This is a genomic window from Caldisericum insulae (assembly GCF_047785965.1).
Taxonomy (GTDB): Bacteria; Caldisericota; Caldisericia; order Caldisericales; family Caldisericaceae; genus Caldisericum; species Caldisericum exile_A.
In genome coordinates, this window is the sequence record NZ_JBLOBF010000008.1 from 1 (window position 1) to 57402 (window position 57402).

Below are 57402 nucleotides of genomic sequence, written 5' to 3' on the forward strand. Positions count from 1 at the left end.
ATACTTGATAAAGATCTTAGAAGTCTCTGTGATGAAACGCTTCCTTATTTGAAAGAGGCATATAATGTTTCTGATTGCAGAGAGAGAACTCTTTTAATTATTGATGCGGTAAGGGGAAACATGAATTTTACAAAAGATGTTGTTCCTTTTTCTAAACCATTTTTTAAGAGAATGTTTGAATCTATTTCAGAAAATGATTTGAAAATACTTTTAGATCCAGAAGCTTTAAAAGCACTTGAATATGTGTTAAATAACATTGATAACTTGGAATTTGTTAAGGATGAAGTTGAAAATTTTCTTAATAGTTTGAAAGATATACTTCAAATTCTCGGCAAAAAGATATACCATCCTCTAAGAATCTCACTTTTCTATTCACGTAATGGACCAGAACTTACAAAAATATTTTTAATTCTTGGTAAGGACGAAGTAAAAGAACGACTTAAAGAATCTATTAACTTTATCAAGAAATCAATTCAAGGGTAACAAGGACCGCTACAGTCCCTGCAAATTGCGATCGAAAAACACCGCTTTTTAATGTAATTATTGGAATTGTGTTTTTTTTAAACATTTCTATTTCTCCTTCGCTAAATCCACCTTCAGGACCAACAAAAAATGCAATTGGTTTATTTAAGTTTGCAATGCTTGGGATATCTTTTAAGGAATATTTAGAGCCAAAATGAAGTACAAATGAATTCTCATGGAACATTTGAATCGCTCTATCAAGACTTTCTAGATATATAATCTCTGGTATGAAACAAATTTCGCTTTGTTCTGAAGTATTTAAGGCAATTTCCCTAAGCCTTTTGAGGTTTGTTTCTTTAAATGATTTAGCACTTCTCTCAGTATTGGTTACAAAGATTTTTGAAACTCTTGATGTTACGAGGAGTCTAATTGAGTCCTCTAATTCGCTTTTTTCAATAACACTTTGTATAATATTGAATTCTATTTCAGGTTTCTTATTTTTGGAAATTTCTTTTATTCTAAAAATTAAGGCGTCTTTTTCTTTTTCAATACATTCAGTTGTATAAATAAAATTGTCGTCAAAGAATTTAATTTTTTCTCCTTTTTTAATTCGAAGGACATTCTTTAAATGGTGCAGCAAATCATTAGTAATAATGATTTGATCTTTTTCAATTTTACTTTCTTTTAAATAGTAAATTGCCATTTTAATTTTCTAAAACTCCTAATGTATATTATAATATCTCCGTATGGAAAGAGAAAAAATTCGAGAACTTTTGAAAAGTAAGCTTAATGAAAATCTTTATAAACATTCTTTGGCAGTAGAATCGGTTATGCGGGAGATTGCAAAGCTATTTAACGAAGATGAAGAAAAATTTGGCATTGCGGGACTTGTTCACGATATAGATCTCGATACAACGAAGGACAAACCTCATCTTCATAGCATTGTTGGAAGCGAATATCTTAAGTCTCTGGGCTTTGACGAGGACATTGTTCTTGCTGTTAAAAAACATAATCCTATTCATGGTTTAAAGCGAGAAACCTTATTGGAGAAGGCCCTATATGCGGCAGATCCCTTGACTGGGCTTATTACTGCTTGTGCTTTAGTTAAAGGTAAGAAACTCGAAAATGTTGACGAAGAATTCGTGCTTAAGAGATTTAAGGAAAAGCGCTTTGCAGAGGGAGCAAATAGGGAACAGATAGAAAGTTGTAAGGAGTTTGGTTTATCTTTAGAACAATTCGTCGAACTTGGCTTAAAAGCTATGAAAGGTATAAATAAAGATCTTGGATTATGAGATATATTGATAGGATTAAAACATTTGATATTGACGATAGGATCAGAATACTTAAAAGCTATCTTACCGAGAACCCAAGAGATGGAATTGGTGCATACAGATATTTAAGTCATTTGTATGTTTTAAAAAATGATTATAAAGAAGCAGAAGAAATTCTAAAAAATGGAATCGAAAAAAACCCAGAGAATTTGTGGTTGCAACTTGAACTTGGTGATTTTTACTTTTTTACAGTGCAGGATGTTAAAAGAGCAGAAGAGGTCTATAAAGGCATTTTTTCACATTTTAAAGAGCCTCAAAAAAGTACTCTTTCACCTTATCGCTATGTTCTCAAAAGATTAACGACAATAGCTTATAACAACGGTAATGTCGATGAGGCAACTGAATTTTATAGATTATTCTATGAAATTGAACCTTCTGATTTTTATGCGTCAGATTTTATAAAATATGCAAGCTTACTTCTAAAAAATGGGAATTTTGAACTTGCAAAAAAAGTTGTAGAAGTCGGCATTAAAACACATCCTAAAAATAGAGAGTTAAAGGAATTCGCAAATCAATACTTAGGTTTTAATTACGATGTTTATAACAATTCACAAAAATCAACACAAAAATCAACTATAGAAAAGATTCCTGTAAAAACTCCCCTAATAAAAGAGGATGATAATCTTATAGAAATTATAAAGCAGTATGCCTTGCCTTACGCAAGAAATGGCGATATTATAACAATCTCTTCATGTGTTGCGGCAATTGCTGAAGGAAGAATATACCCTGTTGATTCTATCAAGGTAAGTAAACTTGCAAGATTTATCTCACGATTTGTAAATCAAGAAAGTATTCCTTTTGGTGGCGCTGCTCCTCTTGCAAATCCATATGCAATGCAAATAGCAATTGAAGAGGCCGGTGCTTTAAGAATTGTAATGGGATTTCTCTTAGGTGCTATTGGCAAGGTTTTTGGGCTTAATGGTGTATTTTATAAGGTTGCAGGAGAACAGTCAGCTCTAATTGATGATCCCCCTGCAGCAATTCCTCCCTACGATTATTACATTATACCAGGTCCTATTGATTCAAATAAGCTTGCAAAAAGGATAAGAGATGTAATTGGCTTTGAAGTTGCAATAGTTGATGCAAATGAACTTGGAAGAGCATGGGTTGTGGGTAAAACCGAAAATGTTAATAAAGAAAAATTAGAAAAGATATTAAGCGATAATCCAGCAGGAAACGAAGACGAAGGGACACCCATAGTAATTGTGAGAGGTGTAATTTTAAAAACCCCGGCTTCATCCGGGGTTTTAGTGAAATAATACTTATTTTTTGTTACGGTTTCTTGCTTTTGCCATTAGATTTTTCTAATTTATTAGAATTTGTGTTATCTTGTGCGTTTTCATTTTTATTAGAATCTTCTTTTGTTTGGATTATTATCTGAGTTGCCTTGTAGTTTGTTCCATCGTACCTTATATGAATTTGGACAGTTTGTCCTTCCTTTAATGCACTTATATCAACTCTTCCAAGTTCTCTTTGCTCGACTTTCGTAGTTTTATCTATTAAAACGGGATTTTCAAAATCCTTAAGAGTTATGGAGGAATCGCTTACACTTACAATAACCGTATTCAGTTCATATTCTTTTTCTGATTTTTGTTCTTTGTTTTGTTCTTTGTTTTGTTCAGTATTCTCTGTTGTCTTGTCGTTGTTTTCTTCGTTATTTTCCACTTGCTTTTTATCTTGCTTATTTTGTTTTATCTCCTTATTTGGAGTGGTTTTATATACGATAATATCTCTTGCAACAAGATTATCGCCATCTTTTACGGCATGTACCAAAATGGTATCACCTACTTTAAGGTCGTTTAAAGTTATCAGATTACCCAAATATTTTATGTTTGTGTTATCTTTAAGCGTTACTACTGTGTCGTTAACCGTTAAAATATTTCCGTTAATTTCTTTAATGGTGCCTTTTGCAACGACAATGAGTTCGTTCTCATTTTGTTCAGTTTCTGTTTCTTTTTCCTGATTTTGAGTGGGAGTAGTAACCCCCTCATTCTTATTTTGATTTTTGTTTGTATTTTGTTCAGTTTCATTTTGTGAAAGGCTTGCATTATTTGTTGTATTAGTGGTTGTATTTGAAGATACATTTCCACTTGTTAAATTTTTCTCGCTCAATGTAGTATTAAGGGTATCAAGAATCTTTCCCCACCCATAACCATCTTTACGTAATTCAATAACTTTATCGATGTCAATATTTTTATCATGCGAAAGTGCAGAAATAACAACAGCATCAGCAAAAGGAAGATTTGCTTTTGTTATCTTTTCTAAAACGCTTGGATCAATTTCAATTACTCCTTCAAAATTCTTTGCTGCACTTTCTATTCTAACGCTTTTAATGAGTTGTGGAAGAGTCCCAGATTTGCCGAACACAGGCGCAACAAATGATAATAAGAATGTGAAGATAATTGCAACTACAATTCCTAAGAAAACATTACGCCTCATAATTTCCCTCCTTTTTGCGTTTTTAATCTTATTCATAACTTTTTCCTTAATTTCTGGATTAGGTATAGTTTCTTCTAAAAAATTCAAAACATCTTTTTCAAATTTCTCCATTCTCAATCACCTCCCTAAGCTTATTTCTTGCTCTATGCAGTCTTACTCTTATGTTTTCTTCAGATTCGTTTAATAAAAATGAAATTTCTTTAGTGGAAAGATTATCCATATAGAAAAGTGTTATTATGCTTCTATCTTTTGAATCAAGCTGTTTCAGAGCATCTTCAACAATTTCTTTTACATCGTCTTTTCCGTCATTTGTTTCTCTATTAATGAATTTTGGGTTTGTTTTTTTACTATTTTTAAGTGCATAGTTTATTGCAATCCGCTTAATATAACCCATTATTGTGTCGCTACTGTCGAGTGTCTTTCTTTTTTCATAGATTTTAAGATATGTATTTTGCATAACATCCTCTGCGTCTTCTTTGGAAAGAGTTATCGCATAAGCAATCTTAAAAACATATTTATAAGTTAAATTGTATAACATTTCAAATGCCTCTAAATCTCCATTCTTTATTTTTGGAACAATTTCTTTCAATTTATCTTCCACATTCATAATATTCTTCACCTCGTGAAAATGTTACACATAACTCATAAAAAATAAAAGCCCTCCTTTTGGGAGGGCTAAATTCTTAAAATTTTATATTAGTATTCAGGATATTGAGGTGCTGGTGCTGGTTTTTCTTCCTTTGGAATTGTTGTCACGATTGCTTCGGTTGAAAGCAAAAGTCCTGCAATGCTTGCTGCATTTTGAAGTGCTGTTCTTACTACTTTAAACGGATCAATTACGCCTGCTTTGAACATATCTTCAAATTTACCAGTTTCAGCATTGAAACCGATGTTGTCTTTTGTTTCCATTACTTTGTTGAGAGCAATAATTCCGTTGTAGCCTGCGTTTTCAGCAATGAGTTTTAGTGGTTCTTGAAGTGCCTTTTTAACGATCATAATACCGGTTTTTTCGTCCCCTTCTGCTTCTAACTTATCAAGTGCAGGAATTGCCTTAACGAATGCAACTCCACCACCTGCAACGATACCTTCTGCAAGAGCTGCCTTTGTTGCTGCAACAGCATCTTCAACTCTGTGCTTTAGTTCCTTCATTGCTGTTTCAGTTGCGCCACCAACTTTAATAATAGCAACTCCACCGGAAAGTTTTGCAAGACGTTCCTGGAGTTTTTCTTTATCGTAACTTGAGGTTGTTCTTTGAATTTCTTCTTTAATCTGCTTAATTCTTGCCTGGATTTTTTCCTTGTCTCCCTTACCACCAATTATTGTTGTATTATCTTTGTCAACTTTAACTGCATCTGCTCTTCCGAGCATGTCAAGAGTGACACTTTCAAATTTAATTCCAAGATCTTCTGAGATGACTTGTCCGCCAGTTAGGATTGCAATATCTTCAAGCATTGCTTTTCTTCTGTCACCAAAACCAGGTGCCTTAACGGCAACGCAAGAGAATGTTCCTTTAATTTTGTTTAAAACAAGTGTTGCAAGAGCTTCACCTGTTACATCATCTGCAATAAGAAGGAATGGTCTTCCTGTTTGAACAATCCTTTCAAGAAGTGGTAAGAATTCCTGAATTGATGAAACCTTCTTGTCTGTAATTACGATGAAAGGATCTTTAAGTTCTGCCTCCATTCTTTCGGTGTCGGTTACAAAGTAAGGTGAAATATATCCTCTATCAAATTGCATTCCCTCAACAGTCTTTACCTCAAGACCAAGACCTTGGGATTCCTCAACAGTTATTACGCCTTCTCTGCCAACTTTATCTACTGCATCAGCAATGGCTTCTCCAACTTCTTTAATCTTTGATGAAACTGTTCCAACCTGTGCAATTTCTTCTTTTGTTGTAATCTCTTTCTTTAGCTTTTTCATTTCTTCAATAACTACTTCGACTGCTCTATCAATGCCCTTTTTGAGAAGTAAAGGATCAGCGCCTGCCGTTACATTCTTAATACCTTCATCGATGAGAATTTGTGCCAGAACAGTTGCAGTTGTAGTACCATCACCAGCTGCATCCTCAGTCTTGGATGCAACTTCTTTGACTAATTGAGCTCCAATGTTTTCATTTGGATCGGGTAAATCGATTTCCTTTGCAATTGAAACGCCATCGTCAGAAAGAATTGGGGATCCAAATTTTCTTTCAAGTGCAACATGTCTTCCTTTGGGACCTAATGTTACTTTTACGGTATTTGCTAATTTATCAACACCTGCTTGTATTGCCTTTCTTGCATCCATTCCAAAAATTATTTGTTTTGCATCCATAGTTTCACCTCCTTATTTAAGGATTGCAAGCACTTCTTTTTCTGATAGTATGAGATACTTTTCTTCATCCAATTTTATTTCGGTACCTGCATACTTTGAGAAAATAACAGTATCACCAACTTTTACTTCAAGGGGAACCTTTGTTCCATTGTCAAGAATTCTTCCAGAACCTACTGCAACAACTTTGCCTTTTTGAGGTTTTTCTTTTGCTGTGTCAGGCAATACAATGCCTGTTTTAGTTTTTTCTTCTTCCTCTTCGATTTTTACTACAATGTGGTCGTGAATGGGTATAATTTCTGCCATACAACCAACCTCCCTTCTTGTTTTTTTGTGAATTTTTAGCAAATTTATACTAAGTTTGCTAATTTATTATATAGAGTTTAGGATTTATGTCAAGAGGGAGGTCTAAATTGTTTAAAGGAGCAAAATGAGTTTTTAATTGAACTATCTTTTTTCTTTTTGTTTTTTAAAATATTCGTCTTCCTCTTCTAATTCTTTAAGCCAATCTTTTACTTTCCATTCCTTTACAGTATCGGTGAGTGTTGCAAAAATTAGATCTTCAGTATTTATAGCCTCTTTTACCTTTTGCATTATCTTTACAATCTCTTCGTTTGTAAAATTGCCTAATAAAATAAATTTCTTTCCCATGATCTACTCCAAATTTATTTTATTATATCAGAACTTTCAAAAAAATTAATTTTTTGGTATATTCATTATGTGAAAGAAAAAAGTTTTATCCTGAGAAGTGTGGAAGATACAATTTATATAGGTAGAAAACTTGGAGAGATACTTTTAAAAAATGCAAAAAATTATATTATAGGACTTGTTGGACCTCTTGGTGCAGGTAAAACAACACTTGTGAAGGGAATTTCTGAGGGACTTTTTGCAAAAGACTATGTTGAAAGTCCTACTTTTGTCTTTCTCAATATATATAGAGGCAATCTTCCTTTATATCACTACGATTTGTATAGGGTCAATAATCCAAAGGATTTTGATGATCTTGGAATTTTTGAGTTAGTTTCAAAACAGGGTATTCATGTTATTGAATGGGGAGACAAAATTGAAGGTTTGCTTGATTTTGATATGGAAATATACCTTACAATTTTGAGCGAAACTGAACGTACGTTATCAATGAAAGTTTTTAATATGGAGAGTGTTTTAGATGAATTATCTATTCCTTAGTCAGGCATTTTATCCAACGATTAGTTTGCTTGGGAACGATGAAAAAATTCTCTATTCTGTAATTCAGTATCCTAATGATGAAAGTCCAAACAATCTACTCTACATTACAAAAACAATGTTTGATATTTTAAAGTTTGAGAAACGTGATCTTACACATATTCTTGTTGTAAATGGCCCGGGAAGTTTTACGGGGACTCGAATTGGTGTTGTTGATGCGAAGATTCTTTCATTTGCACTTAATATCCCTTTGATTCCTGTAAATTCTTTAGAACTCATATCACGACACGTAGGAAATTTAAAAATAAAAGCAGTGCTTTCTGCTGGAAGAAATGAGTTTTTTGTTGCTGAATTCGAAAACGGTGCAAGGAGTTCACCTGATGAGATAAAAACAATTTCAGAACTTCAAAATCTTGAAAGTGATCTAATTGTTTCATTTGAAGACCTTTCTTATGCAAATTTAAAAAATTTTAAGAAAATATTTGTAGACCCTGAGGTTATTCATAGTCTTGCCCTTCTAAAAATTTCAAGAGGTGAACAAATCGGGGATCCTTTATCACTTAAACCTATTTATTTAAGAGCAGAAGATAAGCTTTTTAAGAAAATGCGATGATAAGCGAAATTGAAATAGTTAAAGCAAAAGCAAATGATTTTAAAAAAATAATTGAAATTGAAGAGTTATCCTACGAAGATCCGTGGCCCCGTGAAATATTTATGGTTGATTATCTATTTAATGCTTCGTCTGATTACTTTGTTGCTAAATTGCAAGGTAAGGTTGTTGGCTTTGTTGGTGTTTGGTATGAAGGTAAAAAACTTCACATTATTAATGTTGCAGTTCATCCCAATGAACGCGGAAAAGGGATTGGCACATCACTGCTTGTATTTGCCATAAATCTTGCAAAGGAACTCGGCCATGAAGTTGTATATCTTGAGGCAAGGAAATCTAATGTTTCTGCCCAAAGACTTTACAAAAAATTAGGCTTCATTGAAAAGGAAGAGTTAAAATCTTACTATCAAGATGGGGAAGATGGTATAAGAATGGAACTCACAGTATCTAAGGAGGATGAAGATAAATGATAACTCTTGGAATTGAGACTTCATGTGACGATACTGCTGTTTCTTTAATTGAGAATGACGGTAAAATTTTGAGTAATGTTTTGACTTCACAAGAAGTTTTTCATAAGGATTTTGGAGGTATTGTTCCTGAAATTGCGTCAAGAAAGCATGCAGAACTCATTGGGTATACGATAAAAGAGGCATTAAAACTTGCAAACACTTCTTTGAATGACATTGATTTAATATCTGTTACAAAAGGTCCTGGGCTTATTGGCTCACTTCTTGTAGGAGTTGAAGCTGCAAAATCTTTGAGTTTTGCTCTTGATAAACCTCTAATTGGGGTAAATCATCTTGAAGGGCATATATATTCATTATTTCTTGAAGGTGCACCGCTTTATCAAAAGAATGATGTTTTTCCATTGCTTGTTTTGATTGTTTCTGGAGGGCATACGGAGCTTGTGCTTATGGAAGATTTCTTAAGATATAAAGTACTTGGACGCACTCGCGACGATGCAGCAGGTGAAGCTATTGATAAGTTTGCGCGATTTTTGGGATATGGTTATCCTGGGGGTCCAATAATCGAAAAGTTGGGGCTTGAAGGCGATCCAAATAAATACGAATTTCCAAATTTAACTTTTAAAGGAAGTCCTTATGAATTTAGTTTTAGTGGTTTAAAGACCGCTGGTATTTATTTTATTCAAAATCATCCAGATGTTGTAGAAAACGATCTTTCAAGCCTTGCTGCAAGTTTTGAAAATGCCCTTGTAAGAATTCTTGTTGAGCGAACTCTACGTGCCGCAACTGACTTTAAAGTAAAAGGAATTGGGGTTGTAGGTGGAGTATCAGCAAATAAAAGGCTTCGGGAGACATTTGTAAAAATGTCGCCAATTGATGTCTATTTTCCTCAAAAGGCACTTTCCACAGATAATGCCGCAATGATTGCTCTTACAGGATATCTTCGTTATACGATGAAAGGCGAAATTTCTGATCTTAAACTTGATGCCATATCGAGGTTAGAGTTATGAAAATGAAAGCGATGTTTATTGAAAGGATTGGAAAATTAGAGGAAAATCCTCTTATTCTAAGAGAAGTTGATATACCAAAACCAACCGAGAACGAGGTCTTAATAAAAGTTTCTTATTGTGGTGTTTGCCACACAGAGATTGATGAAATTGAAGGAAGGAGAATGCCTAAAATTCCTGTTATTCCTGGTCATGAAGTTGTGGGATATGTTGTAGAAAAGGGAAATAAAGTTCAAAACCTTAAAATTGGTGATAGAGTTGGTGTTGCCTGGATAAAGCATGCCTGTGGGAAGTGTAGGTATTGTAAAAGTGGTGAAGAAAATCTCTGTAATGATTTTATTGCAACAGGTGCCGATGCTGATGGTGGTTATGCAGAATATATGGTTGTTGAAAGTGAGTTTGCATATAAGATTCCTGAAAACTTAAAGGATGAAACAACTGCGCCAATTTTGTGTGCAGGCGCAGTAGGATTTAGAGCCTACAAACTTTCTGAAATCAAAGATGGCGAAACAGTTGCGCTTTTTGGTTTTGGTGCATCAAATCATATCGTTTATAGGTATATAAGATATCTCAATCCCTCTTCAAAAATTGTGGTCTTTGTTAGAAAATTAGGTGATAATGCAACCAAATTAGCAGAAGAATTAGGAGCAGATTATATCTTTGAAACCTTTAGTGAGATTTCTATAACCTATGATAAGGCAATTGATACAACACCCGTAGGTGAGGTAATTCCTTACGCCCTGAAATATCTTAATAAAGGTGGTCATATCGTGGTGAACGCCATAAGAAAAGAAACTCCTATTAATGCCTTTGATTATACCTTAATTTGGGAAGAAAGGTCGGTAAAAAGTGTTGCAAATGTGACAAGAGATGATGTTATAAACGCCCTGAAACTTGCGTCGGTTATTCCCATTATTCCTAAAGTCACGATATTTCCTTTAGAAGATGCAAACAAGGCCCTTCTTTCGATAAAGCAAGGCAAAATTCAAGGTGCAGCAGTATTAAAAATTTCTTAAATGTCAATTTCGTAAACTTCTGAATCTTCAATACTCAAAAATAACGAAAGTTTTTCTTTAAAAGATTCCTTATCGTAAGTGGTATAGAAAATTGTTTTATGAGTTCCATTATTAAAGCCAATTTCATTTAAATGTTCTACTGTTTTTGTTGCAATATATTCTGCAGGATCAATTACTTCAACACTTTCGCCAACAACACTTTTTACCACCTTATAGAGGAAAGGAAAGTGAGTACATCCTAAAACAAGCGTGTCAATTTTGTTTTTTAGTGGTTCTTCTAATTTTTCTCTTGCAAGTGCACAGGCATAATCATTAAAACTTACTCCATCTTCAACAAGATTAACAAGTTCTTGAGAGCCGACCTCAAATACTTCAATTGACCCATCGAGTTTCTGGATCTCATTTTTGTAGGCATGTTTTTTTGCAGTAAGTGGAGTTGAAATAACGCCTACTTTCTTATTCTTGGTTGTTTTCACTGCATATTCTGAACCTGACTGTATCATACCAATGACTTCTACAGGATTGGCTAAAACTTTTAGTTCATCCATTGCAATGGATGATACTGTATTACATGCAACGATGATAAGTTTAACTTCTTTTGTGAGTAAAAATTTGGTTATGTTTCTTGCATATGTTTTAACTTCTTCTTCTGTTTTTGTGCCATAAGGAAAATGCCTCAAATCTCCTACATAGATAATATTTTCATTGGGAAGGACCCTTTTTAAACTTTTTACTACACTTAACCCACCAACACCTGAATCAAATATTCCGATTGGCTTTGTGTTAACCATTTAGATACCTCACGATACCATCAAAGAGTGCTTTAGCAACTCTATCAAGGAAGTTTGGATCTTTAAAAAGCGCCTCTTCTTTGGGGTTTGATATAAAACCTATTTCTGTAAGAATTGAAGGCATTGTAGTAACTTCTCTGCAAACATAAAGATAATCTTTTTTAATTCCTCTATCATAAGTGCCTAAGGCTTTTACAAGGGATTCTTGGATTGTTTGAGCCAAACGCTTAGATGAGTCATACCAATAGTAAGTTTCTGTGCCAGATGCATCACTGTTTACACTTGAGTTTAGATGTATTGAAATGAAAAGATCCCCACCAGATGCATTTGCAATATCTGTTCTTCCTTTAAGGGTGGGATTTTTTGGATCATCAACTGTTGTATGAGTTAATATTACCTTAGCACCTGCATTTTCTAATAGTCTTTTTAGTCTTAGTGCAATGTCAAGCACTATATATGCTTCTTTTGTTCCAGAGTATCCTATTGCTCCCACATCTAAGTATTGGCCAGAATAACTTCCATGCCCTGGATCTATAATAATAATTCTACTTGAAAGTAATTTTGAACTTTCGCTGGTTGCTTGTGTCAGTGTTAGCATATTATCTTTTGCAACATAAGAGACATTATCTAATTCTATGAATATTTGGGGAGGTGTTGTTGATACCCTCTTCAAACTTTTATAAGGTATATTTAAAGAATTTTCAGCATAGATTACAAGATAGTCTTTGTTATTTTCGCTAATTTTTTTTGCTTTGAATGGAAAACTAAACGTAAGTACCGTTGAGCTACTATCCTTCTTAAAGTCAATAAGAACTGGGTCTATAAAGATTTCATTATTTGTTTCTGTTACTGATACATTAAAGTACTTTGACAAATTCATTAAGGAAACAAAATTTTCACCATCAGCGTTAATTATTTCTTCTTTTGCTATCTTGATACTATTGCCAAAGAAATCTAAATTATATTCACTTATCTTTATATTGAAAAAGTTTAGAAAATCATCAAGGCTAATATAAAGCGTATTATCTAACTTTTTAATATTTGTGAATATTACACTTCCACCAATTTCAACTATTTTTTGATTGATCTTTGGAAGTTTAAAATGTATTAAATGAAGATTGTCTTTTACTTCAAATTGATACGGAATCTCCGCTAACAGATAGATTGTAATTGAAGCATTATTGTTATAACTTTGAATTGTGTATCTTGTAAATGGATAAATATTGAGATCAGTTTGATTTGATGTGTTGAGGAAATCAGTGTTGTTATATGTAAGCACCAGTCTTATTGGATCGCTTTGCATATTTATGTTTGGCTTTGTTAAGTTTTTACCGTTAACTTGAATGTCAATACCGTCTTCCGTAATTTGCCAGAGGACGCTTTCAATTATCCCTTTTTCCTTTTTTGCAAATACAATAGTATCGTTTCTAACCCAGGAGTATCTTCCCTCTAAGTTCACTTCAAACCATGTTTCTTTATCTTTGTTTAAACAAACGCCTACTATATTAAACGCAGTATTAATTGGAACAACCTGGATAACATTGTATGATGTTGATGGACCTTCTCTCAGATTTGTTGAATCATTTGTCTTCGCTTCACTTCCTATCATTGAAATATCTAATGCAACTCTACTTGCATCAAACTTAAAATAATCGCTTATAGCAAACCCAACTTTGTCATTGTATTTACATTGGAGCCATAGTTCACCGTTATGATTTTTTGCAAAACCTATTATTACAACTTCGTCACCTTTATTTATAAGAGTAATTTTTCCGTAGTCGGTAGAAGGACCTGTTCTTAAATTTACAAAATCTGTTGAAGTGGCGGTTATTGAAATGTTTTCTTGTGTATTACTGTTGTCTTGAGTATTTGATGTGCTGTTTTTTCCTGAGTTATTATTTTTGTTAGAAGAATCGTTCCCTTGATTATTTGGATTTGTTTCATCTATCTTCACTGTATACCAACTTGCCACAAAGTAAAAGTTGTCTCCGTCTTTAAATTTATACCAGATTTGAGAGTCGCTTCTTTTAATTATTCTTAATACATTTATTTTTGTTCCATAGTTGAGTCTTTTAATAAATTTAAATTCTGTGCCTGGACCAGATCTTACATTTAGATAGTCTGTGTTAACCTTTGCGATAATGTTCGAATTCTCCCCAGTAATTGTTATCCCTGTTTTATCGCACAGATAGCTTGCTATATATCCCGTTTTTCCTGAATTAAAGTCGTAAATTTTATACCAAAATCCCCCGTCTTTGTCTTTTCCAATTCCTACATTAAGGACAAATGTATCCTTATTAAGTTTAAAGAGGACAGGATTATACGTTCCAGGGGCGCTTCTTACATTAACTCCGTCAGTATTTATCGATAAAAACTCCTGTCTTACCTCCGAGAGAACACTTTGTGCTACAAAAAAGGTTGTGGATGTATAAAAAATGAGCAGTAAAATTGTTAAAATTTTTTTCATCAGTATTTCCTCATTTCTCTTTTTGCAATTTTCTCTTCTAATTTCTTTTTATCTCCGTGCAGTACTCTTTTTCTTACAAGCGCAATTGTTAATTTTATTCTATTATTTGAGGTATGCACATCGATTGGAAGTATTGTAAGTCCTCTTTCTTTTACTCTTGCGCTCCATCTTACAATTTCATTTTTATGCATAAGGAGCTTCCTTTTTCTTTTTTCGCTTATGCTTGTATGAACTGAGGGAGGAATTTGAACAAACATTTTGTATATATAAAATTCACCGTTTGATTCCTTAACATACGCTCCGTCAAGACTAACTTTTCCTTCCCTTATGGACTTTACTTCAAAGCCTTTCAATTCTATACCAACCTCAAGTTTATCAAGTATCTCGAAGTCTCTTAAAACCTTCTTATTTACTGCTATTGCTTTTTCTTCCATTTTTTTCTTAACTCCCAAAGTGTTTCTTTTAAATCTTCAGGTAGTTCTGAAGTGAATCTAAGCTCCTTATTAATTATAGGATGTTTGAATGAAATCTCATAAGAATGCAAAAATTGTCTTTCAAGGTCTATATTTTTGTCTTTTTTACCATAGAGAGTATCTCCGATAAGTGGGTGTCCAATATGCGCCATATGTACTCTGATTTGATGAGTTCTTCCCGTTTCAAGTTCAATTTGAAGAAGCGTATAAGGACCAATTGTTTCAAGCACTTTAAAATGGGTAATAGCCTCTTTTCCCATAATTGATACCCGCATTTTTGTTGTTCCTTGTTCCCTTTTAAGAGGTAAATTAATTGTACCAAAAGTCTCTTTAAAATTCCCTTTTACAAGACAAATGTATCTTCTTTTAATTTCGTGTCTCTTTAACATTTCACTTAATGTTCTGTGTGCTGTATCGGTTTTTGCAACAACCATAAGACCTGATGTATCTCTATCAAGTCTATGAACTATACCAGGCCGAATAACTCCACCAATTTGCGATAGGTCTTCTACATGGTATAGAAGCCTGTTTACAAGCGTATTAGTTGTTTTTCTGCCAACTGGGTGCACAGTGAGTCCTGCTTCCTTGTCAATTACAAGAAGGTATTCATCCTCGTAAACTATTTTTATTGGTTTATCTTCTTTCCCAACTTCAAGCTTTTCGGGTTTCTTTTCTTTTACAACAATTAAGTCGTTTGCCTTTATCTTATGCGATGGTTTTTCAATAACTTTACCATTTACAAGCACAAATCCTTCCTTTATCAATTTCTGTATATAGCTTCTGCTAAGATTTTTAAGTTTGTTTTCAATTATCTTATCAAGTCTACCTGTAGCGTCTGCAATAAACTTATTTTCCATATTTTAAATACGATATTATAAATATCGCAATGCCAATGTCAATTGAAGCATCTGCAATATTAAAAACCGGCCAATGCTTCAAAAACAAGAAATCAGTTACACTTCTAAAAATAATTCTATCAACAAGGTTTCCCAGGATACCTCCCATAATTAGCCCAAACCCAACTTCCTTATAGGGAATATTTATTATTCTCTCAACATATATTATGAGAATGGTGACGAAAAAACTCGAAACAATTAGGAATGGTGTAGCATTTTGGAACATCCCAAAGAGTGAACCCGAATTTGTAATGTGGGTAATAGAGAATATACCTCTTATTATTGGAATTTCTTTTCCGAGAGGAATTGTATTTCTTACAACAACTTTTGAAAGTTGGTCAATGACTAAAACAGCAACTGCAATAAGGTAAAAATATCTATCGCTTTTCACACCCAATTTTATATGAATTGTTCTCTTTTTAAAATACTCATTTTGTTTTTATTCCTGCTATATAGTATAATATAGCTTGTATAACAGAGGAGGTTTGATATGACGATAAAAGAAGGAAATAGTACAATTGCAATAAGAATGCATGATGGAGAGGACTTTATGAAGTCCTTAACAACTGCTTGCAAGAATTATAAAATTGAAAGTGCAGTCTTTACGGGAATTGGTATGTTTAGAAGTGTTGAAATCGGATACTGGAATGGACATGAGTATGTTAAGAAGGTATTTGATGGTCTTACAGAAATTGTATCCTTGCAAGGTAATATAAGTGTTACAGAAAGGGAAGGCGATCTTGTAATTCATGTGCATACTGCAATAGCACTTCATGATTATTCGGTTGTAGGTGGTCACCTTGTTAATGCAATTATGTATAATGGAGAAATTTTCATAGAAAGGCTTCACAATATAACACTTCTTAGAAGAGATGAACCCACAGGACTTAAAGGTTTAAATCCTGCATAAGGAGAAACAGGTTATGGAACTTGCAAAGGAATACAACCACAAAGATGTAGAAGATAAGATATACAAAATGTGGGAGGAAGGCCATTATTTTGATTCTGAAATTAGTCCCAAAAAAGAAAATTTTGTAATTGTTATGCCTCCCCCAAACGTAACAGGTAAACTTCATATAGGGCATGCCCTTAATTTCACACTACAGGATATCTTTATAAGATTCAATAGAATGTTTGGAAAAGAAACCCTTTGGCTTCCGGGCATCGATCATGCAGGTATTGCAACTCAGTCGGTTGTTGAAAGAGAGCTGCTTTCCAAAGGAATAAAGAAGGATGATCTTGGAAGAGAAAAATTCCTTGAAGAAGTCTGGAAATGGAAAGAAAAATATGGAAATACAATCATAGAGCAATCAAAAAAACTCGGCGTCTCAGCAGACTGGAGAAGACTTCGATTTACCCTTGATGAAAAGTATGCGAATGCCGTATTGGAGGCGTTTATTAGGTATTACAATGAAGGCTTACTCTATAGGGGAGAAAGAATAATTAACTGGTGTCCTCGATGCCACACAGCACTTTCAGATATAGAAGTTGAATACGAAGAGGAAAAAGGTAAACTCTATTACATAAAGTACCCTCTTGAAGAAAGTGACGATTATATAGTTGTTGCAACCACTCGCCCTGAAACAATGCTTGGGGATACGGCTGTTGCAGTTCATCCAAATGATGAAAGATACAAAAATCTAATTGGCAAGTATGTTATCCTTCCGCTTGTAGGGAGGAGAATCCCTATTGTTGCAGATGAGGCAGTTGATCCTCAATTTGGAACGGGTGCAGTAAAGGTAACACCATCACACTCTCCTGAAGATTTTGAAATTGCGAAAATACATAATCTTGGATTTTTAGATGTTATTAATGATGTTGCTCGAATGATTAATGTTCCAGAGCCATATCTTGGACTTACCACAACTGAAGCAAGAGAACGTGTTGTGGAGGATTTGAAAAATCAGGGGTATCTTGTGAAAGTGGAAGATTATGTGCACTCTGTTGGCCACTGTCAGAGGTGCCACACTGTGGTTGAGCCTCTTGTTTCAAAGCAATGGTTTCTATCAATGAAGTCTCTTGCAGAGGAAGCAAAAGAAGCGGTGGAATCTAAAAAGGTAAAAATTACACCAGAAAAATGGGTAAAAGTTTATTATGATTGGCTAAATAATATTAGAGACTGGTGCGTTTCAAGGCAACTATGGTGGGGACATAGAATTCCTGCGTATTACTGTGAAGATTGCGGTGAAGTGATTGTTTCGAAAGAGCCTGTGATGAAATGTCCTAAGTGTGGAAGCACTCGTATAAAACAGGATGAAGATGTTCTTGATACTTGGTTTTCATCTGCATTGTGGCCATTTGCAACTCTTGGCTGGCCGGAGAATACCCCTGAACTTAACTATTATTATCCGACAACGCTACTTATAACAGGTTATGATATTCTTTTCTTCTGGGTCGCAAGGATGATTTGGAGTGGCATGCATTTTATGAAAAAGGAGCCATTCTATACAGTAATGCTTCATGGTCTTGTTAGGGATGAAAAGGGTAGAAAGATGAGTAAGTCCCTTAAAAATATAGTGGATCCTTTGGATTTAATTGAAGAGTATGGGGCTGACGCATTACGCTTTACACTTGCCTCACTTACTACAGTTGGCGGGCAAGATATAAATCTTTCAAAAGAAAAGCTAAAGGCATCAAGGAATTTTGTTAATAAAATCTGGAACGCATCTCGTTTTGTCCTCATGAACCTTGAGGGATTCAATCCAAATGAAATTGACGAAGAAAATTTGGATTTAGAGTTTGAAGATAAATGGTTTTTAAGCAGGCTTAATAGACTTTTGAAGATGGAAATTGAATATCTTGGGAATTACGACCTTGGTGAAGCTGCAAGAAAACTTTACGAGTTTGTTTGGGGAGAATTCTGCGATTGGTATATAGAGCTCTCTAAAGTAAGATTATATGGAGATGACGAAAAGAAGAAAAAAACTGTTCAGTACATTTTGTGGAAATCACTTTCTACTATCTTAAAAATGCTTCATCCTTATATGCCATTTGCAACAGAAGAGATATATTCTTATGTTCCTTTTGTAGATAAGCCACTTATTAAATCAGAATTTCCTAAAATAAATGAAGCCTTTATCGACGATAAAATTGAAAAAGATGCTGATTTTGTTTTTGGAATTATAAGGGGTTTGCGAAGCCTTAAGGCAGAACTGGGATTACCTGTTGCAACCCCGCTTAATGCTTATTTCAATTCAATAGATGAAAATGAAATTAAACTAATAAAAGAGGAAAACGAAAAAATCCTGAAACTTGCGCATATAACTAGTCTGAAGTATGTTCAAAAGAAGCCCGAAAGAGTTTTAAAGACAGTTGTTCAGGGCACTACAGTCTATATGGAACTTCCTTTTGACTTTGACTTACAAAAGGAAAAGGATAGGTTTATCAAAAAACTTCAAGAGATAGATGCTGAGCTTAAATCCATAAACTCAAGACTTATGAACCCTGTATTCTTAGAAAAAGCAACCCCTGAGGTTATAAACAAGGATAAAGAAAGACAAAAGGAATTAGAGAAGACAAAGGCTGTTCTTTTAAGCCATATTGAAGATCTTGAGGTTTAGTGAGACTTTCAGAGTGTTTAGATGAAATCTTCGCTTTAGGTGGAAAAATAAATCAACCTGATAAATATGGGTTGGCAAACATTAAAAGGGTACTTTTAATGCTGGGTAACCCAGAGAACAAAGTACCCTATTTTCATATTACTGGGACAAAAGGGAAGGGGTCAACTTCAAATTACATTGCATCAATTTTAAGAGAACATGGCTATAAAACAGGACTTTATATATCTCCCTCTCTTATTTCAACTCTTGAAAGAATAAGTATTAACGGAAAGCTAATAACTCCGCTTGAATTTGTTAAATACTATGAAAGTTTAAAACCAATTTACAAAAATTTAAAAAACGACGAACTTCCTTCTACATTTGAAACCTTTACTATAATGGCTTTCTTGTATTTTCTTAGCAAGAACGTTGATTATGGAGTTTTGGAAGTAGGTTTAGGTGGAAGGCTTGATGCGACAAATGTTATTGAAAGATCTGTTGTATCTATTATCACAGATATAAGTTTTGATCATCAAAAGTATCTTGGAAATACATTAAAAGAAATTGCATTTGAGAAATCAAAAATAATTAAAAAAGGTTCTCCTGTTGTTTTCAATGTAAAAAGTGACGAAGCGAAAGCCGTTATTTTAGAAGAGGCCCAAAGGAACAATTCTCCATATTATGAGTTTGGTAAAGACTTTGACGTATCTAATATCAGAAAATTTGAGCATTATAGTGAATTTGATTTTATCTCGAAAAATCCAAAAGCAGTTTTTGAAGGAATTAAAATAAAAGGCATTGGTGATTATCAAATTATCGATGCGTCACTTGCGATTCAATCAATTCTTGTAAGTGGAATTAATTTCACTACAAACACAGTTAAAGAAGGACTTTTTAAGGCATTCTGGCCAGGACGTTTGGAAGTTGTTTCAAAAAATCCACTTGTAATCATTGACGGAGCACATAATGATGCCTCTTCTCAAGTTTTAAAGTGCTCTCTTAAACGGAGCTTTGATACTAAATTTGTAGTGCTTTTCTCGATGCTTTCTGATAAGGATATAAGAACTTTTCTTTCAAATATTCAAGAAATTACCTCATACCTGTTCATTACGACTACACCGAATTCTTATTCACGGGCAATGAATATCGAGATGCTTTACACTCTTGCAAGAGAACTCCTTCCAAAAAATCAAATTTTTATTGAAGAGGACCCAAGAAGAGCATATTTTAGAGCAAAGGAATTTGCTTCCAATAAACTTCCTCTTTTAGTAACTGGTTCATTGTATCTTGTTGGTTTTGTAAGAGTGCTTGAAAACATTTTTACTTTTTCAAGAAATTAATATAATAATTAGGAATGGGAAAAATTATTGATTTTATTAAAACGATTTTACCGAATCTTTCAACATCTGATGTCTTTATAATAATCTTTTCACTTGTTATATTAGTTCTAATTATTGCAATCTACGTGTATAACGACAGTAAATTGAGAGGTGGAAATGCATTAGGTTGGTTAATTGCAGTTATTGTCTTTGGAGGCATTTTGCCCCTTGTTTTCTACCTAATGATAAGAAGTCCTTACACTCTTGAAGAAATTAAAGAGGAGAAAGAGCGAAAGGAGGTGTTAGAACTACAAAAAAAATATTATGAATTACAAATTGAAAAAGAAATTTTTAAATGCCCTGTTTGTGGTGAAGAAGTAAAAAGTGATTATCTCTATTGTCCTTACTGTTTTACACAATTAAAAAATAAGTGTCCGAACTGCCAAAAGATTATTGAAAAAGATGCAAAGATTTGCCCTTATTGCGGGTTTATTTTTGAAGAACGAAAGGAGTGAAACATGAAAGTCTTTACTTATTCACCTGGTGGCATACATCCAGATGAAAGTAAACTTACCAAGGATTTGTCCTTTGAAGTCTTTAAATCTCCTCCAATTGCAGTTATTCCGCTCCAGCAGCATACAGGTGCACCAAATAATCCTTTGGTGCAGGTTGGTGATTATGTCAAGGTCGGGCAGAAAATTGGCGATTCAACGCAGCCTGTTTCTGCACCAGTCCATGCAACTGTGTCTGGAAAAGTAATTGCAATTGAAGAGAGATTATGTCCAACTGGTGCAAAAATCAAGAGTGTAATTATTGAGAACGATTATAAAGATGAATGGGTTGAACTTTCACCGAGGAAATCTTTTGAAGATTTACCATCCGAAGAACTTGTGAAAATTATAAGAGAGCATGGTATTGTTGGTTTAGGTGGTGCAGCATTTCCAACATCTGTGAAATTAACTCCCCCCAAAGATAAAGTTATTGACACCATTATTGGAAATGGCGCTGAGTGTGAGCCATATCTTACAGTTGATCACAGGAATATGCTTGAGTATCCAGAGAAGGTCATCACAGGAATTCTCATTGAAATGAAAATAACGGGTGCAAAGAAAGGTATTATTGCAGTTGAAGAAAACAAACTTGATGCAGCTAACGTTCTTGAAAATAAAATAAAGGGAATGGGTTTAAATAATGTTGAGGTTGTTCTGGTGAAGACAAAATATCCTCAAGGTGGAGAAAAACAACTCATTAAGGCTGTTCTTAAAAGAGAAGTTCCATCGGGAGGTTTGCCGCTTGATGTTGGGGTTGTTGTTCAAAATGTTGGTACTTTAAAAGCAATTACAGAAGCAGTTTTGGAAGATAAACCTTTAATTGAGCGAGGAATAACAATTTCAGGTAATGCAGTTTCTAAACCTGGAAATTATATTATTAGAATTGGGACACCTGCATCGTTTATAATTGATACGCTTGGGCTTAACCGTAAATTAAGAAAACTCATTTTTGGCGGTCCTATGACTGGTATTGCTCAGCCAACGGTTGATGTTCCAGTTATAAAGGGGACTTCAGGAATTCTTATGTTTGGCGATGAGGCATTGGAAATGGCACCTCAGGAAGAATCACCTTGTATAAGATGTGCAAGCTGCGTTGATTCTTGTCCTATGGGACTTATGCCAGTTTTAATTGATCATGCTTCGAGAAAAAATGACCTTAAAACGGCGGAAACTCTTCATGCACTTGACTGCATTGAATGTGGTGTCTGTTCCTACGTATGTCCTGCAAAGAGGCATCTAACTGAAAATATAAAGAGTGTTAAACAGGCAATTATAAAACAAAGAAAAATTGAAGCAGCAAAACAAGCAGCTTTTGAAAAGTTAAAAGCTCAAAAGATGAAAGAAAAGGAAAACTCCCCAAAGGAGGTACAAAATGGCTAACTATGATATTGATCTTGTCGTTACATCAGCTCCTCATATAAAGGATAAGGTAACGACTTCTTCAATTATGCGTGATGTTATCATTGCAATCGCCCCTGCACTCATTGGAAGCGTTTTTATTTTCGGCTTAAGGTCGATTCTTGTAATAATTATATCTGTCGTATCTTCAATATTGGCAGAGGTATTAGGTAACATTATTTTTCATAAAAAACCATCTTTAAACGACCTTTCTGCTTCAGTTTCAGGATTACTTCTTGCAATGACTTTACCTCCTTCTTCTCCTTGGTGGATGGTTGTTGTCGGAGCATTTTCGGGAATCATTTTGGGGAAAATGATTTTTGGTGGGATTGGTTCTAACCCGTTTAACCCTGCTCTTGTGGGACGTTCAGTGTTAATGGTATCTTGGCCTACTTATATGACAACCTGGATAAAGCCTCAAATAATGATTGGGTTATCCAATATTTCTCAAGCAACACCTGTTGATTCAATTACAACTGCAACACCATTAGGTATTGTAAAATTACAAAGCTACGCAAAGCTTATATCTGATTTTGGAACAAAGGCAAATTTATACAAGGCCTTGTTCTTTGGCACAGTAGGAGGTAGTTTAGGTGAAACTTCAGCACTACTTCTTTTAATTGGTGGCATTTATCTTATAGCAAGAAAAGTAATCGATTGGAAAATACCTGTAATTTATATTGGAACAGTTTTTGTGCTTTCGCCTCTTTTTGGCAGAGACCCTCTATTTTCAATTCTTGCAGGTGGATTATTTTTAGGTGCATTCTTTATGGCAACTGACTACAGTTCTTCTCCAATAACACCCATGGGAAAGGTATATTACGCAATATTTATAGGTTTTTTGACTGTGATTATTCGTCAATATAGTTCATATCCTGAGGGTGTTATGTTTTCTATTCTCTTAGGAAATGCTGTTGTTCCTTACTTTGATAAGGTTATGCCAAAAGTCTATGGTGTGTTTTCTAAAAAAGAGGTGGCAAAATGAAAAATAATGTTTTTAAGTTTGCTGTTACTCTTGGGCTCATCTCAGCTATTACAGGATTAGCACTTGCAGTAGTTTTTCAGATAACAAACCCTATTATTGCAGCGCAAGATGCAAAGGCATTAGAGAGAGGTTTATCTGAAGTTTTTCCAGGTAATTATGAATTTATAAAGTTAGATAAACCTATTCAATCAAGCGATCAATCAGTTACAATAAATGAATCTTTTCTTGTTAAAGATAAGGCAAGTGGCAAAAATATAGGAATGGTTGTAAAGGTTGTTGTTCCAGGCTCGCAGGCACCAATTAAAATGCTTGTAGGTGTGAAAAGCGATGGAACGGTTTCTGGTGTTAAAATTCTCAAGATGAATGAGACTGCAGGGCTTGGTTCTAATGCAGATAATCCTAAGTATTATGTTAATAAAAAGGACAAGATTACCTTTTTAGGACAATTCGTAAATAAAAATGTTATTAAAGATAAATTAGTTCCAAAGGAAGATATTATTGCTATGACTGGTGCAACGATTACCTCTACTGCGGTTTCAAAGGGAGTAAAAGTTGCAGGAGAAGCTATTGTTTCATACCTTAAGGAGGCAGGGCAATGAAAAAGTTGAAGATAATTTGGGATGCAATAATTCCAAATAATCCTGTACTTATAATTTCAATTGGCTTGTGCTCTACAATTGCAGTATCAAACTCCGTCCAGAGTGCTTTGCTTATGACGTTTGCATTTGCTTTAGTGCAGATTCCATCAAACATAATAGTTTCTTCTATTAGGAAGATTACTCCAAACGAGATAAGAGTTCCAATTTTTGTTACAGTTATCGCTGCATTTACAACTATTGCTTCCTTGATTTCTGAAGCTTACTTTAATGCTATTTATCAGATAATTGAACTTTATATTTCTCTTGTTGTAGTTAACTGTATCATTATCGGACGAGCAGAAGCATATGCCTATCATAATGGAATTTTTGATTCTTTTTTGGATGGAGTTGGGAATACAATTGGTTATGGATTAGTGCTTTTAGCTATTGCAATTGTAAGAGAGTTTATAGGAAAAGGTTCCTTAGCAGGGATCCAATTAATGCCCGATAGTTATCAACCAATGTTATTGATGGTACTTCCACCTGCAGGTTTTATTATGATTGGCATACTTACTGGTGCCATAGAAACTTACCTGAGGAACAAGGAGGGGAAGAGATGAGTTATGTTGAAAATCTTCTTAAAATTTTTGTTTCGTCTACTATAATCAATAATATTATACTTATCCAGTTTCTTGGGCTTTGTTCTTATATAGGTCTTACAGACAACCTTACAAACTCAATAGGTATGAGTTTTGCTGTAATTTTTGTAACAGTTTCATCCTCAATTCTTGCTTGGATGATTGATAACTGGATTCTTATTCCAACAGGTTTACAGCGTGCACTTCAAATTACTGCTTTTATACTTGTAATTGGTTCATTTGTTGGTCTTGTTGAAATTTACATCAAAAAGGCATCACCAAATCTTTATAAAGCAATGGGAATTTACCTTCCTTTGATTGCAACTAACTGTCTTATTCTCGGAGCAACTTTTATAAATTCTATGAATAAATATGATTTTGTTGAATCAATTGTATCGGGATTTGGTATTGCATTTGGTTATGCTATTGCAATGCTTTTACTTGCAGGAATTAGAGAGAGGTTAAGAAATTCTGATGTACCTTCCTTTTTCAAAGGGAAGGCAATTGCTTTTATGATTTCTGGAATTCTCTCGTTGGCTTTTCTTGGATTTAGTGGAATGATTAAATAGGTAGAGGTGCGTAATGAAAGAAATACTTATTTCTGTTTTTACGCTTGGAATTTTAGGTACGCTTTTTGGTATTCTTCTCGGAGTTTTTAATGAGAAGTTTAAAGTAGAGGAAAACCCTTTAGTGCAGGCAATTTACGAGGTCCTTCCACATGGAGAATGTGGTGCTTGTGGTTTTCCTGGGTGTCGTCCTTGTGCTGAAGCAATAGCTGAAGGACGTGCAGGTTATGATGCATGCGTTGTTGGTGGAAAGGAAGTCGAGCAAAAAATAAAAGATATTATGGAGAAAGCACAGAGCTCATAACTTGAAAAAAAATTAATAAGTATTATCATATAGGAAGGGGAAAAAGTGAAAAAGCTTTTGATTGTTTTGGTTGTTTTAATTTTGTTGTTTGCTTTTTCTTCTCCTGTAATAGGAGATGAAGGGATAAGTGTCTCTGTTGAAAATACATTGGATGTCCCTGTTTTTAAAGTATTTACGTTTAAAGTGCAAAAGGAAGTCTTGAGTAATGCACAGAACTTTTTACTTTTAGACAATGGCGTCCCCCTTCCTATTTATTTTAGTGAAGATAATGACAATTTTACATTTAAAGTTGCGCTTTCGATAGGAGCAAAAGAAAAAAAGATTTTGAAGTTAATCCCACAAGATAGTAGTCCTCAAATTAAAAAAGATTTCTATATACCTAATTTTATTGGTACTCAATTTATTGTGCCAAGAAAAGGAAGAGTTTTTATAGTTTCGTATGGTGATTCTAACAAGGTATCAGTTTTAGATAAAAAGTCTAATAATGTTGTTTTTGAGAAGGAGCTCAAAAATTTAGATTCTGTTTTTGTGGACCTAAAAGATGATTCGGTTTTTAAAGTAAGTTCAACTAAACCTATTTTTGTTGAATTTTCTACACTTACTCCTCCTTTTGACAAAAACTCTTCCGATGACGTTAGTGCAGTTTTTGGAACATTCTTTAAATTGTATATTCCTAAGGTATTGTTTATAACAACTACAAAAGATACAAATCTTAAGATTACAGATACTAATGGAAATGTTTTAGTTAACACTCAGCTTAAGGCAAATTCATTTTATGCCAACACTAAATTAGCTCAGGGTATTTATACAATTTCTTCTGATAGCCCTGTTTTAATTGAATATGGATATGCAGATGATAATGTTTTCGCAACGCTTTATGGCATTGATTCTGCGAATGTTATATCATTTGGAAGACTTGGAATTTCATCTATTTTTGATAATACGACAGTTTCAGTTAAATTTGACGATAAAACTTCAGCCTTTACTCTTGATAAAGCAAACGATTTTAAATACTTAGATATTCTGAATCCTAACGATTATATGAAAAACAATACGGAATACAAGGAAGTTTTTATCAATTTTTCAAAACCCGTCCTTATTTATACCTATTCCCAATATGGAAATGTCGATGGAGAACAAATTCCGTCATTTAATAATGGAACTCTTTTTAGATTCCATACTGGTATTGTAACAAAAATTTTTGGAGAAAGGCAAAGAAGAGTTGTTGTTGTAGGCACAGAGGAAAATACAAACTTGAATTTCAACGGAAATAGTTTCACTTTAACTCCATATACTCCAAAAATATTTCTTTTTAAGGATAGTTTTTCAAAAGTAGATATAACATCAAATAAACAAATTGCTGTTTTTGACCTTGGAATAGAAGGAAACGAAGAGATTTTTACGACGCTTTTATCTCTTGATCTATATAACCCAATAAATGTGGCTCTTTTAACTAATACTGGAAGTCAAAATAACGGAGTGGATAAAATGAATCCAAACAATACAAACTCAAATGCGGTGCAAATTTTTGAAAATATTAAGGTATATTTTTCTAAAATTTTGAAAGATGTTTCAACATTTTTTGCAGGAATTTTTATTCAGAGTAATGTTAGCACACTTCTTGATGTTATTAAAACTTTCTTTAAAGGGATCGCATCAAACATTTTGGGTTTTTTAAGACCTATTTCTGAACAAATTTACCCATACATTTCGAATTATTTTCCAGGTTTAACTGTTGATATAGTATCTTCCATTATTTTTGGATTATTTGTCTTCATAATCATAATCCTTATAATTCCTAAAGGAAAGAAAGAAAAAATCCCAGTTGTAAAAATTGAGGAAGTTAAAAAGAAGCCTATTGCATTTAATGTTAAAGATCTTGAAGTTAAGGAAAATGCACCAATTGAAGAGATACCCGTGAAACCTAAAGAGATTCAAGAGGAACTTCCAAAATTAAAGACAATACCGGTTAAACCACCAGAAGAAGTTGTAAAAGAAGTGCCTAAAGAAGAAATAGAGCCAACACGACGAATTTTCAGGCCTGCTCCTCCAAGGAGAGCTGATAGGTTGACAATTGAGAAAGAAAAAATAGGAAAGCCAAAAGAAGAGGCTTTTAAGGAGCAAAAAGAAGAAGTTCCTACAAAAGAGGAATTCAGAAAAGAAGAGGAGAAAAAGTTTGAGGAAAAAGAAAAAGTTGAGCTCGAAAGCAAGGCTAAAACTGGTGAAGTTTCAGGGGAAGTAATTAAACCAAAACCTGAGGAAAAATCAGCTTCTCGACATGAAGAAGTTTTACATATGGAAACAGTTTCTGAAACAGGAAAGGCTGAAAAGGTAGAAAAAGTGCCAACCGAAGAAATTGTTGAGAAGCCCTCTGTTGTTGAAGAGCCATCCGTTGAATTCGAAAAAGAAGTTAAAGAAGAGCATGAAGTTTCCTTTGCAGATTTTGCACAGCCCAATCTTGAAGAAATTGAGAAGGTTGAGGAAAGTGTTCAAGAGGAAAGGGCAACCAAGCAAGAAGAAACAGTTAGCAAAGAAAAGATTGAGGAAAAAACCAAAAAAGATGAGTTTAAATCAACATTTGAAGAGCTTTTAAAGAAACTTGAGGAGGAAAATCGTAAGAAGCGCGAAGAAAAGATTGAAAAGGGTCCCACAAAAGAGGAAAAAAGCGAAATTGAGCAAAAGCCATCGCTTGATGAGACTAAACGATTTACAAAAATTGAGCTTAAATCAAAATATGTAGCAGATGCTTCTGTTTTAAGAAAAATCTATGAAAATGATAAACTCCCACAAGAAGTTAGAAACGATCTTCTTTCTAAAGCATGCATTTCTGCTTCTCAGAAAAGTGAAGTAGCTCATATTGTGGAAGGAAGATTCCGAATTACCGTAATTGGGCTTACTACCATTGAAGAGAGACTTGCAGAAGATATAGCTAAAAGGGTTTCTGGAAAATATACAACGGGTGAAGCAATTCTTATTGCAAAGAAATTAAGACTTACAGATGTTGTTGTTGACGATAAGCCCAAACTTAAAAACTATCAGGGGATTAACATTTATTCCTTAGAAGAGGTTATTTAGTTTCTTTTTCAAGAAGTGTATATAACTTACCTGATAATTCAAATGTCGTGTTTAAAGTTCTTGCAATTATTATGGAGTTTTCTTCAGCCTTCTTTATAGTTTCTTCTGGTACAGGTTCTCCCTCTGTTATGATTATTATAGGCACTCTTTTTATTACTGCAACACCTACAACATTTACATTTGTTTGAATTGTAATCCAGGTGCTTTCTTCATTAGCCTTAGCAAGAACTCTACTTAAAAGATCACATGCATAGGCTTCTTCAATGTTTTTTTCGAGAATTTCTTCATTATATTTTGTAAGGATCTCCAATTGCAATTCTTTAATTAGGTCTTTTATCTTCATTTTGATTCCCTCCCTGTTGATTTCTTCGTTCCAAATTTCAAAAGTTAAGTATGTTCCTTTTCCATACTTTGAAGTTATGATAAAAAAGTCTGAAATCTTTTGAATGTTTTTGAGGCCCATTCCAGCACCAAATCCTAACTTTCTTGCCTTTTCAGATGCAGTAGAGAATCCAGGAGTAAGTGCAAGCAGTAATTTTGGAATTCCAGGACCTATATCTTTTGCAATAGTTTTTATTTTATTCTCATTAGCGTAAGTTTTTATTATGCCAAATTTTGCATGTATTACAATATTTGATTCTGCTTCATAAGAGCAAACGCCAAGTTTTCTCAGATTTTCTTTCTTAAGAGCTGGATATTTTTTATAGAATTCAAATTCATTGAGCGTTTTATCGAGTGTTTCTCTTGTTTTTAAAGTCCCGTCCCCTAAATGTTCAAAATCATCACCAAAAACAAAAAATTCAGAAATTAATATTGTAGTTTCCAAGGCGCACCTTGAAGACCTTCCTTATAGAGAAGTCCGCATGTCACAAACATTATATTCTTTGTCCTTAAAAGTATGATTTGTTCTTTTTTTGCAAGGTCTATTGTTGCCTGCTCTACTGGTTTTCCTCTTACTATTAGAACAACTGGAATATCCAGTATCTTTGCAGTTTTTACAACAGATGGATTCGTGACGCCAGTAATCAATAGTATTGCTTCCTCTTCTCTGCTTATAACAAATAGTGTGTCCGATAAGAGATCGGCAGCGAAACCATATTTAATGTTTGCTTCCCAATTTCCCACACTCTGCAAGATTTCTGCGTCAACAATTTTAATAATATCTTCAACCCTCACATTTATATTTTAACAGATTTTACAAAAATGTGAAATTATTTGTGTAAAATATCACTCTTATATTTTTACGACATAATTTAATTGTTTCTTTTTTATAATGATTTTATTCAAAAATTTTATAGTGAAATAATCAACAAATATATTGCAAAATTTTCATTTTTGAATAAAATAATAAGTGATGGCAGAAAAAAGAAATTACTTTGTGATAGCTATAGCAAATGTGTAAGAGCATCTGAGTTCCTATCTGCGATTGGAAATCCCATAAGAGTTGCAATTGTATGCTATTTAACAACTGGTGAAAAAACCGTTAAGGAGATTGTAGAAAAACTTAAGATGAAAGAACCAACCGTGTCTCTTAATCTTTACAGACTTTATAGGGCAGGCTGGGTGACACGAAGAAAAGTCGGAAGAAGTGTTTATTACAAACTCAAGAGTGAAAAGTATAAAAAAATATTAGAGGAAGTAAGTGAACTCTATGTTTCACAAGATCACAAGATAAGCGTATAATTTTCGAAAGGAGGAAAAATGGAAGCAAAAAATTTTCCCGCAGTAGACATGGAGATTAGAAAATGGGGAGCTAAACCAGAATCTCTTATCCAAGTTTTACATGGCACGCAGGAGGCACTTGGGTATTTACCAAAAGAAGTTCTTGTTTACATTTCGGAAAAACTTAATATTCCTCTTTCAAAGGTTTATGGTGTTGTAACTTTTTACAACTTCTTTAAATTGACAAAAGATGCCGATCACGTTATTATGACCTGCATGGGTACTGCCTGTTATGTAAAAGGAGGTGAAGCGGTATTAAATGCACTTTGTGAAGAGCTGGGTATAAAACCAAATGAAATAACAAAAGATGGCAAATTTGCAGTTAGGATTGTCCGTTGTCTTGGTTGCTGTGGTCTTGCGCCTGCAATAGCAGTTGATGGAAAAGATATATACGGGAAGTTAACTCCTGAAAAGGCAATTGAGATACTTGAGAGGTACATGTAGTGAAAGAGCTTTCCTTAAATATTCTCGATATAATTGAGAATTCTTTGAAAGCCAATGCCAAAAATATAGAACTTAATATTCTTGAGGATGATAATAAGGACTTACTATTAATTGAAGTGAGAGACGATGGTGTGGGTATGGATGAGACCTTATTAAAAGAGGTATTTGATCCTTTTACAACGACTTCCAAAAATAAGAAAGTTGGCTTGGGTCTTCCTCTTCTAAAACTTGAAGCAGAATCATGTGATGGAGGAATTTCAATTGAAAGTGAAAAAGGGAAAGGAACAACCGTCAAGATATGCTTTAGAAAATCTCATATAGATACTCCTCCCTTGGGTGATATTGCAAGTACAATAGTTTCAGTTGTTGCCACTCATCCAGAAATCAATTTCAGATATAGGCATGAAGTAAACGGAAAAGTCTTTGAAATTTCAATTGAAGATTTGAAAAAAATTTGCAACGAAACAATTTGTACTCCTTTGGTATTAAATGGAATTAGAGATTTCTTAAATGAACAAATAAAGAGCTTGCATGGAGGTGCATAGATGGACAAGATTAAGTCAATCGAGGAGTTAAGGAAGTTAAGGGAACAAGCGCAGGCGTTTCTTAAGACAAGACAAGGAGAGGCAAAAGTAAAAGTCTACATCAGTATGGGCACAGTTGGGATTGCTGCAGGTGCAAGAGACGTCCTTCTTGCGATACTTGATGAACTTCAGAAAAGAAATTTTACAGATGTTCAAATCATCGAAAGAGGCTCAATGGGTCTTGATGTTGAGGAACCAGTTGTTGCCGTCGAAAGAGATGGTATACGTGTTTATTATGGACACGTTACCCCCGAAATGGCAAGAGAAATAGTTGCTTCTCATGTAATTAATGGTCAAATTGTAAGCGACTGGGTAATTGCAAAGGAGTAGTTTATGAAAATTTATAGAATTCATGCACTTATATGTGCTGGAGCGCAATGCCTTGCTGCGGGTGGTAACGGTTTTGAAGATGCGCTTAAGGAAGAACTTAAAAAGCACGATCTAACTGAAGAAGTAAATATCGTTGAAACAGGTTGTATGGGTTCTTGTCAATTAGGACCCTTGATGGTTGTCTATCCAGAAGGTGTTATTTACACGAAGGTTAAGCCAGATGATGCAAAAGAGATTGTTGAAGAGCACTTCCTCAAAGGGCGCCCTGTAAAAAGGCTCCTTTGGAAGCAAGAAGAAAAGCAATTTCCGACACTAAACGATGTTCCGTTTTTTGCAAAACAAACAAAAATTGTCTTAAGAAACTGCGGTATTATTAATCCAGAAGATATAACTGAATATATTGCTCAAGGTGGTTACGAAGCACTTGCCAAGGCAATTACCGAGATGACAAGGGAAGATGTTATTAAGGTTGTCAAAGATTCAGGACTTCGTGGTCGTGGAGGCGCAGGATTTCCTACGGGACTCAAATGGGAACTTACTTATAAGCAAAACTCCGACACTAAATACATAATATGTAATGCAGATGAAGGTGACCCAGGTGCCTATATGGATAGGTCCGTTTTGGAGGGAGACCCACATTCTGTGCTTGAAGGAATGGCTATTGCAGGATATGCAGTTGGTGCACAGAAAGGTTATATTTACATAAGAGCAGAATATCCTCTTGCAATAAAGAGGCTTGAAATAGCAATTAAGCAAGCAAGGGCTTCAGGTTTGCTTGGCAAAAATATTTTAGGTACCAACTTTTCATTTGATATTGAATTGAGGATGGGTGCAGGTGCATTTGTTTGCGGAGAGGAGACTGCACTTATTAACTCCATCGAAGGAAGACGTGGTGAGCCAAGGAAGAAACCTCCATTTCCTGTGGAAAAAGGTGTTTTTGGGAAGCCAACTGTTATTAACAACGTAGAGACACTTGCAAATATTCCAGTTATTATTGAAAAAGGGGCATCTTTCTTTAGAAAGTTTGGCACTGAGAAGAGTCCTGGCACAAAGGTATTTGCACTTGCTGGAAAGGTTAATATTACAGGTCTTGTGGAAGTACCACTTGGTACTTCTCTTAGAACAATAGTCTTTGACATTGGTGGCGGAATTCCTGAGGGGCACACCTTTAAGGCAGCGCAAACGGGAGGTCCTTCTGGAGGTGTTATTCCTGCAGAGCATCTTGATGTGCCAATGGATTATGAAAATCTCCCACAACTTGGGACAATAATGGGTTCAGGCGGTCTTATCATAATGGATGAAACGAGCTGCATGGTGGATGTTGCAAAATTCTTCTTAAAATTTACTGTAGATGAGTCCTGCGGTAAATGTACCCCTTGTAGAGAAGGAACTCGCCAAATGCTAAATATTTTAGAAAAAATTACTACAGGTAATGGCACAATGGAGGATCTTGATCGGCTTGAAAGGCTTGGAAATATAATTAAGCTAACTTCGCTTTGTGGTTTAGGGCAAACGGCTCCCAATCCTGTATTGTCAACTCTTAGATATTTTAGAGATGAGTATATTGCACATATAAAGGACAAGAGATGTCCATCTAATGTTTGTTCAATGAAGGGGGAGAAAAATGAAAGGAAAGTCCTTAATAGACGTCTTGCATGAAATTCAGGAAGCAAATCCTGAAAATTACGTCCCTGAAGATTTGGCTTTGCGTGTTTCTGAGACTTTTAAAACATCACCTTCAAAAGTCTATGGGGTGCTCACCCTTTACACAATGTTCTCTGCAAAACCAAGAGGAAAACACATTGTTCGAGTTTGCAGGAGTTTATCGTGTCATCTTGCAGAGGGAGAAAAAATTGTAAGGAAATTGAAGGAAGAGTTAGGGATAGATTTTGGAGAGACAACCGAAGATAGGGAGTTTACGCTTGAAGAATCAAGTTGCCTTGGAATGTGTTCAGTTGCGCCTTCAATGATGATCGATGATGTTCCTTTTGGAAATCTAAAGGAAGAAGACATACCTCTTATTATTAAAAAAGTTCGGGAAGGTGCATTATGAAACTCTATAGAAGCCACATATTAGTCGCTGAAGATTCTAAGAGTCTTGCAAAAGGTGCAAAAGAAATAGAGGAATTATTAACAAAAGAGATAAGAAACATAGGATTGGAAAATGAAATTCTTGTTGCTCCAACTGGAAGTCTTGGATATGAGGATTTGGGTGTAGCAATTGCTGTTTATCCAGATGGCGTGATATATGCACCCGTTAAACCAAGCGATGTACCTCTTATTGTCAAAGAACACCTTTTAAAAGGACGGATTGTTAAAGAGATTGCACATGAAATCGGAAAGAAAGATGTAATTCTTAAAGAAACTCGTGCGGAGCGAGTGCTTTCAATACAAGAAAGAGTATTGCTAAAAAGAGTGGGCATGATAAACCCGGAGTCTATTGAAGAATATATTGCTGAAGATGGTTATTTAGCTTTAGAAAAGGCTCTTGAAAATGGGCCTGAGTGGGTATTAGAAGAAGTCAAGGCATCTGAGTTAAGAGGTAGGGGTGGTGCAGGATTCCCAACAGGAAAAAAGTGGGAATTTACTGCAAAAGCAAAAAGTGATGTTAAGTATGTAATTTGTAATGCAGATGAAGGAGAACCTGGTACATTTAAAGATAGAGTAATAATGGAAGGAGACCCACACCTCCTTATTGAGGGCATGATACTTGCAGGATATGCGACAGGTGCAAATTATGGATACATTTACATTAGAGGTGAATATGACCTTTCAATTAAGAGACTTCAAAAGGCCATAGATCAGGCAAGATCGTATGGATTCCTTGGAGAAAATATACTGGGCTCTGGTTTTAACTTTGATATAGAAATAAAGAAAGGTGCAGGTGCTTATATCTGTGGCGAAGAAACTGCCCTTATAGAATCAATTGAAGGAAAACGTGGCGAGCCAAGGAAGAAACCTCCATATCCACCAACTTATGGCCTTTGGGGAAAACCTACTGTAATTAACAATGTTGAAACATTAGCAAATATTCCACCAATCGTAGTAAATGGTGCCGAATGGTTTAAAAAATTTGGAGTTCCAGGATCATACGGTACTAAACTTTTCAGTTTAATGGGGGATATAAATTACAAAGGTGTAATCGAGATCCCATTTGGAGTTAAGCTTTCATCAATAATAAACGATGTCGGTTTCAGTGTAAAAGGTGGCAAATCTCTTAAGGGGGTAATCCTGGGTGGAGTTTCTGGAAGCCTTATAACTCCCGGAGAGTTAGATGCACCTGTTGATTTTAATTCACTTGCTAAAATTGAAGCAGGGCCCGGATCTGGTTCTATTGTGGTTTTAAGCGAGGATAGATGTATTGTTGATATTGCAAAAAATATTGCATATTTTTTTAGACATGAATCCTGTGGAAAGTGTACGCCATGTAGGGTTGGCACAGAGGAAATGTACAAAATAATTGATTATATTTCAAGAGGTCTTGGTGAAGAAAGTGATCTTACAAGACTTGAAAAACTATCTACAACAATGAAATTAACTTCTTTTTGCGGGTTAGGACAAACTGCTCCCAATATAATTTCTCAATCACTTGTTAAATATAGAACTGAATGGCTTGAGCATATAAAACAGAGAAAATGTAATGCAAATGTTTGTGAATTTGAAGAAATAACCGAGGAGGTATCAAATGAGTGAATTAGTGAATGTTAAAATCGATGGTAAGCCCTATCAGTTTGAAAAAGGCACTACAATTTTAAAGGCCTGTAAATCCATTGGCATAGAAATTCCAACTCTTTGCTATCTTGAAGGTATTGCAGAAGAGGGTTCCTGTGGAATGTGCGTTGTGGAGGTAAAGGGTTCAAGAACGCTTCAAAGAGCATGCATTACTGAAGTTACAGAGGGTATGGAAATTACTACTAATTCGGACTTAATTTATGAAGCTAGAAAAATGAATCTTGAACTTGCGCTTGCCCATCACCCTTTGGACTGTATGACTTGTGATAAAGATGGGGATTGCGTCCTTCAGGATCTTGCATATCAATTTGGAATAAAGAAGAGCCAATTTCTTGATGAAAAAGATGCTTTCGTATATGAGAAAGAAACACCCTGGGATAAAAACCCATTTATTCAGTTTGATCCACAGAAATGTATTCTCTGTAGACGTTGTGTTGATGCTTGTGAAAACCAAGCAATCGTTGAGGCAATTGCTATTGCAATGAGAGGTTACAGGTCAATTGTATCAACTCCTTTTAATCTTCCTTTAGAAGAAACTAATTGTCAATTCTGTGCTGAGTGCGTTCAGGCTTGTCCAACAGCAGCATTAATTGAAAAACCACGAATAGGCAAAGGAAAAATCTTCAATTTTGAAAAAACGGATACTATTTGTGCTTATTGCGGTGTTGGCTGTAATTTAACAATTTTTAAAGATAAGAATAATAATCTTGTAATGGCAAGGGGAGTAGACAGGGAACCAAATAAAGGTAGATTATGTGTGAAAGGAAGATATGGTTATGAATATGTGAATTCATCCGAAAGACTTACAACTCCCCTTATAAAAGAAAATGGAGTTTTCAGGGCTGCAACCTGGGAAGAAGCCCTTGACTACACCGCAAAAAGATTACTTGAGATAAAGGATAAATATGGACCTGATGCAATAGGCGTGCTTGGATCTGCTCGTTGCACAAACGAAGACAACTATGTAGTGCAAAAATTTGCAAGAGCAGTTATAGGAACAAACAACATCGACCATTGTGCAAGATTGTGTCATGCCTCAACAGTTTCAGGTTTAGGTAAAGCTCTTGGAGCAGGTGCCGCAACAAACCCTATAGATGATATTAAGAATGCAGAGGTTATGTTTGTAATTGGTTCAAATACAACTGAAACTCACCCTGTTATTGCTCAATTTATAAAGGAGAACAAAAAGAAAAAGGGAGCAAAACTTATAGTTTGTGATCCAAGAAATATTGATCTTGCAAAATATGCAGATATCTTTATCCAACACTATCCGGGAACTGATGTTGCTCTTTTAAACGGAATGATGAAGGTAATAGTTGATAAAGGACTTATTGATAAGGAATTTATTGAAAATCATACTGAAGGTTTTGAAAACCTCTTAAAGGTCCTTGATAAATATGATCTTGACAAAGTTTCTGAAATTACAGGAGTTGATAAAAAGCTTATAGAAACTGCTGCAATAACCTATGCAAAAGGTCCAAATTCGATGATTTTCTATACGATGGGAATTACGCAACATCATGTTGGAGTTGATAATGTCTTAAGTATCGCAAATCTTGCCTTGATTACAGGGCATATCGGAAAAGAGGGAAATGGCATTGATCCTTTAAGAGGACAGGCTAATGTGCAAGGTGCATGTGATGTTGGAGCATTACCTGATGTCTATACTGGTTATCAAAAGGTAACTGAAGAAAATGTAAGAAAAAAATTCGAAGAATTTTGGAAGGTTAAACTTCCAGAAAATATTGGCTATGCTGTTTCTCAATTTGGAGATCTGGCACTTGAAGGCAAATTAAAAGCAGTTTATGCAATGGGCGAAAACCCTCTTGTAACGGAAGCTGATGTTCGTCATGTAAAGGAAGGTTTTGAGAAACTTGAATTCCTTGCGGTTCAGGATATTTTCCTTTCGGAAACAGCTCAAATTGCAGATGTTGTCTTTCCTGCGAAGGCTTCTTATGAAAAGTTTGGTACTTTTACAAACACTGAAAGAAGAGTACAACTTTTGAATCCAGGAAGAACACCGCATCCAAATGTAAAAGATGATTGGCAAATTGTTTGTGAAGTCGCAACCCGTATGGGTTATCCAATGCACTATAGGGATGCAGAAGAAATTTGGGAAGAAATTCGTGAATTAACACCATCTTTAAAAGGCATTACATATAAGAGGCTTAAGGAAAATTCTCTTTTGTGGCCATGCCCAGATGAAAATCATCCAGGAACAAGAATTTTGCACTATGGAGGTAATTTCAAACGGCCCAACGGAAAAGCACTTATATCAGCTGTTGAATTTGAACCACCTGTTGAAGTTCCTGATAGCGAATATCCTTTTATCCTTACAACCGGAAGAATTTTGTTTCACTATCATTCAAGGAATGAAACTCGAAGAGTTAAGGTACTTGAAAGTTTTGTACCTGAGAATTTTGTTGAAATAAATCCAGAAGATGCAGAGAAACTCAATATAAAAGATGGAGATAAGGTAAAAGTTAAAACAAGAAGGGGAGAAATTGTTGTAAAAGCAAAGGTATCTACAAAACCGAAGAAAGGTGTTGTATTTGTAAGTTTCCACTTTTCGGAAGCAAATGCAAATATTCTTACAATTAATGCAATTGATCCTATTGCAAGAATTCCCGAATTTAAGGCGTGTGGGTGTGCAATAGAAAAAATTTAAATAAAGGAGGTAAGTATGAACGATGTAAATTTCTTTCCACCAAAAGATGTTGCAGCTAAAATGTGTGAAACTGGGGTTGGAAAATGCAGACTTCCGCTTTTAAAGATGTTTCTTCTTGCAATCCTTGCAGGTGTTTACATTGCATTTGGGGCTCAACTGTTTTTACTTGTAGGGTCTGACTCAACTCTTGGCTTTGGTTTTACAAGGTTTCTTTCGGCGTCTGTCTTTACCGTAGGCCTTATGATGGTAGTTATAGGTGGAGCAGAACTTTTTACTGGTAATAACCTTGTCCTTATTGCAGCTCTTGATAAAAAAGTTAGTTGGGTAGAACTTCTTAAAAACTGGGTTGTTGTCTACATTGGAAATTTTGTTGGATCAATTCTTGTTGCTGCATTTCTTTTTTGGGGTGGGACTTGGTCTTTAAATAACACGCTTGTAGGTTCGAATGCCTTAAAGGTTGCCTTGTCCAAAACTTCGCTTACTTTTGCACAAGCATTCTTTAGGGGTATTCTCTGTAATTGGCTTGTATGTATGGCAGTTTGGATGGCAATGGCTTCTAAAGATGTAATTGGAAAACTCTTTGCAATCTATTTCCCAATTATGGCTTTTGTTGCCTCTGGTTTTGAGCACTCAGTTGCAAATATGTTCTTCATACCTTACGGAATCTTCTTGAAAGGAAACCCAAAAGTACTTGAAGCAGCAGGGAAAACAATTGCTGATGTTGCTAATCTTAATTGGGGAACACTTTTTACTGTAAACCTCATTCCCGTTACCCTCGGGAACCTTGTCGGTGGTGCATTCTTTGTTGGATTTATCTATTGGGTTGTGTATTTAATGAATACGAAAAAATAATGAAAATAAAACCTGTTATCCTTGTTGGTGGTAAAAGTAGACGATTTGGAAGCGATAAATTCTTCCTTACTATTAATGGTAAATTAATTTTTGAAAGAACTTATAGAATACTCAAGGATGTTTTTCAGGAGGAGCCTGTCTTCATTGGGAGGCAGGCTCCTATTGGAAATTATGAATTTTTAGAAGATTTAATACCTAATTTGGGTCCCTTGGGTGGGCTATATACTGCTTTGAAAGTATTTGATGTGGATTTTGTTTTTCTTACCGCATGTGATATGCCATTTATAAATAAAGAGGTTTTAAAATATATGAGGGAAAGTTTAGATTATGGAGCAAAGGTTTGCGTTCCGAAACTCGAAAATGGCTACATTGAACCGCTTTTTGCTTTTTATAGTAAGAAACTACTTCCAAAAATAGAAAAAAACATTGATGTTTGCGATTTGAAGTTGAGGAGCCTTTTGGATTTTGATGTTCAATTTTTTGATCCAAATAAAATAAGAAATATTGATCCAGAACTATTGACCTTCCTCAATATTAATACCAAAAATGACTTTGATAAAATCTGCAAAATATTAGAAGATGAAAAAGTTCAAGATTTTGCGGTTTGAAAATGGAAATATTTTTAATTTAGATGATTTTGTTGTTGAGGAGAAAATCCTCAATGTCTTTGCAAATGGAGAACTTGTTCAGTCTGTCTTTTACTCTAATAAAAATGAATTTTATCTTGCCCTGGGTGTGCTTTTTTATAATAACATCATTGTTTCGAAAAACGAAATTTTAAATTATTCATCAAAAGAAAATGATTTTTCAGTAAATTTGTATTTTGAAATTGTCTCGAAAAGATCCAAAAGTATCGATTTTAATGAAATCAATAAAATTGATGTTATTAAAGCCAGTTCACTTTTCACATTAATGAAACAAACTTTGACACACTCAAATACCTTTGCTATAACTGGCGGCACTCATATTGTTTCTGTGGCAACTAAAGATAATCTTCTTGCATATTTTGAGGATATCTCGAGGTTGTCCGCAGTTTTAAAAGTGGTAGGTTTTTTAGTTGATAATGAAATGAGAGACGAGACGCTTCTTTTTACTTCAGGAAGAATTAATTATAACATTGTTCAAATTGCTTCTAAAATAAATTCAAAAATAATTGTTTCTCAATCAGCGGTTTCAACTCTTGCAATTAAAAGTGGAGACTCCCTCAATATCACTCTCGTAGGGTTTTTGCGGGGCAATCGCTTTAATATCTATTCGCATCCCGAAAGAATCTCGCAATAATCAAAAAAACTAAAATTCGCATATAATATCAATTGATGGAAATACATCATATACCTGTATTGTTAAATGAGACAATTGATTTGTTGAATTTAAAGGAAGATTCTATTGTTATTGACGCAACATTAGGAGAAGGTGGACATTCTGTTGAAATTCTTAAAAGAATCCCCAAGGGTTTTCTTATTGGTATCGATATGGATTATGAAACAATTGAAAGGGCAAAGCAAAGGCTTCTTCAAGTTTCTGATAATTTTGTTATAGTTCCTGGCAACTTTAAGGAAATTAAGTCTCTTATTCTTCCTTTTGCAAAAAATGTTACACACATACTTGCAGATTTGGGTGTCTCATCTTTGCAACTTGAAGACGAGTCTCGAGGGTTTTCTTTTATGAAAGAAGGGCCTCTTGATATGAGAATGTGTAGACCATGCACAAGGTATACTGCTTATGACATTGTTAATAATTTTGAGGAAAGTGAGATAAGAGATATTATCCTTTATTATGGTGAAGATCCGCTTGCCTCTAAAATTGCAAGGCGCATTATTGAAGAAAGGAAAAAACATCCAATTGAAACTACAACACAGCTTGCAGAGATTATAAAAGGTGTTTATCCTAAAGGTTATTACAGAATTCATCCAGCAACAAGAACATTTCAAGCACTCCGGATTTTTATAAATCGAGAGCTTGATAATCTAAAGGAATTTTTGGAAAGCGCTCCAACTCTATTGCTTCCAAAAGGTCGCATTGCGATCATTACGTATCATTCTCTTGAAGACAGGCTTGTAAAACAATCGTTTAGAAATAACCCAACATTAAAGTTAGTTAATAAACATGTAATAAAACCAAAAGAGGAGGAGATTGAAAATAATAGGCGTGCAAGAAGTGCAAAATTAAGAGTGGCGGAGAAGGTTGTATGAGACTTAGGACGACAATTCTTCTTGCAGTTTTGTTTGTTCTTATTATCATTTATGGGGGGCTGTTTTTTGCTACAGTAAAAATTAAAATACAAATTTCAAGTCTTGATGCTGAGATTGAAGCATTGAAAACAAGAAATCAATTACTCACTTACGAGTACCTCAAATTACAAGACCCTACTTATGTCGAAACAATTGCAAAAGAAAAACTTCATATGATTGAGGTTAAGAATTTCTATGTCGTGGAAATTAACCCAAAGTAGCGAAGACATTTTTAAAAGAAGGTTATTGATTTCCTTCTTGTTATTCGTTTTTGTCTTTGTTTTATTTATGGGAAGAGTGGTTGATTTGGCTATTATCAATAGAGGTAGGCTTCTTGCAGAATTTGCTCCTCAGGTAGTTCCAAGTTATGATATTTTAAGAGCAGAACGTGGGGATATACTTGATAGATCTGGTGTGAAGCTTGCAACAGATGAGCTTACCTTTGAACTTGATATAAACCCCAGTATCATTGATAGTGTGAATCTTAATAAAATAAAGAGTATCTTAAAAAGTGATCTTAAGTTTTCCAATGAAGAGTTAAATAAACTTTTTAGTGAAAAATCATATGTACTTGTTTCAACTTCTGTTTCAGAGAATACGAAGCAAAAGATTGACGCCCTAAATTTAAGAGATGGAGTTGTCTTTACTAAGACTTACAAAAGAGTTTATCCCTTTGGTGAAATTGTTTCGCCTTTAATTGGAATTGTCGGTGCAGATGGTAGTGGCCTTACTGGACTTGAGTTATCTTTGGATGACTACCTTAAAGGTAGAAACGGACGCTCTTTTAGAACATTTAATTTTGCCGAGCCTGATGTATTGGGTGCACCAACATATGTTCTTGAACCCGTTAAAGGAAATGATGTAACTCTAACAATTGATATAAATATTCAAGCGAAGGTTTATGAACTTGTTAAAAAATATGTCGAAGAATTCAATGCAAAAAGTGGCTTTGCCATAGTTACAGATCCTGAAACTAATGAAATTCTTGCTATGGTCTCGTATCCTTCTTTTGATCCTACAAATTTTGACAAGATCATGCCTAATCTTCCAACTACCTTTAATTATGAGCCAGGGTCAGTAATGAAGCCAATTGTTGCTCTTGCGGCTCTTGAAGAAGGAAAGCTAAAGCCAGACGATAACTTTTATTGCAGTGGTTCAATTAAAGTCAAGGATAGAATTATGTCATGTTGGAAAAAGCACGGAGAAGAACACGGACTTACCGATATCCTTGTTAATTCTTGCGATGTTGCATTTGCTCAAATTGCGCTAAAACTTCAAAAGGAAACTCTTCTAAAATATTTTAAACTTTTCGGTTTTGGTGAAAAGACTCAAATCGAACTTTTGGGGGAAGAGAAAGGAATTGTACCATCCCCAAGAAGCATAGGAGATGTTGAAGTTGCGAATATGGGCTTCGGACAGGGCATTGCTGTAACACAGATTCAGATGTTATCAGCATTAAATGCGATTGTAAATGGTGGAAAACTATATGTACCACACCTAATTAAAGAAATTAAAAACCCCAAAGGAAATGTTATTTATTCTTCTCTTCCGATTCTCCGAAGAACAATTGGAAGTGAAACAAATCTTAATCTTATCAAAAGTGCAATGGTAAAGGTCGTTGAAATTGGTGCACCTAAGGCTAAGATAGTAGGCTATAAGGTGATGGGTAAAACTGGTACTGCTCAAAAGCCGAGTGAAAACGGTGGCTACTCTCATACGAAACTCATATACAGTTTCTTTGGTGCTGTTCCCTATCCAGACCCGAAAGTTTCAGTAATTGTTTCTATAAATGAAACTAGAATTCCTCAATACTCAACAACTGCATCTGCACCCTTATTTTCAGAAATAGGGACATTTCTTGTAAAATATCTGAGGATTGAAAAATGAATGGGCGAACTTTAAAAGAAAAATTTAAAGAATTTGAAGTTTTTGGAAATCTTGATAGAGATTTTTTTGGAATAAAGACAGATTCAAGACTAATACAAAATGGCGATTTATTTGTTGCGTTAAGAGGTGAAAATTTTGACGGACATGAATTTATTGCTGATGCTGTAAAAAGAGGTGCGGTTGGGGTAATTGTTGAGAATGATTTAGAATTTGACAAAGATATCCTCGTTATTAAAGCATCTGATTCAAGAGAGGCGTTTGCAAAAATTTCTTCATTTTTTTATGGTGACCCTTCAAAACGTTTAAACATAATAGGCATAACAGGGACAATGGGAAAGACTACAATAGCATATCTCCTCTATAGACTTTTTAATTTCTTAGGAGTGCCTTCCGGATTTATCGGAACAATTGGCATTGGTATAAAGGACAAATTCTCATTAACAGACTTAGATCCACCAACAACACCGTTTCCTTTTGACTTACACCGATATCTTAAAACAATGTCAGATGATGGAGTAAAATATGTCTTTATGGAAGTTTCCTCACATGGGATTAAGGATAAGCGAATATACGGAATAAATTTTAAAAGGAAAATCCTTGGAACAATGGGAGTTGATCACATAGACTATCACAAATCTATTGAGGATTATTTGAATACAAAAGTTTCTTTTTTTGAGGGTTTTGAATCTCCAATACTAAATGGGAACTCGCTTTTTATCGATAGATTTATTGAGGTTTCAAAAGATCCAATCTTTTATGGTGATGATGTAAAATTTGATTATTCTTTTCAAAACCTTAAAAATCATGGGTTATCAATTTCTTTTGAAGTATATGAGAGTGGGACCCTTCTTGGCACGATAGATTTACCTATTCTGGGTAGATACAATGCCTACAATTTTTTGGCGGTTATATCATACGCAATGTTAGAAGGGGCAAGTTTTTCAAAAATAAAAGAATTTGCAAAGACTGCTTCAGTTCCAGGAAGAATGGAAATTTATACCCTTAAAGGGATTAAAGTTGTTATCGATTATGCCCATAATGCAGAAGAAATTGAAAATGTTCTTGAGAGTATCAAGGGAAATGGTAATCATTTAATTGTTGTATTTGGAGCTGTAGGAACCTCTGAAAAAGAAAAACGAATTGCGATGGGAAGAGCTGTAAGTAAATTTGCCGATTTTTGTGTGATAACTTCTGATGATCCTCGTGGTCGCAACGTAGATGAAATAATTAAGGATCTCAAATCCTCTGTTTCAATTGAGCATGAGGTTATACCTGATAGGATTAAAGCAATAAAGTATGCTTTAGAAAATGCAAAAGAAAACGATATAGTTGCAATTCTTGGAAGAGGAGTTGAATCAAAGATGAGATTATCTAACGGAAGCATAATTCATTTTAGAGATATTGATATTGTAAAAGAGGTGTTCCATGAAGATTGACCTTCATGAACTGTTTAAAGATATTTATCATGAAGAGGATTTTCCATTACCGAATGATTACAATAGATTTGTAATTGATTCTAGAAATGTTTCAAAAGGAGATATTTTTATTGCTTTGAAAGGGAATACAACTGATGGTCATAATTTTGTATCCGATGCACTTCAAAGAGGCTCTATTTTTGCAATTGTTGAGAATGATGTAGGAGAAAGCAAACCTATTATTAAGGTTAAATCAACTGCTGAATTTTTAAAACATCTTGGTAATTTTGCACGAAATAAAATTAATGGCGCAATTTTTGGAATAACAGGAAGCGCAGGTAAGACTACAACAAAAGAAGGTTTATTTCTTGCTTTATCAAAGCGTTTTAATGTTGTAAAAACTGAAGGTAACATCAATACCGATATTTCCCTTCCGTTATTTTTTGCAAATGAAGTTTCAAATCTGGAAGATTTTATTGTGGTAGAGATGGGCGTTCAAAAACCAAACGATATGGATGTCTTACTTGATGTAGTAAAACCACATTATGGCATTATTACCAATGTAGGAGATTCCCACCTTGAATATTTGGGTGATAGATATGGCGTTTTAAAAGAGAAATTTAAATTAGCAAAGTTCGTTTTAGATAGAGGCAGTGTTTGTTTTGTAAACGGTGATGACGAACTTCTTCGCCTCGCTTCTAACGGGTTAAAGGGCGTATTTAAAGTTGGATTTAGGGAGGAAAATGATTTTAGGTTAAAAATTCTTCAAGAAAATCTTGATTTTTTGAGATTAAAAATCAATATTCAGGATAGATCTTTTGAGTTTACACTTCCATATAATGGATTTGTATATAATGTTGGACTAATTTTTGCTGCTTCAGTTTATGTTGGTGTTGATCCTGATTATGTAGTTTCTGCACTAAAGGAATTTAAACCATATAAAGGAAGAGGCGAAAAGATAAAACTCAGCGGCATGACAATAATTGATGATACTTATAATTCTAATCCTCTGTCAATGAACTTTGCCCTTGAAAGGTTAAGATCAGCAAAAGGACCTATTGTTTTAATTCTTGGGGATATGCTTGAACTTGGCGAATCTTCAAATACTCTCCATGAAAAAGTTGGTGAAGTTATATCAGAGATTAATCCTTACGCTCTTATTACTTACGGGAATCTTTCAAAATTGATGCAGGAAAAAGGAAACGCAAACATTAAATATCATTTTGAGGATAGTGATACTCTTTCTCAATTTTTAAAGACATTCGATTTTCCAAACGGAACTTACTTTTTAGTGAAAGGATCCCGTGCTATGAAGATGGAAAAATTTGTTGATATATTGAAGGAGAGGTATAAAGATGAAAAGTGAAATAATTTTTCTTGCTTTAATGATTATTGAATTTTTCTTTTTGATATTTTTTGAAAAGTACCTTACAGATTTTCTTGAAAGAAGCAATCTTGTTCAACATGTGCGAGAGGAGTTAATTGAATCTCATAAAAAGAAGGAAGGTACTCCCCGTGGTGGAGGTATCATATTTTTAATCTCAATTGCTTTTATAATTCCGCTTCTTTTTGTGTTAAAAGTGCCTTACGATACTTTTACAAAATTGCTTTTTGTAATTTCTTCAACAATTCTGTTTGGTTTTATTGGCCTTATAGATGATATTTTGACTTCCCGAAAGTCCTCATCTGAGGGTCTTTCAATAAGGAGCAAACTTATTCTCTTTTCGGTTGCAACAGTATTTCTTTTTTTTGTCTTCAAAGATATAATGAATTTTAATGTAATATTTCTTGGTTTGAATTTGAATTTTGGACCGATTCTTTACTTTTTACTCTTTTTTATTATGATGGTTGGTTCAGTAAATGCCTTTAATCTTACAGATGGTGTGGATGGATTGCTTGGAAGTATTGTGTCTATAATGCTTTTAACTTTCATTTTTCTTTCATACCTTACAAAGAATTTCCTTTTACTCGGATTTTCTTTATCTTTGCTTATTTCTATTCTTGCGTTTTTATGGTTTAATAGCCCAAAAGCATCAATATTTATGGGGGATTTGGGTGCCTCGGCTCTTGGGGGTGCAATTGCATCTCTTTCGATAGTTTTTAAAACAGAATTATATCTTCCCTTTATTGCAATTATCCCAGTTATTGAGGCAATTTCTATTTTTATACAGATTGCTTACTTCAAGGCAACTCATGGTAAAAGAGTTTTTAAAATGACCCCAATTCATCATCACTTTGAAATTTTGGGCTGGTCAGAAGCAAAAATAGATTATAGATTTAGTGTTATTACAGCATTTATGGTGATAATAGTTGTAGTGTTAAAAATTATAGGATTATAGTGGAGGTAGATAATGAAAATCCTTGTTGTTGGTGCAAGAAGGTCTGGAGTATTTGCAAGTATTCTTGCTAAAAAGCATGGCTTTGAAGTTTTTTTAACTGAAATTGCGGACAATAAAGAGGTTAGATCATTTGAGCCAATACTTAAGGAGAACGGTATTTCTTACGAAATTGGTAAACATTCATTTGAAAAATTTTCAACTTTTGATCTTGCAGTCCTTTCTCCTGGAATTCCTTTGAACTCTCCTATTGTTAAAGACCTTGAATCAAAAGGTATAAAAATAATTGGCGAACTTGAATTTGCTAATATGTTTGCGCCAAATACAAAGGTTATTGCTATTACTGGAACAAACGGAAAGAGTACAACAACTGCCCTAACTGGTCATATCTTTAAATTGCATAACCCGAATACAGTTGTTGGTGGGAATTTAGGAACGCCATATTCCGAGTTGCTTCTTGAGAATCCAAATCCAGAATATGCAGTTCTTGAAACAAGTTGTTTTCAACTTGAGACAATTGAACAATACCATCCAAAGGTATCCGTCTTTTTAAATTTTACAGAAGATCACCTTGATAGGTATGCTTCGATGGAGGATTACTTCAAAGCAAAAAAGAGGATATTCATGAACCAGACAGAATCTAATTATGCTATTCTAAATTATGATGATGTAGTTGTAAGAGAACTTTCAGATGAAATTAAGCCAAGGAAATACTTTTTTTCCTTAAAAGAAGTTGTTAATAGTGGTGCGTTTTTAAAAGATAATAAAATCTTTTTTAAAGAGAACAAATTTAGCGAACCTATAGAAATTATTGATAGGAAAGAAATTCCACTCTTAGGACTGCATAATGTTGAAAATACCCTTGCAAGTGTAATATCTTCTATTGTAATGGGTGTGAATTTTGAAGTTATAAGGAAGGGAATTAGAAGTTTTAAAGGTTTACCTCATAGGCTTGAATATGTTCGGGAAGTTAATGGCGTAATTTTTATAAATGATTCAAAATCTACAACGCCCGACTCAACCATAAAAGCGCTTGAGGCTTTTGATAAAAAGGTTATTCTCATTGCAGGTGGAAGTAGCAAAAATAACGATTTTACTCAGCTTGCAAAAATGTTTAAAAGTAGAGTTAAGTTTTTGATCCTTCTGGGACAGACAGCCCCTCAATTAAAGGAAGCATCAATAAACGCAAACTTCCATGATTTTGCCATAGTTAAAAGTCTTAAAGAAGCAGTAAATTTTGCAAAAACAATTGCGTCACCTAATGATATAGTATTGCTGTCTCCGGCATGCGCAAGTTTTGATATGTTTAGAGATTTCGAAGACAGGGGAGAACAATTTAAAGAAATAGTAAATGAACTATGAAAAAATTGATAAATCCATATTCTGCTTCGCTTATCTTTATTTCAGTTTTACTTAGTTTATTTGGAATATTCATAAGTGGTAGTTTAAGTATTGTATACCAGAATCTTATTTTAAAGCAAATTATTTCTTTTGCATTGGGCGTTTCACTGATGTTGTTTTTTGCGTTTTTTAATCATAAAAGACTTGCTCCTCTTTCGAAAATTGGTTATATTACATTATTTATATTGCTTTTGTTTCTGCTTCTAAATGGTAAACTTTCACGTTTTGTTGATTTTGGAATTGTTACTTTTCAACCTTCACAGTTTGCTTATATAGGGATTTCTTTACTGATTGCGCGTATATTTAGAGATCCAATTGATGAAGAAAATGTTCCAAAAATTTATGCCTTAACATTTGCACTTGTTGGGCTTATTGCAGTTCTTATTGCTTTTGAACCTGATATGGGAAGTGCAGCACAAGTTTTTTTGACTGGATTTACTTTGCTTCACATCATTGGAATGCCTTTGGTTGAGTTTTTGGGATTTAGTATTTTGAGTTTTCTTGGAGTAATTCTAATGATTCCTCTCAATAGTGAATGGCATAGACGTGTTGTTGCTTTTTTAAATCCATACGCACATGCAAGTGATGAGGCGCTTCAAACATTACAATCTCTTAGAGCCTTTGCTCGCGGTGGAATTACAGGCGTTGGCTTTATGAAGGGTATTTTTAAGTATCCTTCTGTTTTGCCTGTATCGATTTCTGATTTTATACTTCCTGTGATTGGTGAAGAACTTGGAGCTGTATTTGTTATACTTCTTTTAATTGCTTATCTTTCTTTGATATTCATAGGTTTTAAGATTGCAAGCAATGCAAGGTCTACTTTTTCAAGGATTCTTGCGCTGGGTTTAACTCTTGGTATTACTTACTTTGCAGTTATAAATATTGCTGTAAATTTAGGTTTAATGCCAACAACAGGAGTTCCTCTTCCATTTGTGAGTTTTGGTGGAAATAATATGCTTGCAAATTTCATTGCGATCGGAATTTTAATAAATATTTCAAGAACAGAGGTTGATTGATGAAAATACTTATTGCAGGCGGCGGTACGGGTGGTCATATATATCCTTTGATACCCATAGGAGAAGAATTAAGAAGTCGAGGACATGAAGTTGTCCTTATTGGAAGGCGTGGTAGTATTGAAGAAAAAGTTGTAAAAGATTACAAATTTAAGATAGAATATGTCTCTGCTTCTCTTTTTGATTTTAATATAGTAAAGCTTTTTAAGTTTATTGTTTTTTCTATTAGAGGATTTTTTGATGCCTTAAGGATAATTAATAAAATAAAACCTGATAAGATACTTGGTGGAGGTGGTTATGTTTCACTTCCAATCTTACTTGCAGGTATCTTATATAGAGTTCCTATTTATCTCTATGAGCAAAATATCATACCAGGAAAGACAAACCTTATATTTTCAAGATTTGCAAGAACGGTATTTTTGGGCTTTGAGGATGTGAATAATAAATTTGGCAAAAAAGGCGTTTTTGTGGGGAATCCTGTAAGAAAGGAAGTTATTAACCAAGATAGGAAAGAAGCACTTTCATTTTTTAACTTTGCAGATAAATTTACTCTTCTTGCATTTGGTGGTAGCGGTGGAGCATACAATTTAAATAAAATAATTAGAGAGGCTATTCCAGAACTTTTGAAGGAAGATATTCAAATTATTTTTATAACAGGAAACAAATTCTTTCAAGAATTTAATAATTTGGACAACCATCAAAATTTGAGAGTATATCCCTATCTTGATAAAATGGGTTATGCATATGCAGTCTCGTCAATAGCGGTGACAAGAGGAGGTGCAATGACCCTATCTGAATTGGTTCTCAATGATGTATATTCAATTGTTGTTCCATTTCCATATGCAAGGGACAATCATCAATTTTACAATGCAAAATATTTTGAAAAATACGGATGTGTTACTGTTATTGAGGAAAAGAATCTTTCGAAGGAAATTTTGGTTAAAAAAATAGTGGATTTTAAAAATTATTTTCGTATAATAAATTTGGAATGTAGTAAACATTATCCTAAGGATGCAGAGAAAAGAATTGCGGATTTGTTAGAGGAAGATAGATGAAAAAAGTACTTTTGCTTGGAGTTGCGGGAGTTGGGATGAAGCGCCTTGCAGAAATTTATACAGCGCTTGGATATAACGTTTTGGGGATTGATGTCAAAGAAAATGAGACAACACATTACCTAAAAGGAATTGGGGTTGATGTAAATCCAAAGGAATTTGAAGTTGATAAGACTATTGATAAGATTATTTTTTCATCTGCGATTCCGGCTGATAATCCGCATTTATTAAAGGCAAAAGAAATTGGTATTCCAATTGAAAGACGTGGCGAAGCGCTTGCAGAGATTGCAAAAGACTACAAAAGTGTAGTTGTTGCAGGTACTCACGGAAAAACAACAACTACATCTCTTATTTCGGAAATCTTAAGTAAGAAATTTCGTGTAAATTCTTATATTGGTGGAGATCATAAGCAGAATAAACGTTTTTTACCTTTAGCAGAGTATTTTGTTATTGAATCTGACGAAAGTGACAAGACGTTCTTACTTTTTAATCCACACATAGGCATTGTTACAAACATTGATAGAGACCATCTAAACTCTTACAATTGGGATTTTGAAAATCTTAAAAGCGCCTTTTTTGAGTTTATGGAACATTCTCAAACAGTTGTTGTTAACAGGGATGATCAAACAGCCTTTGAGGTTTCAGAAAATCTTCAAAAGCCTCCCCTCTATTATAGCATCAAAAATCAAGAAGCTCATGCAACTATACTTGATTACTCATTTGAACGGGATGGGATAGCGTTTATAGCAAATGTATTAGGCAAAAAATCTCCTCTTCTTAAGATTAATGTTTTTGGAGAGCAGAATTTGTCAAATTCTCTTGCATCAATTCTTGTCGGCCGATTACTTGATGTTTCTTTTGATGAAATTGAATCTTCTTTAAGGGATTTTTCATTACCCAAGCGGAGGCTTGAATATAAGGGTAGTGTTAAGGGTATCCATATTTTTGATGATCATGCAGATCATCCAACTGAGGTTGAAGCTACGTTAAAGGCTTTAAAGAATCACTTTCCGAATGCATCAATTATTGCAATTTTCCAACCACATAGATTTACCCGTGTGTTTTCGCTTAAAGAAAGTATTGCAAAGCCTTTCTATCTTGCAGATTTTGTAATTGTGCTTCCTATATATTCAGCATTTGAAAATCCCATTGAAGGCATTACTAACGAAAAAGTGTTTGATTGGATAAAGACCTTAAATCCAGGGAAAAATGTATTTTTTGCTTCAAAGTTTGAAGCTGTAGCGGATCTTGTTTCACATATTGCTAAACCGGGAGATATAGTTATAACCCTTGGACCAGGAGATGTATATTTGGCTATAGATTCAATAATGCTAAAATTAAGAGGAGAAAAATGAAAATACAGGAAAATATTAAAGAACTTATAAAAGGTCGTGTTTATTTTAATGAGCCGATGGCTAAGCATACCTCTTTCAAGATTGGAGGCCCTGCAGAAATTTTAGCAATTCCTTCTGATGTTGAGGATTTAAAAAAATTGCTTGAGTTTGCAAAAAAAGAAAAATTACCAATTACAGTTATCGGTAATGGCACAAATATACTCGTTTCTGATGATGGAATCGAAGGGCTTGTTATCAAAATGGCAGAGGGATTCTCAAAAGTTGAATTTGATAATACTCTTTCTTTTGCTGAAGCAGGGGTGCCTTTGCAGAAACTAATAGAAGAGGCTTCGAGAAGAAATCTTGGTGGCTTTGAATTTGCATTTGGTATCCCAGGTGCTTTAGGTGGTGCAATAGCAATGAATGCTGGCACAAATTCTCACTATATCAGTACAAGAATTGAATATGCTGATGTGATTGATTATAATGGCAAAATTTACAGGTTTAGGCACGATGATTTTCATTTTGATTACAGATATTCCATCCTTCAAGAGGAGCCACTTATTCTTCTTAATGCAGTTCTCACATTTGAGCAAAAGCCTTTTGAGGAAATCCTAAGGGAAAAAGAGAAAAACATAAGAGGGAGATTAGAAAAACAGCCATACAATCTCCCATGTGCAGGGAGTGTTTTTAAAAATCCGCCTACAACTTATGCTGGTAGAGTTCTTGAAGAGTCAGGATGCAAGGGTTTAAGATTTGGTGATGCCTTGATTTCTGAAAAACATGCGAATTTTATTGTAAATCTTGGTAACGCAACAGCGCAAGATGTTGTTAATCTTATAAGAGAAGCACAGTTAAGAGTTTATAAACAAAAGGACCTTATCCTTGAACTTGAAATAAGATTAGTTGGAAAATTCAAGAACTTAAACTTACTTGAGAGGAAAAAATGAGTACAAGAGTTCTTGTTTTATACGGTGGAAAATCTACAGAAAGAGATATATCCATTAAAAGTGGTAGGGCAGTTTCAAATGCCTTAAAGAAAAAGGGATATGAGGTTATTGAGTATGACTTTCAGAATCATATTGAAGATGTGGTAAAAGATGCAAATCCTGACGTTGTTTTTATAGCTCTTCATGGAAAATTTGGCGAAGATGGGACAGTCCAAGGTGCATTAGAACTTATGAATATTCCATATACAGGTTCTTCAGTTTTTGCAAGCGCTCTTTGCATGAACAAATTATTTTCTAAGTTTATGTTTAGAGAAATTGATATAAAAACACCTTCTTTTGCTTATTTTAGAAGAGATAATACCCTTCCTTATTCCTATGTTTCCGAACTTTTAGGAAACGATACTCTCGTTATTAAACCAGTTGATCAGGGTTCTACGATTGGTATAACAATTGCAAAAAATGAAGATAGCTATAATGAGGGGCTTGCTAAGGCATTTGAGTTAAGCGATTTGGTGATTGTCGAAGATTATATAAAGGGAACCGAAATCACTGTAGCCATAATTGGCAATTATCCGGATATTCACGTCCTTCCTATTATTGAGATAGTCCCTGCTCACGAGTTCTATGATTTTGAGTCCAAATATACTCCTTCTATGTCTAAGCATATAATTCCTGCAAGGATTAGTAGTTATCAAAAGGCACTTGCAGAGGAATACGCGAAGAGAATCTATAAAGAGTTTGGGTTAAGAGATTTTGCGCGGATTGACATGATTGCTAATTCTTCTGATGTTTATGTCCTTGAAGTCAATACAATCCCGGGTTTTACTGAGACAAGCCTTGTACCTGATGCAGCAAAAGCAGAAAATATTTCCTTTGAAGATTTGGTTGATTTTATAGTACAAGAGGCACTTCAAAGGAAAAGGTGAAAAGATTAGTTATATCAATAACTGTAATAGGTTTAATTGTTTTCTTGTTTCTATATCCTATATTTGTACTCTCAGGAAATATTAATATTTCTTCAAATGTGCCTATAAAAGCTTATGATTTATTAAGAAAAGTAGGTCCTTTTTATCTCGGTATTTTACCTCTAAGAGAAATGCAAATTACAAGAAAACCATTTAGACTTGAAATTTCTTATTACGAAACGCCTTTATTAAACATTCAATTCAAGGATGGAATCTTTGGTTTAACGAAAAGTGGATTTTTGATAAATAACGGCAGTTCAAGTCTGCCTGTTGTTTTTGCAAATTTTTATTCTTCATCTTACAATAATGTAATAGGAGACTTAATTTTATATTGTATTAATAATAATTTATTAGATTTAATAAAAAGTTTTGAATTACTTGATAAAGGTATTGGGTTTGTAGATAAAAATGGTATTTTAATTATAATAGGTAAAGGGGATTACGAATTTAAAATGAAAGAGTATTTGAAAACATTAGAGGTTTTATCAAAGGATGTAAAAAATATAAAGTCCATTGATCTAAGATTTAATATGCAAGCAGTGATTATTTGGAGGGAAAATGGATAGAATAGTTTCTGCGCTTGACTTAGGAAGTCAAACGATAAAGTTTCTTATTGGCGAAATAAGTGATGGGAATGCCTCCATTATTGGCGTTGGGACTGTTCCGTCAAAGAGTGTTAGTAAAGGTGTAGTTATAGATTTAAACAAAGCCTCTGAAGCTGTGATGCAAGCAAAAAAGATAGCAGAAACTATGGCTGGCAAAAAGGCGCAGAATGTTTATGTATCTGTTTCTGGAACACATATATTTTCTCTTAACAACAAAGGGAGTATTATTGTGTCCAAAGAGGGAAGAGAGATATCAAAGGATGATATAAAGAGAGTTGAGGAGTCTGCAAGGGTACTTTTGCTTCAACCAAACCAAAAAGTGATTCATTCCATACCAAGACAATATATAATTGACGGACAAGGCGGAATAAGAAATCCTATTGGAATGTCAGGAATCAAGCTTGAAGAGGAAGTCCATATTGTTACAGGATCTTCGACTGTTCTATATAATATTGAAAAAGTGATTTCTATGGTTGATCTTAAAAAAGAGGCTTTTGTCCTCCAATCGCTTGCTTCATCTTTATCTACTCTGAAAGAGCAGGAGAAAGAGTTAGGTGTTGCTCTTGTTGATATTGGAGCAGGCACCGGAGACATTGCAATTTTTATTAACGGAAGTATTGCACATACTTCTGTTCTTCCTATAGGAGGAGAGTATATCACAAAAGACATAGCGTATGCTCTGAGAATTTCCCTTGAGGAGGCAGAGAGAATTAAAAAAGAATTTGGTTTTGCATCAATTAGTAATAATCCTGAAAATAGCACTATCGAAGTCTCAAGAATTGGATCTGATGAAAAGTTGACAATTGATTCTTCATATCTATCGGATGTTATAACTGCACGAGTTGATGAGATTCTTCAAACTATAAAACTCGAGTTAATAAAATCTGGCTATTGGGGTGCGTTGCATTCTGGTGTTGTTTTTACTGGAGGATGTGCTAAACTCAAAAATTTCATAAAGAGAGCAAGTGATGTTTTAGAAATTCCGGTAAGATTAGGTGTTCCGAGAGGTGAATATACATTTTCGGATATTTTAAGCGATCCAGAATATGCAACTTCAATCGGATTGATTCTTTATGCTCTTTCTGAGGGAAGCGAACAAAAAAGGTCAAGAAGTCCATTCTCAGGATTATCTTGGCTTAAGGATATATTTGAATAGGAGGTATTTATGTTTGATATGGATCCATGGAAGGCAGCACAAGCAAGGATAAAAGTATTGGGAGTTGGGGGTGGCGGGGGTAACGCCATAAACAGAATGATTGATGAAGGTATAGAAGGTGTTGAATTTATTGCTGTTAATACAGATGTTCAGGTACTGTCTCTTAATAAGGCAGAAAAGAAAGTTCAAATTGGACCAAGGACAACAGGCGGTCTTGGTGCAGGAAGTTTTCCTGAGGTGGGAAGAAAATCTGCGGAAGAAAGTAAAGACGAATTAAGAAAAGTTATTGAAGGTGCTGATCTTGTTTTTATTACCGCAGGCATGGGCGGAGGCACAGGAACAGGTGCATCTCCTGTGATTGCTTCTATTGCAAAGGAACTTGGAATTCTTACTGTTGCAGTTGTTACACGTCCTTTTACCTTTGAAGGTAGACAAAGAATACAACAGGCAGAAGATGGTATAAAGGCACTTCTACAGTATGTTGATACACTTATTATAATCTCTAATGATAAATTACTTAAGATAATTGATAAGAAAACGCCAATTAACGAAGCTTTTAGAATTGCAGATAATGTGCTTTTCTATGCGGTGAAGGGAATTTCGGAAATTATAACAAAACCAGGCTTAATTAATGTTGACTTCGCTGATGTTAGAACAACTTTAACCGGAGCTGGTAATGCATGGTTTGGTATTGGTTCAGGACGCGGAGAAAACCGCGCGGTTGATGCAGCAAAGCAGGCTATTTCAAGTCCATTGCTTGAGTATTCTATAACTGGAGCAACGAGGGTTTTATTAAATATTACAGGCGGTAAAAATTTAACTCTTTATGAAGTAAATGAGGCTTCAACATTTGTAAGAGATACTGTTGGTGAGAATGCAAATCTTATTTTTGGAACAGTTTTACAGGAAGACCTTGAGGACGAAGTGAGAGTTTCACTTATCGCGGCAGGATTTGACAAAATAAGTGAAGAGAGGCCAAAAGAGAAGGTAGTAAAGTTTGACGAACATTTCGATACTGGAGATTTCGAGATACCGGCATTTTTAAGGAAAAGAAAACAGTAGTGAATGCAAAAGAAAATTATTGTAACAATCGCTGTTTTAGTAATAATTGTTCTTATTCTTGGCCTCATAAACGATCTAAGAGCTTTTGTTAGAAAAAGCCTTGCAGGGCTTTATACTGCAAATTTTGGATATTTTGAAATATATAAAGAAGTTAAAGGAAATCTTTTGTTCTGTGCTAAAAACATTAGTGCAGATCAGGATGGCAGTATTCAGTTTCTAAAAGACGATTTTGATTTTGTTCATAAGGATGAAGTCGTAGGCATCCTTTCTACAAAAAATGGCATTGTTGATATTTTGGCACCTGCAAGCGGTTACTTTGTTAAGGGTTTCGTAAATATTGAGTGTGATAATGTTTCACAACTTATAGAAAATCAAAAAATTTTTAGATTTACATGGATTGAAAGTGATAAAGTTTTAAAAGATAAGCCTTTTGCTTCAATTGTTGTGTCAGACTTAACTGTTGCTCTCCCTATTAGTATAGCAAAAGATAACTCTTTGACTATTTTTATTAATCAGTTTGTGAAAGGAGAAGCAAAACTTGTTTATAATAACGAAGAGTATTGTTTTTATGAGGTATCAGAATTTTTACCACAGATACTAACATCAAACGGGTACTTAAAAATACTTGAAAAAACTGTTTACGGTTTAAAAATTCCGAAAAATGCTTTAATAAAGAAATCGGGAGAATATTTTATATATATTGTTAATGGGAATATAATTAAAGATGTAAAAGTAGCAGTCTTTGATTATGATCCAAAGTTCGTAGTTGTAAAAGTTGAAAATCCTGATTTTAATGATTTTTCATCCCTTATTGTTGTTCTTACTCCAAGAATATTTAAAATTGGCGATGTTGTGGGAAATTTTTAGTGTAACTTTTTGGAATTTTTTTCGTATATAGGAGAAAGAGTTGGACGAAAGGAAGGTAATTGAAAGACTTAAAAGTGGCGATGAAGTTGCATTTAGAGAATTTTTTGAGTTTTACTATGCAAGAATTTTTAATTACGCCTACAGAAGGATAAAAATGAAAGAAATAGCAGAAGATATTACTTCTGAAACTTTTTATAAATTTATTAAATCTCTCCCTTCTTTTGATTTGAAAGAAGGTTACCATATTGATACTTGGCTTTATGCGATAGAAAGAAATTTGGTAAGGGATTGGTTTAGGAAGAATCTTGGTAGGGAAACATTAGACCTTGAGGAGAAGTTTGATAGAGCATATGAGCCTCTTCTTAAGGACCCTTATGACTCTTTTGCAAGTGAATACATTA

General features: G+C 34.3%; 59 protein-coding genes and 1 pseudogene (1 of these 60 only partly in view). 47 read left to right on the forward strand and 13 right to left on the reverse strand.

The window, feature by feature from the left end; genetic code table 11:
• Positions 1-483 (forward strand): annotated as a pseudogene (locus ACMV0E_RS05730) (glutamate--tRNA ligase); the annotation flags it as partial.
• Here ACMV0E_RS05730 and ACMV0E_RS05735 read toward each other — a convergent pair.
• Complete coding sequence (locus ACMV0E_RS05735) at positions 461-1165, reverse strand: RsmE family RNA methyltransferase (RefSeq protein ID WP_416085424.1); 705 nt, start codon at positions 1163-1165, stop codon at positions 461-463. The pseudogene ACMV0E_RS05730 and the gene ACMV0E_RS05735 overlap by 23 nt on opposite strands.
• A 43-nt stretch (positions 1166-1208) precedes the next feature.
• Here ACMV0E_RS05735 and ACMV0E_RS05740 point away from each other — a divergent pair, with 43 nt between their 5' ends.
• Together ACMV0E_RS05740 and ACMV0E_RS05745 are read left to right on the forward strand one after the other, a co-directional pair.
• The gene (locus ACMV0E_RS05740) at positions 1209-1754 is read left to right on the forward strand and encodes an HD domain-containing protein (protein ID WP_416085425.1); all 546 of its coding nucleotides are present in this window, start codon (positions 1209-1211) and stop codon (positions 1752-1754) included.
• Entirely contained in the window at positions 1751-3052 is a 1302-nt protein-coding gene (locus ACMV0E_RS05745; RefSeq protein ID WP_416085426.1) for a coenzyme F420-0:L-glutamate ligase, read from the forward strand. Before ACMV0E_RS05740 ends, ACMV0E_RS05745 begins: the two co-directional genes overlap by 4 nt.
• A 13-nt stretch (positions 3053-3065) precedes the next feature.
• Here the strand turns inward: ACMV0E_RS05745 and ACMV0E_RS05750 are convergent, their stop codons facing one another.
• The 5 genes from ACMV0E_RS05750 to ACMV0E_RS05770 all read right to left on the reverse strand — a co-directional run bounded on the left by ACMV0E_RS05750 (position 3066) and on the right by ACMV0E_RS05770 (position 7190).
• Positions 3066-4343, reverse strand: coding sequence for a DUF5666 domain-containing protein (locus ACMV0E_RS05750; protein WP_416085427.1), 1278 nt, complete (start codon positions 4341-4343; stop codon positions 3066-3068).
• Entirely contained in the window at positions 4330-4839 is a 510-nt protein-coding gene (locus ACMV0E_RS05755; protein ID WP_416085428.1) for an RNA polymerase sigma factor, read from the reverse strand. The genes ACMV0E_RS05750 and ACMV0E_RS05755 overlap by 14 nt, the downstream gene beginning before the upstream one ends.
• A gap of 89 nt (positions 4840-4928) precedes the next feature.
• Positions 4929-6542, reverse strand: coding sequence for a chaperonin GroEL (groL, locus tag ACMV0E_RS05760; protein WP_416085429.1), 1614 nt, complete (start codon positions 6540-6542; stop codon positions 4929-4931).
• Between the two features lie 12 nt (positions 6543-6554).
• Positions 6555-6845: a co-chaperone GroES gene (gene groES / locus ACMV0E_RS05765; protein ID WP_416085430.1), complete on the reverse strand. Its 291-nt coding sequence runs from the start codon at positions 6843-6845 to the stop codon at positions 6555-6557.
• Positions 6846-6986: 141 nt separating this feature from the next.
• Positions 6987-7190 carry a DUF3783 domain-containing protein gene (locus tag ACMV0E_RS05770; RefSeq protein ID WP_416085431.1) on the reverse strand — a complete coding sequence of 68 codons (204 nt, stop codon included), beginning with the start codon at positions 7188-7190 and terminating at the stop codon, positions 6987-6989.
• A gap of 69 nt (positions 7191-7259) precedes the next feature.
• Here ACMV0E_RS05770 and tsaE point away from each other — a divergent pair, with 69 nt between their 5' ends.
• Genes tsaE through ACMV0E_RS05795 form a run of 5 tightly spaced genes read left to right on the forward strand, consistent with a single transcriptional unit; the run spans position 7260 to position 10815 of the window.
• Complete coding sequence (gene tsaE / locus ACMV0E_RS05775) at positions 7260-7724, forward strand: tRNA (adenosine(37)-N6)-threonylcarbamoyltransferase complex ATPase subunit type 1 TsaE (protein ID WP_416085432.1); 465 nt, start codon at positions 7260-7262, stop codon at positions 7722-7724.
• On the forward strand, positions 7705-8334 hold the full coding sequence (tsaB, locus tag ACMV0E_RS05780; RefSeq protein ID WP_416085433.1) for a tRNA (adenosine(37)-N6)-threonylcarbamoyltransferase complex dimerization subunit type 1 TsaB: 630 nt from the start codon (positions 7705-7707) through the stop codon (positions 8332-8334). Before tsaE ends, tsaB begins: the two co-directional genes overlap by 20 nt.
• Entirely contained in the window at positions 8331-8798 is a 468-nt protein-coding gene (gene rimI / locus ACMV0E_RS05785; RefSeq protein ID WP_416085434.1) for a ribosomal protein S18-alanine N-acetyltransferase, read from the forward strand. The genes tsaB and rimI overlap by 4 nt, the downstream gene beginning before the upstream one ends.
• Entirely contained in the window at positions 8795-9802 is a 1008-nt protein-coding gene (tsaD, locus tag ACMV0E_RS05790) for a tRNA (adenosine(37)-N6)-threonylcarbamoyltransferase complex transferase subunit TsaD (protein WP_416085435.1), read from the forward strand. The genes rimI and tsaD overlap by 4 nt, the downstream gene beginning before the upstream one ends.
• On the forward strand, positions 9799-10815 hold the full coding sequence (locus ACMV0E_RS05795) for a zinc-dependent alcohol dehydrogenase family protein (protein WP_416085436.1): 1017 nt from the start codon (positions 9799-9801) through the stop codon (positions 10813-10815). Before tsaD ends, ACMV0E_RS05795 begins: the two co-directional genes overlap by 4 nt.
• On the opposite strand, the gene murI is transcribed toward ACMV0E_RS05795, so the two are convergent.
• Genes murI through lspA form a run of 5 tightly spaced genes read right to left on the reverse strand, consistent with a single transcriptional unit; the run spans position 10812 to position 15833 of the window.
• Positions 10812-11606: a glutamate racemase gene (gene murI, locus ACMV0E_RS05800; protein WP_416085437.1), complete on the reverse strand. Its 795-nt coding sequence runs from the start codon at positions 11604-11606 to the stop codon at positions 10812-10814. The two genes, ACMV0E_RS05795 and murI, sit on opposite strands and share 4 nt — an antisense overlap.
• Complete coding sequence (locus ACMV0E_RS05805; protein ID WP_416085438.1) at positions 11599-14073, reverse strand: N-acetylmuramoyl-L-alanine amidase family protein; 2475 nt, start codon at positions 14071-14073, stop codon at positions 11599-11601. The genes murI and ACMV0E_RS05805 overlap by 8 nt, the downstream gene beginning before the upstream one ends.
• Positions 14073-14507: an SsrA-binding protein gene (smpB, locus tag ACMV0E_RS05810; RefSeq protein ID WP_416085439.1), complete on the reverse strand. Its 435-nt coding sequence runs from the start codon at positions 14505-14507 to the stop codon at positions 14073-14075. Before smpB ends, ACMV0E_RS05805 begins: the two co-directional genes overlap by 1 nt.
• A complete protein-coding gene (locus ACMV0E_RS05815) occupies positions 14489-15403 on the reverse strand; it encodes an RluA family pseudouridine synthase (protein WP_416085440.1) in 915 nt (304 codons plus the stop codon). The genes smpB and ACMV0E_RS05815 overlap by 19 nt, the downstream gene beginning before the upstream one ends.
• Complete coding sequence (gene lspA / locus ACMV0E_RS05820; RefSeq protein WP_416085441.1) at positions 15393-15833, reverse strand: signal peptidase II; 441 nt, start codon at positions 15831-15833, stop codon at positions 15393-15395. The genes ACMV0E_RS05815 and lspA overlap by 11 nt, the downstream gene beginning before the upstream one ends.
• A gap of 99 nt (positions 15834-15932) precedes the next feature.
• On the opposite strand from lspA, the gene ACMV0E_RS05825 reads away from it, so the two are divergent.
• The 11 genes from ACMV0E_RS05825 to ACMV0E_RS05875 are packed head-to-tail and all read left to right on the forward strand — an operon-like array spanning position 15933 to position 28395.
• On the forward strand, positions 15933-16352 hold the full coding sequence (locus ACMV0E_RS05825; protein WP_416085442.1) for a PPC domain-containing DNA-binding protein: 420 nt from the start codon (positions 15933-15935) through the stop codon (positions 16350-16352).
• Between the two features lie 13 nt (positions 16353-16365).
• Positions 16366-19002 carry a valine--tRNA ligase gene (locus ACMV0E_RS05830; RefSeq protein ID WP_416085443.1) on the forward strand — a complete coding sequence of 879 codons (2637 nt, stop codon included), beginning with the start codon at positions 16366-16368 and terminating at the stop codon, positions 19000-19002.
• Positions 19002-20321: a bifunctional folylpolyglutamate synthase/dihydrofolate synthase gene (locus ACMV0E_RS05835; protein WP_416085444.1), complete on the forward strand. Its 1320-nt coding sequence runs from the start codon at positions 19002-19004 to the stop codon at positions 20319-20321. The genes ACMV0E_RS05830 and ACMV0E_RS05835 overlap by 1 nt, the downstream gene beginning before the upstream one ends.
• Before the next feature lie 14 nt (positions 20322-20335).
• The gene (locus ACMV0E_RS05840) at positions 20336-20815 is read left to right on the forward strand and encodes a zinc ribbon domain-containing protein (RefSeq protein WP_416085445.1); all 480 of its coding nucleotides are present in this window, start codon (positions 20336-20338) and stop codon (positions 20813-20815) included.
• Positions 20816-20818: 3 nt separating this feature from the next.
• Positions 20819-22231 carry an electron transport complex subunit RsxC gene (gene rsxC / locus ACMV0E_RS05845; protein WP_416085446.1) on the forward strand — a complete coding sequence of 471 codons (1413 nt, stop codon included), beginning with the start codon at positions 20819-20821 and terminating at the stop codon, positions 22229-22231.
• On the forward strand, positions 22224-23234 hold the full coding sequence (locus tag ACMV0E_RS05850; RefSeq protein WP_416085447.1) for an RnfABCDGE type electron transport complex subunit D: 1011 nt from the start codon (positions 22224-22226) through the stop codon (positions 23232-23234). Before rsxC ends, ACMV0E_RS05850 begins: the two co-directional genes overlap by 8 nt.
• Positions 23231-23833: an RnfABCDGE type electron transport complex subunit G gene (locus ACMV0E_RS05855; RefSeq protein WP_416085448.1), complete on the forward strand. Its 603-nt coding sequence runs from the start codon at positions 23231-23233 to the stop codon at positions 23831-23833. The genes ACMV0E_RS05850 and ACMV0E_RS05855 overlap by 4 nt, the downstream gene beginning before the upstream one ends.
• The gene (gene rsxE, locus ACMV0E_RS05860; RefSeq protein ID WP_416085449.1) at positions 23830-24432 is read left to right on the forward strand and encodes an electron transport complex subunit RsxE; all 603 of its coding nucleotides are present in this window, start codon (positions 23830-23832) and stop codon (positions 24430-24432) included. The genes ACMV0E_RS05855 and rsxE overlap by 4 nt, the downstream gene beginning before the upstream one ends.
• A complete protein-coding gene (locus ACMV0E_RS05865; RefSeq protein WP_416085450.1) occupies positions 24429-25019 on the forward strand; it encodes an electron transport complex protein RnfA in 591 nt (196 codons plus the stop codon). Before rsxE ends, ACMV0E_RS05865 begins: the two co-directional genes overlap by 4 nt.
• Positions 25020-25032: 13 nt before the next feature.
• Positions 25033-25320 (forward strand): RnfABCDGE type electron transport complex subunit B, encoded by a 288-nt coding sequence (locus ACMV0E_RS05870; protein WP_416085451.1) that lies wholly within the window; start codon positions 25033-25035, stop codon positions 25318-25320.
• Between the two features lie 45 nt (positions 25321-25365).
• Positions 25366-28395 (forward strand): hypothetical protein, encoded by a 3030-nt coding sequence (locus tag ACMV0E_RS05875; protein ID WP_416085452.1) that lies wholly within the window; start codon positions 25366-25368, stop codon positions 28393-28395.
• Here the strand turns inward: ACMV0E_RS05875 and ACMV0E_RS05880 are convergent.
• Positions 28388-29221: a hypothetical protein gene (locus tag ACMV0E_RS05880; RefSeq protein WP_416085453.1), complete on the reverse strand. Its 834-nt coding sequence runs from the start codon at positions 29219-29221 to the stop codon at positions 28388-28390. The genes ACMV0E_RS05875 and ACMV0E_RS05880 overlap by 8 nt on opposite strands.
• Positions 29203-29571 carry a hypothetical protein gene (locus ACMV0E_RS05885; RefSeq protein WP_416085454.1) on the reverse strand — a complete coding sequence of 123 codons (369 nt, stop codon included), beginning with the start codon at positions 29569-29571 and terminating at the stop codon, positions 29203-29205. Before ACMV0E_RS05885 ends, ACMV0E_RS05880 begins: the two co-directional genes overlap by 19 nt.
• A gap of 159 nt (positions 29572-29730) precedes the next feature.
• On the opposite strand from ACMV0E_RS05885, the gene ACMV0E_RS05890 reads away from it, so the two are divergent.
• The 28 genes in view from ACMV0E_RS05890 to ACMV0E_RS06025 are tightly spaced (at most 40 nt apart) and all read left to right on the forward strand, a layout consistent with a single transcriptional unit that may run on beyond the window.
• Positions 29731-30078: an ArsR/SmtB family transcription factor gene (locus ACMV0E_RS05890; RefSeq protein WP_416085455.1), complete on the forward strand. Its 348-nt coding sequence runs from the start codon at positions 29731-29733 to the stop codon at positions 30076-30078.
• Positions 30079-30096: 18 nt separating this feature from the next.
• Complete coding sequence (locus tag ACMV0E_RS05895) at positions 30097-30561, forward strand: NADH-quinone oxidoreductase subunit NuoE family protein (protein ID WP_416085456.1); 465 nt, start codon at positions 30097-30099, stop codon at positions 30559-30561.
• Positions 30561-31106, forward strand: coding sequence for an ATP-binding protein (locus tag ACMV0E_RS05900; RefSeq protein ID WP_416085457.1), 546 nt, complete (start codon positions 30561-30563; stop codon positions 31104-31106). The genes ACMV0E_RS05895 and ACMV0E_RS05900 overlap by 1 nt, the downstream gene beginning before the upstream one ends.
• The gene (locus tag ACMV0E_RS05905; RefSeq protein WP_416085458.1) at positions 31107-31475 is read left to right on the forward strand and encodes a (2Fe-2S) ferredoxin domain-containing protein; all 369 of its coding nucleotides are present in this window, start codon (positions 31107-31109) and stop codon (positions 31473-31475) included. It begins immediately after the preceding gene.
• 3 nt (positions 31476-31478) lie between these two features.
• On the forward strand, positions 31479-33134 hold the full coding sequence (gene nuoF / locus ACMV0E_RS05910; protein WP_416085459.1) for an NADH-quinone oxidoreductase subunit NuoF: 1656 nt from the start codon (positions 31479-31481) through the stop codon (positions 33132-33134).
• Positions 33100-33528 (forward strand): NADH-quinone oxidoreductase subunit NuoE family protein, encoded by a 429-nt coding sequence (locus tag ACMV0E_RS05915; RefSeq protein ID WP_416085460.1) that lies wholly within the window; start codon positions 33100-33102, stop codon positions 33526-33528. The genes nuoF (ACMV0E_RS05910) and ACMV0E_RS05915 overlap by 35 nt, the downstream gene beginning before the upstream one ends.
• Positions 33525-35168, forward strand: coding sequence for an NADH-quinone oxidoreductase subunit NuoF (nuoF, locus tag ACMV0E_RS05920; RefSeq protein WP_416085461.1), 1644 nt, complete (start codon positions 33525-33527; stop codon positions 35166-35168). The genes ACMV0E_RS05915 and nuoF (ACMV0E_RS05920) overlap by 4 nt, the downstream gene beginning before the upstream one ends.
• The gene (gene fdhF / locus ACMV0E_RS05925; protein ID WP_416085462.1) at positions 35161-37875 is read left to right on the forward strand and encodes a formate dehydrogenase subunit alpha; all 2715 of its coding nucleotides are present in this window, start codon (positions 35161-35163) and stop codon (positions 37873-37875) included. Before nuoF (ACMV0E_RS05920) ends, fdhF begins: the two co-directional genes overlap by 8 nt.
• Positions 37876-37890: 15 nt before the next feature.
• Positions 37891-38727 (forward strand): formate/nitrite transporter family protein, encoded by an 837-nt coding sequence (locus ACMV0E_RS05930; protein WP_416085463.1) that lies wholly within the window; start codon positions 37891-37893, stop codon positions 38725-38727.
• A complete protein-coding gene (gene mobA, locus ACMV0E_RS05935; protein ID WP_416085464.1) occupies positions 38727-39335 on the forward strand; it encodes a molybdenum cofactor guanylyltransferase in 609 nt (202 codons plus the stop codon). The genes ACMV0E_RS05930 and mobA overlap by 1 nt, the downstream gene beginning before the upstream one ends.
• Positions 39307-40008 carry a formate dehydrogenase accessory sulfurtransferase FdhD gene (locus ACMV0E_RS05940; protein ID WP_416085465.1) on the forward strand — a complete coding sequence of 234 codons (702 nt, stop codon included), beginning with the start codon at positions 39307-39309 and terminating at the stop codon, positions 40006-40008. Before mobA ends, ACMV0E_RS05940 begins: the two co-directional genes overlap by 29 nt.
• A 35-nt stretch (positions 40009-40043) precedes the next feature.
• The gene (gene rsmH, locus ACMV0E_RS05945) at positions 40044-40919 is read left to right on the forward strand and encodes a 16S rRNA (cytosine(1402)-N(4))-methyltransferase RsmH (protein WP_416085466.1); all 876 of its coding nucleotides are present in this window, start codon (positions 40044-40046) and stop codon (positions 40917-40919) included.
• A complete protein-coding gene (locus ACMV0E_RS05950; RefSeq protein ID WP_416085467.1) occupies positions 40916-41179 on the forward strand; it encodes an FtsB family cell division protein in 264 nt (87 codons plus the stop codon). Before rsmH ends, ACMV0E_RS05950 begins: the two co-directional genes overlap by 4 nt.
• Positions 41154-42845 (forward strand): peptidoglycan D,D-transpeptidase FtsI family protein, encoded by a 1692-nt coding sequence (locus tag ACMV0E_RS05955; protein ID WP_416085468.1) that lies wholly within the window; start codon positions 41154-41156, stop codon positions 42843-42845. The genes ACMV0E_RS05950 and ACMV0E_RS05955 overlap by 26 nt, the downstream gene beginning before the upstream one ends.
• Complete coding sequence (locus ACMV0E_RS05960; protein WP_416085469.1) at positions 42842-44281, forward strand: UDP-N-acetylmuramoyl-L-alanyl-D-glutamate--2,6-diaminopimelate ligase; 1440 nt, start codon at positions 42842-42844, stop codon at positions 44279-44281. The genes ACMV0E_RS05955 and ACMV0E_RS05960 overlap by 4 nt, the downstream gene beginning before the upstream one ends.
• Positions 44271-45626 carry a UDP-N-acetylmuramoyl-tripeptide--D-alanyl-D-alanine ligase gene (locus ACMV0E_RS05965; RefSeq protein ID WP_416085470.1) on the forward strand — a complete coding sequence of 452 codons (1356 nt, stop codon included), beginning with the start codon at positions 44271-44273 and terminating at the stop codon, positions 45624-45626. Before ACMV0E_RS05960 ends, ACMV0E_RS05965 begins: the two co-directional genes overlap by 11 nt.
• The gene (gene mraY / locus ACMV0E_RS05970) at positions 45616-46599 is read left to right on the forward strand and encodes a phospho-N-acetylmuramoyl-pentapeptide-transferase (protein ID WP_416085471.1); all 984 of its coding nucleotides are present in this window, start codon (positions 45616-45618) and stop codon (positions 46597-46599) included. Before ACMV0E_RS05965 ends, mraY begins: the two co-directional genes overlap by 11 nt.
• A gap of 12 nt (positions 46600-46611) precedes the next feature.
• Positions 46612-47958 carry a UDP-N-acetylmuramoyl-L-alanine--D-glutamate ligase gene (gene murD, locus ACMV0E_RS05975; RefSeq protein ID WP_416085472.1) on the forward strand — a complete coding sequence of 449 codons (1347 nt, stop codon included), beginning with the start codon at positions 46612-46614 and terminating at the stop codon, positions 47956-47958.
• Positions 47955-49013, forward strand: a complete 1059-nt coding sequence (locus ACMV0E_RS05980; protein WP_416085473.1) for an FtsW/RodA/SpoVE family cell cycle protein — start codon at positions 47955-47957, stop codon at positions 49011-49013. Before murD ends, ACMV0E_RS05980 begins: the two co-directional genes overlap by 4 nt.
• Entirely contained in the window at positions 49013-50065 is a 1053-nt protein-coding gene (murG, locus tag ACMV0E_RS05985; protein WP_416085474.1) for an undecaprenyldiphospho-muramoylpentapeptide beta-N-acetylglucosaminyltransferase, read from the forward strand. Before ACMV0E_RS05980 ends, murG begins: the two co-directional genes overlap by 1 nt.
• Entirely contained in the window at positions 50062-51417 is a 1356-nt protein-coding gene (gene murC, locus ACMV0E_RS05990) for a UDP-N-acetylmuramate--L-alanine ligase (protein WP_416085475.1), read from the forward strand. Before murG ends, murC begins: the two co-directional genes overlap by 4 nt.
• On the forward strand, positions 51414-52346 hold the full coding sequence (murB, locus tag ACMV0E_RS05995; RefSeq protein ID WP_416085476.1) for a UDP-N-acetylmuramate dehydrogenase: 933 nt from the start codon (positions 51414-51416) through the stop codon (positions 52344-52346). Before murC ends, murB begins: the two co-directional genes overlap by 4 nt.
• Positions 52343-53272, forward strand: a complete 930-nt coding sequence (locus tag ACMV0E_RS06000) for a D-alanine--D-alanine ligase family protein (protein WP_416085477.1) — start codon at positions 52343-52345, stop codon at positions 53270-53272. The genes murB and ACMV0E_RS06000 overlap by 4 nt, the downstream gene beginning before the upstream one ends.
• A complete protein-coding gene (locus ACMV0E_RS06005; protein ID WP_416085478.1) occupies positions 53269-53877 on the forward strand; it encodes a cell division protein FtsQ/DivIB in 609 nt (202 codons plus the stop codon). Before ACMV0E_RS06000 ends, ACMV0E_RS06005 begins: the two co-directional genes overlap by 4 nt.
• Positions 53870-55072: a cell division protein FtsA gene (gene ftsA, locus ACMV0E_RS06010; protein WP_416085479.1), complete on the forward strand. Its 1203-nt coding sequence runs from the start codon at positions 53870-53872 to the stop codon at positions 55070-55072. The genes ACMV0E_RS06005 and ftsA overlap by 8 nt, the downstream gene beginning before the upstream one ends.
• A 9-nt stretch (positions 55073-55081) precedes the next feature.
• Positions 55082-56134, forward strand: coding sequence for a cell division protein FtsZ (ftsZ, locus tag ACMV0E_RS06015; protein ID WP_416085480.1), 1053 nt, complete (start codon positions 55082-55084; stop codon positions 56132-56134).
• A 3-nt stretch (positions 56135-56137) separates the two neighbouring features.
• Positions 56138-57001, forward strand: a complete 864-nt coding sequence (locus tag ACMV0E_RS06020) for a hypothetical protein (RefSeq protein ID WP_416085481.1) — start codon at positions 56138-56140, stop codon at positions 56999-57001.
• Positions 57002-57041: 40 nt separating this feature from the next.
• Positions 57042-57402: the 5' portion of an RNA polymerase sigma factor gene (locus ACMV0E_RS06025; protein ID WP_416085482.1), read on the forward strand. Its footprint extends 194 nt past the window's final position; the window shows 361 of its 555 coding nt (coding positions 1-361); the start codon lies at positions 57042-57044; the stop codon falls past the right edge of the window.

Coding starts and splice junctions, on each gene's coding strand:
- murI (WP_416085437.1), bottom strand. CDS start 11,606: ATGGTTAACACAAAGCCAATCGGAATATTTGATTCAGGTGTTGGTGGG.
- ACMV0E_RS05855 (WP_416085448.1), top strand. CDS start 23,231: ATGAAAAATAATGTTTTTAAGTTTGCTGTTACTCTTGGGCTCATCTCA.
- ACMV0E_RS05735 (WP_416085424.1), bottom strand. CDS start 1,165: ATGGCAATTTACTATTTAAAAGAAAGTAAAATTGAAAAAGATCAAATC.
- ACMV0E_RS05980 (WP_416085473.1), top strand. CDS start 47,955: ATGAAAAAATTGATAAATCCATATTCTGCTTCGCTTATCTTTATTTCA.
- ACMV0E_RS06020 (WP_416085481.1), top strand. CDS start 56,138: ATGCAAAAGAAAATTATTGTAACAATCGCTGTTTTAGTAATAATTGTT.
- rimI (WP_416085434.1), top strand. CDS start 8,331: ATGATAAGCGAAATTGAAATAGTTAAAGCAAAAGCAAATGATTTTAAA.
- ACMV0E_RS05795 (WP_416085436.1), top strand. CDS start 9,799: ATGAAAATGAAAGCGATGTTTATTGAAAGGATTGGAAAATTAGAGGAA.
- ACMV0E_RS05955 (WP_416085468.1), top strand. CDS start 41,154: ATGTCGTGGAAATTAACCCAAAGTAGCGAAGACATTTTTAAAAGAAGG.
- rsxC (WP_416085446.1), top strand. CDS start 20,819: ATGAAAGTCTTTACTTATTCACCTGGTGGCATACATCCAGATGAAAGT.
- fdhF (WP_416085462.1), top strand. CDS start 35,161: ATGAGTGAATTAGTGAATGTTAAAATCGATGGTAAGCCCTATCAGTTT.
- ACMV0E_RS05895 (WP_416085456.1), top strand. CDS start 30,097: ATGGAAGCAAAAAATTTTCCCGCAGTAGACATGGAGATTAGAAAATGG.
- ACMV0E_RS05740 (WP_416085425.1), top strand. CDS start 1,209: ATGGAAAGAGAAAAAATTCGAGAACTTTTGAAAAGTAAGCTTAATGAA.
- ftsA (WP_416085479.1), top strand. CDS start 53,870: ATGGATAGAATAGTTTCTGCGCTTGACTTAGGAAGTCAAACGATAAAG.
- nuoF (WP_416085459.1), top strand. CDS start 31,479: ATGAAAATTTATAGAATTCATGCACTTATATGTGCTGGAGCGCAATGC.
- ACMV0E_RS05960 (WP_416085469.1), top strand. CDS start 42,842: ATGAATGGGCGAACTTTAAAAGAAAAATTTAAAGAATTTGAAGTTTTT.
- ACMV0E_RS05815 (WP_416085440.1), bottom strand. CDS start 15,403: ATGGAAAATAAGTTTATTGCAGACGCTACAGGTAGACTTGATAAGATA.
- murD (WP_416085472.1), top strand. CDS start 46,612: ATGAAAATCCTTGTTGTTGGTGCAAGAAGGTCTGGAGTATTTGCAAGT.
- ACMV0E_RS05965 (WP_416085470.1), top strand. CDS start 44,271: ATGAAGATTGACCTTCATGAACTGTTTAAAGATATTTATCATGAAGAG.
- groES (WP_416085430.1), bottom strand. CDS start 6,845: ATGGCAGAAATTATACCCATTCACGACCACATTGTAGTAAAAATCGAA.
- groL (WP_416085429.1), bottom strand. CDS start 6,542: ATGGATGCAAAACAAATAATTTTTGGAATGGATGCAAGAAAGGCAATA.
- ACMV0E_RS05840 (WP_416085445.1), top strand. CDS start 20,336: ATGGGAAAAATTATTGATTTTATTAAAACGATTTTACCGAATCTTTCA.
- ACMV0E_RS05750 (WP_416085427.1), bottom strand. CDS start 4,343: ATGGAGAAATTTGAAAAAGATGTTTTGAATTTTTTAGAAGAAACTATA.
- ACMV0E_RS05870 (WP_416085451.1), top strand. CDS start 25,033: ATGAAAGAAATACTTATTTCTGTTTTTACGCTTGGAATTTTAGGTACG.
- ACMV0E_RS05755 (WP_416085428.1), bottom strand. CDS start 4,839: ATGAATGTGGAAGATAAATTGAAAGAAATTGTTCCAAAAATAAAGAAT.
- smpB (WP_416085439.1), bottom strand. CDS start 14,507: ATGGAAGAAAAAGCAATAGCAGTAAATAAGAAGGTTTTAAGAGACTTC.
- murB (WP_416085476.1), top strand. CDS start 51,414: ATGAAAATACAGGAAAATATTAAAGAACTTATAAAAGGTCGTGTTTAT.
- ACMV0E_RS05805 (WP_416085438.1), bottom strand. CDS start 14,073: ATGAAAAAAATTTTAACAATTTTACTGCTCATTTTTTATACATCCACA.
- murG (WP_416085474.1), top strand. CDS start 49,013: ATGAAAATACTTATTGCAGGCGGCGGTACGGGTGGTCATATATATCCT.
- ftsZ (WP_416085480.1), top strand. CDS start 55,082: ATGTTTGATATGGATCCATGGAAGGCAGCACAAGCAAGGATAAAAGTA.
- ACMV0E_RS05830 (WP_416085443.1), top strand. CDS start 16,366: ATGGAACTTGCAAAGGAATACAACCACAAAGATGTAGAAGATAAGATA.
- ACMV0E_RS05930 (WP_416085463.1), top strand. CDS start 37,891: ATGAACGATGTAAATTTCTTTCCACCAAAAGATGTTGCAGCTAAAATG.
- tsaB (WP_416085433.1), top strand. CDS start 7,705: ATGAATTATCTATTCCTTAGTCAGGCATTTTATCCAACGATTAGTTTG.
- rsxE (WP_416085449.1), top strand. CDS start 23,830: ATGAAAAAGTTGAAGATAATTTGGGATGCAATAATTCCAAATAATCCT.
- ACMV0E_RS05915 (WP_416085460.1), top strand. CDS start 33,100: ATGAAAGGAAAGTCCTTAATAGACGTCTTGCATGAAATTCAGGAAGCA.
- ACMV0E_RS05850 (WP_416085447.1), top strand. CDS start 22,224: ATGGCTAACTATGATATTGATCTTGTCGTTACATCAGCTCCTCATATA.
- ACMV0E_RS05770 (WP_416085431.1), bottom strand. CDS start 7,190: ATGGGAAAGAAATTTATTTTATTAGGCAATTTTACAAACGAAGAGATT.
- mobA (WP_416085464.1), top strand. CDS start 38,727: ATGAAAATAAAACCTGTTATCCTTGTTGGTGGTAAAAGTAGACGATTT.
- ACMV0E_RS05940 (WP_416085465.1), top strand. CDS start 39,307: ATGAAAAAGTTCAAGATTTTGCGGTTTGAAAATGGAAATATTTTTAAT.
- ACMV0E_RS05825 (WP_416085442.1), top strand. CDS start 15,933: ATGACGATAAAAGAAGGAAATAGTACAATTGCAATAAGAATGCATGAT.
- ACMV0E_RS06000 (WP_416085477.1), top strand. CDS start 52,343: ATGAGTACAAGAGTTCTTGTTTTATACGGTGGAAAATCTACAGAAAGA.
- ACMV0E_RS05865 (WP_416085450.1), top strand. CDS start 24,429: ATGAGTTATGTTGAAAATCTTCTTAAAATTTTTGTTTCGTCTACTATA.
- ACMV0E_RS05950 (WP_416085467.1), top strand. CDS start 40,916: ATGAGACTTAGGACGACAATTCTTCTTGCAGTTTTGTTTGTTCTTATT.
- murC (WP_416085475.1), top strand. CDS start 50,062: ATGAAAAAAGTACTTTTGCTTGGAGTTGCGGGAGTTGGGATGAAGCGC.
- nuoF (WP_416085461.1), top strand. CDS start 33,525: ATGAAACTCTATAGAAGCCACATATTAGTCGCTGAAGATTCTAAGAGT.
- ACMV0E_RS05905 (WP_416085458.1), top strand. CDS start 31,107: ATGGACAAGATTAAGTCAATCGAGGAGTTAAGGAAGTTAAGGGAACAA.
- tsaD (WP_416085435.1), top strand. CDS start 8,795: ATGATAACTCTTGGAATTGAGACTTCATGTGACGATACTGCTGTTTCT.
- ACMV0E_RS05745 (WP_416085426.1), top strand. CDS start 1,751: ATGAGATATATTGATAGGATTAAAACATTTGATATTGACGATAGGATC.
- rsmH (WP_416085466.1), top strand. CDS start 40,044: ATGGAAATACATCATATACCTGTATTGTTAAATGAGACAATTGATTTG.
- mraY (WP_416085471.1), top strand. CDS start 45,616: ATGAAAAGTGAAATAATTTTTCTTGCTTTAATGATTATTGAATTTTTC.